51 protein-coding genes and 2 tRNA genes (1 of these 53 cut by a window edge) are annotated in these 56,542 nt (G+C 65.4%); 36 read left to right on the top strand and 17 right to left on the bottom strand.

Going from position 1 to position 56,542, the window contains the following annotated elements:
* The 6 genes from A8G00_RS11780 to A8G00_RS11755 all read left to right on the top strand — a co-directional run.
* Nucleotides 1-1,337: the 3' portion of a type II and III secretion system protein family protein gene (locus A8G00_RS11780; protein ID WP_044661774.1), read on the top strand. The gene continues 193 nt to the left of window position 1, outside the view; the window shows 1,337 of its 1,530 coding nt (coding positions 194-1,530); the start codon falls outside the window, past its left edge; it ends in the stop codon at nt 1,335-1,337.
* Nucleotides 1,338-1,354: 17 nt separating this feature from the next.
* Nucleotides 1,355-2,026 carry a CpaD family pilus assembly protein gene (locus A8G00_RS11775; protein WP_103000754.1) on the top strand — a complete coding sequence of 224 codons (672 nt, stop codon included), beginning with the start codon at nt 1,355-1,357 and terminating at the stop codon, nt 2,024-2,026.
* A 1-nt stretch (nt 2,027) separates the two neighbouring features.
* The gene (locus A8G00_RS11770; protein WP_103000753.1) at nt 2,028-3,314 is read left to right on the top strand and encodes a pilus assembly protein CpaE; all 1,287 of its coding nucleotides are present in this window, start codon (nt 2,028-2,030) and stop codon (nt 3,312-3,314) included.
* A gap of 71 nt (nt 3,315-3,385) precedes the next feature.
* Nucleotides 3,386-4,384, top strand: coding sequence for a type II secretion system F family protein (locus tag A8G00_RS11765; RefSeq protein WP_103000752.1), 999 nt, complete (start codon nt 3,386-3,388; stop codon nt 4,382-4,384).
* A 13-nt stretch (nt 4,385-4,397) separates the two neighbouring features.
* Nucleotides 4,398-5,390, top strand: coding sequence for a type II secretion system F family protein (locus A8G00_RS11760; RefSeq protein WP_025547806.1), 993 nt, complete (start codon nt 4,398-4,400; stop codon nt 5,388-5,390).
* Nucleotides 5,391-5,523: 133 nt separating this feature from the next.
* Complete coding sequence (locus A8G00_RS11755; RefSeq protein ID WP_025547804.1) at nt 5,524-5,955, top strand: DUF2147 domain-containing protein; 432 nt, start codon at nt 5,524-5,526, stop codon at nt 5,953-5,955.
* Nucleotides 5,956-6,200: 245 nt separating this feature from the next.
* On the opposite strand, the gene def is transcribed toward A8G00_RS11755, so the two are convergent.
* Nucleotides 6,201-6,731, bottom strand: coding sequence for a peptide deformylase (gene def / locus A8G00_RS11750; RefSeq protein WP_048576188.1), 531 nt, complete (start codon nt 6,729-6,731; stop codon nt 6,201-6,203).
* A 48-nt stretch (nt 6,732-6,779) separates the two neighbouring features.
* A complete protein-coding gene (recR, locus tag A8G00_RS11745; RefSeq protein WP_044661769.1) occupies nt 6,780-7,376 on the bottom strand; it encodes a recombination mediator RecR in 597 nt (198 codons plus the stop codon).
* A 125-nt stretch (nt 7,377-7,501) separates the two neighbouring features.
* Between recR and fmt the strand changes: the two genes are divergently transcribed.
* Entirely contained in the window at nt 7,502-8,410 is a 909-nt protein-coding gene (gene fmt / locus A8G00_RS11740; RefSeq protein WP_103000751.1) for a methionyl-tRNA formyltransferase, read from the top strand.
* 4 nt (nt 8,411-8,414) lie between these two features.
* Entirely contained in the window at nt 8,415-9,161 is a 747-nt protein-coding gene (gene truA, locus A8G00_RS11735; protein WP_103000750.1) for a tRNA pseudouridine(38-40) synthase TruA, read from the top strand.
* 32 nt (nt 9,162-9,193) lie between these two features.
* Here the strand turns inward: truA and A8G00_RS11730 are convergent, their stop codons facing one another.
* Entirely contained in the window at nt 9,194-9,913 is a 720-nt protein-coding gene (locus tag A8G00_RS11730) for a queuosine precursor transporter (protein ID WP_025550419.1), read from the bottom strand.
* 86 nt (nt 9,914-9,999) lie between these two features.
* Between A8G00_RS11730 and A8G00_RS11725 the strand changes: the two genes are divergently transcribed.
* Nucleotides 10,000-10,076 (top strand) — tRNA-Arg (locus A8G00_RS11725).
* 12 nt (nt 10,077-10,088) lie between these two features.
* Here the strand turns inward: A8G00_RS11725 and A8G00_RS11720 are convergent.
* From A8G00_RS11720 to fsa, 3 genes are all read right to left on the bottom strand, one after another.
* Nucleotides 10,089-12,110 carry an acyltransferase family protein gene (locus A8G00_RS11720; RefSeq protein ID WP_253257981.1) on the bottom strand — a complete coding sequence of 674 codons (2,022 nt, stop codon included), beginning with the start codon at nt 12,108-12,110 and terminating at the stop codon, nt 10,089-10,091.
* 193 nt (nt 12,111-12,303) lie between these two features.
* A complete protein-coding gene (locus tag A8G00_RS11715; protein ID WP_025550459.1) occupies nt 12,304-12,648 on the bottom strand; it encodes an antibiotic biosynthesis monooxygenase in 345 nt (114 codons plus the stop codon).
* A 105-nt stretch (nt 12,649-12,753) separates the two neighbouring features.
* A complete protein-coding gene (fsa, locus tag A8G00_RS11710) occupies nt 12,754-13,407 on the bottom strand; it encodes a fructose-6-phosphate aldolase (RefSeq protein WP_025550461.1) in 654 nt (217 codons plus the stop codon).
* A 143-nt stretch (nt 13,408-13,550) separates the two neighbouring features.
* On the opposite strand from fsa, the gene A8G00_RS11705 reads away from it, so the two are divergent.
* Genes A8G00_RS11705 through A8G00_RS25900 form a run of 3 tightly spaced genes read left to right on the top strand, consistent with a single transcriptional unit; the run spans nt 13,551 to nt 16,606 of the window.
* Nucleotides 13,551-14,216, top strand: coding sequence for a DUF2490 domain-containing protein (locus A8G00_RS11705; RefSeq protein WP_103000749.1), 666 nt, complete (start codon nt 13,551-13,553; stop codon nt 14,214-14,216).
* Nucleotides 14,217-14,264: 48 nt separating this feature from the next.
* Complete coding sequence (locus A8G00_RS11700; protein ID WP_103000748.1) at nt 14,265-16,436, top strand: primosomal protein N'; 2,172 nt, start codon at nt 14,265-14,267, stop codon at nt 16,434-16,436.
* Nucleotides 16,364-16,606 (top strand): DUF1289 domain-containing protein, encoded by a 243-nt coding sequence (locus A8G00_RS25900; RefSeq protein WP_367379454.1) that lies wholly within the window; start codon nt 16,364-16,366, stop codon nt 16,604-16,606. The genes A8G00_RS11700 and A8G00_RS25900 overlap by 73 nt, the downstream gene beginning before the upstream one ends.
* Here the strand turns inward: A8G00_RS25900 and A8G00_RS11690 are convergent.
* Together A8G00_RS11690 and ada are read right to left on the bottom strand one after the other, a co-directional pair.
* The gene (locus tag A8G00_RS11690; RefSeq protein WP_253257982.1) at nt 16,575-18,020 is read right to left on the bottom strand and encodes a M48 family metallopeptidase; all 1,446 of its coding nucleotides are present in this window, start codon (nt 18,018-18,020) and stop codon (nt 16,575-16,577) included. The two genes, A8G00_RS25900 and A8G00_RS11690, sit on opposite strands and share 32 nt — an antisense overlap.
* Nucleotides 18,021-18,153: 133 nt before the next feature.
* Nucleotides 18,154-19,215: a bifunctional DNA-binding transcriptional regulator/O6-methylguanine-DNA methyltransferase Ada gene (ada, locus tag A8G00_RS11685; protein WP_103000746.1), complete on the bottom strand. Its 1,062-nt coding sequence runs from the start codon at nt 19,213-19,215 to the stop codon at nt 18,154-18,156.
* 118 nt (nt 19,216-19,333) lie between these two features.
* Here ada and A8G00_RS11680 point away from each other — a divergent pair, with 118 nt between their 5' ends.
* From A8G00_RS11680 to A8G00_RS11635, 10 genes are all read left to right on the top strand, one after another.
* A complete protein-coding gene (locus A8G00_RS11680; RefSeq protein WP_103000745.1) occupies nt 19,334-20,884 on the top strand; it encodes a S1C family serine protease in 1,551 nt (516 codons plus the stop codon).
* Nucleotides 20,885-21,099: 215 nt separating this feature from the next.
* Nucleotides 21,100-21,654, top strand: coding sequence for a F0F1 ATP synthase subunit delta (locus tag A8G00_RS11675; protein ID WP_103000766.1), 555 nt, complete (start codon nt 21,100-21,102; stop codon nt 21,652-21,654).
* Nucleotides 21,655-21,664: 10 nt separating this feature from the next.
* A complete protein-coding gene (atpA, locus tag A8G00_RS11670; RefSeq protein ID WP_044661763.1) occupies nt 21,665-23,194 on the top strand; it encodes a F0F1 ATP synthase subunit alpha in 1,530 nt (509 codons plus the stop codon).
* Nucleotides 23,195-23,316: 122 nt separating this feature from the next.
* Nucleotides 23,317-23,943 (top strand): LysE family translocator, encoded by a 627-nt coding sequence (locus A8G00_RS11665; protein ID WP_025551227.1) that lies wholly within the window; start codon nt 23,317-23,319, stop codon nt 23,941-23,943.
* Nucleotides 23,944-23,946: 3 nt separating this feature from the next.
* On the top strand, nt 23,947-24,831 hold the full coding sequence (locus A8G00_RS11660; protein WP_048576182.1) for a F0F1 ATP synthase subunit gamma: 885 nt from the start codon (nt 23,947-23,949) through the stop codon (nt 24,829-24,831).
* Between the two features lie 21 nt (nt 24,832-24,852).
* Nucleotides 24,853-26,298, top strand: a complete 1,446-nt coding sequence (gene atpD, locus A8G00_RS11655; RefSeq protein WP_025551231.1) for a F0F1 ATP synthase subunit beta — start codon at nt 24,853-24,855, stop codon at nt 26,296-26,298.
* 56 nt (nt 26,299-26,354) lie between these two features.
* A complete protein-coding gene (locus A8G00_RS11650) occupies nt 26,355-26,609 on the top strand; it encodes an ATP synthase F1 subunit epsilon (RefSeq protein ID WP_044661760.1) in 255 nt (84 codons plus the stop codon).
* 341 nt (nt 26,610-26,950) lie between these two features.
* Entirely contained in the window at nt 26,951-28,477 is a 1,527-nt protein-coding gene (locus A8G00_RS11645) for a CpaF family protein (protein ID WP_025551234.1), read from the top strand.
* Nucleotides 28,478-28,600: 123 nt separating this feature from the next.
* Nucleotides 28,601-29,407: a class I SAM-dependent methyltransferase gene (locus tag A8G00_RS11640; protein WP_103000765.1), complete on the top strand. Its 807-nt coding sequence runs from the start codon at nt 28,601-28,603 to the stop codon at nt 29,405-29,407.
* Between the two features lie 399 nt (nt 29,408-29,806).
* Entirely contained in the window at nt 29,807-30,712 is a 906-nt protein-coding gene (locus A8G00_RS11635) for a DMT family transporter (protein ID WP_061940166.1), read from the top strand.
* Here A8G00_RS11635 and A8G00_RS11630 read toward each other — a convergent pair.
* The gene (locus tag A8G00_RS11630; RefSeq protein WP_044661757.1) at nt 30,704-31,135 is read right to left on the bottom strand and encodes an OsmC family protein; all 432 of its coding nucleotides are present in this window, start codon (nt 31,133-31,135) and stop codon (nt 30,704-30,706) included. The two genes, A8G00_RS11635 and A8G00_RS11630, sit on opposite strands and share 9 nt — an antisense overlap.
* A gap of 102 nt (nt 31,136-31,237) precedes the next feature.
* Here A8G00_RS11630 and A8G00_RS11625 point away from each other — a divergent pair, with 102 nt between their 5' ends.
* From A8G00_RS11625 to A8G00_RS11575, 11 genes are all read left to right on the top strand, one after another.
* Nucleotides 31,238-31,603, top strand: coding sequence for a PRC-barrel domain-containing protein (locus tag A8G00_RS11625; protein WP_099186347.1), 366 nt, complete (start codon nt 31,238-31,240; stop codon nt 31,601-31,603).
* Nucleotides 31,604-31,775: 172 nt separating this feature from the next.
* On the top strand, nt 31,776-32,444 hold the full coding sequence (locus A8G00_RS11620; RefSeq protein WP_025549911.1) for an alpha/beta hydrolase: 669 nt from the start codon (nt 31,776-31,778) through the stop codon (nt 32,442-32,444).
* A gap of 156 nt (nt 32,445-32,600) precedes the next feature.
* Nucleotides 32,601-32,792 carry a YezD family protein gene (locus tag A8G00_RS11615; RefSeq protein WP_025549910.1) on the top strand — a complete coding sequence of 64 codons (192 nt, stop codon included), beginning with the start codon at nt 32,601-32,603 and terminating at the stop codon, nt 32,790-32,792.
* Nucleotides 32,793-32,966: 174 nt separating this feature from the next.
* The gene (locus tag A8G00_RS11610; RefSeq protein WP_103000744.1) at nt 32,967-35,459 is read left to right on the top strand and encodes a TonB-dependent receptor; all 2,493 of its coding nucleotides are present in this window, start codon (nt 32,967-32,969) and stop codon (nt 35,457-35,459) included.
* A 162-nt stretch (nt 35,460-35,621) separates the two neighbouring features.
* Nucleotides 35,622-36,494 (top strand): 3-methyl-2-oxobutanoate hydroxymethyltransferase, encoded by an 873-nt coding sequence (gene panB / locus A8G00_RS11605; protein ID WP_048577961.1) that lies wholly within the window; start codon nt 35,622-35,624, stop codon nt 36,492-36,494.
* 74 nt (nt 36,495-36,568) lie between these two features.
* Nucleotides 36,569-37,267 carry a tetratricopeptide repeat protein gene (locus A8G00_RS11600; RefSeq protein WP_025549908.1) on the top strand — a complete coding sequence of 233 codons (699 nt, stop codon included), beginning with the start codon at nt 36,569-36,571 and terminating at the stop codon, nt 37,265-37,267.
* 8 nt (nt 37,268-37,275) lie between these two features.
* Nucleotides 37,276-38,625, top strand: a complete 1,350-nt coding sequence (locus A8G00_RS11595) for a PQQ-binding-like beta-propeller repeat protein (protein ID WP_172451847.1) — start codon at nt 37,276-37,278, stop codon at nt 38,623-38,625.
* A gap of 117 nt (nt 38,626-38,742) precedes the next feature.
* A complete protein-coding gene (gene der / locus A8G00_RS11590) occupies nt 38,743-40,110 on the top strand; it encodes a ribosome biogenesis GTPase Der (RefSeq protein WP_044661752.1) in 1,368 nt (455 codons plus the stop codon).
* Nucleotides 40,097-40,312: a sulfurtransferase TusA family protein gene (locus A8G00_RS11585; RefSeq protein WP_025549906.1), complete on the top strand. Its 216-nt coding sequence runs from the start codon at nt 40,097-40,099 to the stop codon at nt 40,310-40,312. Before der ends, A8G00_RS11585 begins: the two co-directional genes overlap by 14 nt.
* A 199-nt stretch (nt 40,313-40,511) precedes the next feature.
* On the top strand, nt 40,512-40,955 hold the full coding sequence (locus A8G00_RS11580) for an Hpt domain-containing protein (protein ID WP_025549905.1): 444 nt from the start codon (nt 40,512-40,514) through the stop codon (nt 40,953-40,955).
* A 139-nt stretch (nt 40,956-41,094) separates the two neighbouring features.
* Nucleotides 41,095-42,126, top strand: coding sequence for an LLM class flavin-dependent oxidoreductase (locus A8G00_RS11575; protein ID WP_048577969.1), 1,032 nt, complete (start codon nt 41,095-41,097; stop codon nt 42,124-42,126).
* Here A8G00_RS11575 and A8G00_RS11570 read toward each other — a convergent pair.
* Complete coding sequence (locus tag A8G00_RS11570; RefSeq protein ID WP_044661750.1) at nt 42,094-43,215, bottom strand: acyltransferase; 1,122 nt, start codon at nt 43,213-43,215, stop codon at nt 42,094-42,096. The genes A8G00_RS11575 and A8G00_RS11570 overlap by 33 nt on opposite strands.
* Nucleotides 43,216-43,361: 146 nt before the next feature.
* Here A8G00_RS11570 and A8G00_RS11565 point away from each other — a divergent pair, with 146 nt between their 5' ends.
* Nucleotides 43,362-45,020 (top strand): ATP-binding protein, encoded by a 1,659-nt coding sequence (locus tag A8G00_RS11565; protein WP_048577965.1) that lies wholly within the window; start codon nt 43,362-43,364, stop codon nt 45,018-45,020.
* A 4-nt stretch (nt 45,021-45,024) separates the two neighbouring features.
* On the opposite strand, the gene A8G00_RS11560 is transcribed toward A8G00_RS11565, so the two are convergent.
* The 6 genes from A8G00_RS11560 to A8G00_RS11535 form a co-directional block, all read right to left on the bottom strand.
* Nucleotides 45,025-46,476, bottom strand: a complete 1,452-nt coding sequence (locus tag A8G00_RS11560) for an MATE family efflux transporter (protein ID WP_103000742.1) — start codon at nt 46,474-46,476, stop codon at nt 45,025-45,027.
* A 106-nt stretch (nt 46,477-46,582) separates the two neighbouring features.
* Complete coding sequence (locus tag A8G00_RS11555) at nt 46,583-49,306, bottom strand: valine--tRNA ligase (protein WP_103000741.1); 2,724 nt, start codon at nt 49,304-49,306, stop codon at nt 46,583-46,585.
* 59 nt (nt 49,307-49,365) lie between these two features.
* Entirely contained in the window at nt 49,366-51,411 is a 2,046-nt protein-coding gene (locus A8G00_RS11550; protein WP_103000740.1) for a S9 family peptidase, read from the bottom strand.
* 217 nt (nt 51,412-51,628) lie between these two features.
* Nucleotides 51,629-52,120: a DUF2497 domain-containing protein gene (locus tag A8G00_RS11545; RefSeq protein WP_103000739.1), complete on the bottom strand. Its 492-nt coding sequence runs from the start codon at nt 52,118-52,120 to the stop codon at nt 51,629-51,631.
* A gap of 69 nt (nt 52,121-52,189) precedes the next feature.
* On the bottom strand, nt 52,190-53,662 hold the full coding sequence (locus A8G00_RS11540; RefSeq protein ID WP_044661745.1) for a TolC family outer membrane protein: 1,473 nt from the start codon (nt 53,660-53,662) through the stop codon (nt 52,190-52,192).
* A 19-nt stretch (nt 53,663-53,681) separates the two neighbouring features.
* Entirely contained in the window at nt 53,682-54,314 is a 633-nt protein-coding gene (locus A8G00_RS11535) for a protein-L-isoaspartate O-methyltransferase (RefSeq protein ID WP_044661744.1), read from the bottom strand.
* A gap of 200 nt (nt 54,315-54,514) precedes the next feature.
* On the opposite strand from A8G00_RS11535, the gene A8G00_RS11530 reads away from it, so the two are divergent.
* A tRNA-Cys gene (locus A8G00_RS11530) sits at nt 54,515-54,588 on the top strand.
* Between the two features lie 12 nt (nt 54,589-54,600).
* Here A8G00_RS11530 and A8G00_RS11525 read toward each other — a convergent pair.
* Nucleotides 54,601-55,392, bottom strand: a complete 792-nt coding sequence (locus tag A8G00_RS11525) for a sulfite exporter TauE/SafE family protein (RefSeq protein ID WP_044661728.1) — start codon at nt 55,390-55,392, stop codon at nt 54,601-54,603.
* A gap of 332 nt (nt 55,393-55,724) precedes the next feature.
* Here A8G00_RS11525 and A8G00_RS11520 point away from each other — a divergent pair, with 332 nt between their 5' ends.
* The gene (locus A8G00_RS11520; RefSeq protein ID WP_025549127.1) at nt 55,725-56,399 is read left to right on the top strand and encodes a glutathione S-transferase family protein; all 675 of its coding nucleotides are present in this window, start codon (nt 55,725-55,727) and stop codon (nt 56,397-56,399) included.
* Nucleotides 56,400-56,542 lie beyond the last annotated feature (143 nt).

The raw sequence follows: 56,542 nt of genomic DNA, 5'->3' as shown, positions 1-56,542 counted from the left end.
AGGTCATCAACCTGCCGGCCAAGATGTCGGACGTGGTGATCGGCGATCCGGATGTGGTCGACGTTCACGTCCGTTCGCAGAACCAGCTTTACCTGATCGCGAAGAAGGCAGGCGAAACCACCGTCTTCGCGACGGCGACGAACGGCAAGGTGCTGTTTTCCGGGACGGTGCGGGTCGGCAACAACCTGACCAGCATCGACGACATGCTGAAGCTGGCGATGCCGAACGCGGACATCGCCGTCAACAAGATGAACGGCATGGTCCTGCTGACCGGCACCATCGCCGCGCCGGAAGATGCGGCGGAGGCCGAAAGGCTGACCCAGGCCTTCGTCGGCAAGGAAGTGACCGTGGTCAGCCGCCTGCGCACCGCGACGCCGCTTCAGGTCAACCTGCAGGTCAAGATTGCCGAAGTCAGCAAGGATGTTGGCCATAAGATCGGCATCAGCCTTGCCTCCCGCGATCCTGGACTGGGCAAGGTCGTCGGCAATATTGGCGGCGGCATCCGTAATCCGCTGACCTTCAATGCCGATGGCGGCGGGACGTTCAACAACCTCTACGATGGCAGCTACACGCTCGGCGGCGTCGCCCGTATCCTGGGCATGGACATCGGTGCCGCTCTGGACCTTGCGGAATCGAGTGGTCTTGCCACCACCTTGGCCCAACCCAACCTGACCTCGCTCTCGGGTGAAACCGCCAGCTTCCTGGCAGGCGGCGAATATCCCTACACAATCAGCAATGGCACGCAGGGTAACAGCATCGAGTTCAAGCAATATGGCGTGCAGTTGGCCTTTACACCAACCGTACTTGCTGATGGCCGCATTTCGCTGCGAGTCCGCCCAACCGTGTCGAGCTTGGACTTCTCCGTTGATTCCAGCGTTCCGGCCCTCAAGAGCCGCACCGCCGAAACGACGGTGGAACTGGGTTCAGGTCAGGCCTTCATGATCGCGGGGCTTTTGAGCAGCGAAACGGCGAACAATATCAACAAGGTTCCCGGCCTGGGCAATCTGCCGATCTTGGGGAGCCTCTTCAAGTCGCGCAGCTTCCAGCGCAACGAGACGGAACTCGTTATTCTCGTCACCCCCTATCTGGTGAAGCCGATGAATGCTTCGGACGTGCGCCTGCCGACGGACGGTTTCCGCAACGCCAATGAAGGTCAGGGACTGTTCCTCCAGCAGATGCACGACGGTGTCAGCGGGGCCCGTTCCCCCATGCCGAGCCGCGCGCCGGGCGCTCCGGCACCCGCGCCGGGTCCGCAAAGCTCGGCCGCTCTGCCGCCGGTCGCCTCTCGTGACACCGGCAAGCGTTCGAAGGACGCCGCGCCCGGCTTCAGCTTCTGATCCGAAGGACGAAAGACATGACTTTCCAGTCTCGCAAGACCCCCGTCCTCCCCGGCCTTGTCCGCCTTGGCGCGCTCGCGCTGATGGCCCTGCCGCTCGCCGGCTGCCAGACCGACCAGGCCGCCAATCGCGGCGTGCAGTCGGTCCATCAGCCGGTCGTCAGCCACACCGCCTTCACCTATGATGTGCAGGCGGGCCCCGATGGCGGCCTCACCGCATCGGAGGCGCGCCGGCTGGACGACTGGTTCGTTTCCATCGGCCTTGGCTATGGCGATCAGGTCGCCGTGGCGACGGATGCGGGCTATTACAGCCCTGCCCTGCGCGAAGGCATAGCCGATGTGGTGGCGCGCCACGGCATGCTGGTGGGCGAAGACGGCACCGCCGTCGCCGGCACCGCGCCACAGGGCGCCGTGCGCCTGATCGTGCGCCGCGCCACCGCCAGCGTGCCCGGCTGCCCCGACTGGTCGGACAAGCCGGAAACCGACCAGCAACTGGGCGCATCGACCAATTTCGGCTGCGGCGTGAACGGCAATCTGGCCGCGATGATCGCCAATCCGGAGGATCTGGTGCGCGGCCAGACCACCGACAGCGATCTGCGCACCGCCACGTCCAACCGCGCGATTTCGACCTATCGCGAAAAGGCGCCGACCGGTTCCGGCGACCTCAAGACCCTGTCGGGAGGCAATTGACATGAACGCACCCTGGAAACCCGGCGCATCCGGCCAGCGTGACCCCTTCCATGCCTTCGTCTGCGACGATCACAGTTTCGACCTGCTGCGCGTCGTCGCGGCGGAAATGGGCTGGGCGCCGGAAAAGGTGAACAAGGGCGGCATGCGCAACGCCGTGCAGTCCCTGTCGATCACCGCTTCGCCGCAGATCCTGTTCATCGACATGTCGGAAAGCGGCGATCCGCTGAATGACATCAACAGCCTGGCCGAAGTGTGCGAGCCCGGCACGGTCGTCATCGCGGCAGGCCAGGTCAATGACGTGCGCCTCTATCGCGACCTGCTGGCCAGCGGCATCCAGGACTATCTGCTGAAGCCCTTCGGCGCGGACCAGTTGCGCGACGCGCTGGCGCAGGCGCAGGCCGTATTCTTCGCGCCACGCGATGCGGGGCCGGAACGGCCGCACATGACCACGGCGGTCATCGGCACGCGCGGCGGCGTGGGCGCGTCCAGCTTGGCAACCTCGCTCGCCTGGCTGCTCAGCGACAAGAAGCAGCGCCCGACCGCCCTTCTCGACCTGGACGTCCATTTCGGCACCAACGCGCTGGCGATGGACCTGGAGCCAGGGCGCGGCCTGACCGACGCCATCGAAAATCCCAGCCGCATCGACGGTCTGTTCATCGAACGCGCCATGGTGCGCGCGAGCGACATGCTGGCGATCCTGTCGGCCGAAGCGCCGATCAGCCAGCCCCTGCTGACCGATGGCGGCGCCTTCTACCAGTTGCTGGAGGAGTTCCGCGCGGCTTTCGAATGCAGCGTCATCGACCTGCCGCGCGCCATGCTGATCCAGCATCCGCATCTGATGAGCGACGTGAACGTCACCGTCGTGGTCACGGAACTGACGCTGGCGGCGGCGCGGGATTCGATCCGCATCCTGTCCTGGCTCAAGACCAACGCCCCGCAGTCGCGCGTGCTGGTGGTCGCCAACCGCGTCCACCCCGGCGCGCCGGAAATCAGCCGCAAGGATTTCGAACAGTCGATCGAGCGCAAGGTGGACGTGCTGATCCCCTTCGACCTCAAGGTCGCCTCGCAGGCCGCCAAGCTGGGCAAGACGCTGGCGGAGACGGCCAAGGGCAGCAAGGTCGGGGCCGCCTGCAACACCCTGCTGGATGCGGTATTGGGCGCGGCGGAGGAGGCGGAAGCCGATGAAGGCCGCGCGACCTCGTCGAAGAAGGGCGATTCCCTGCTGGGCAAGATCAGCGATCTCAAGAGCATGATCCCTTCGCGCCGCAAGGGCAAGGCTTCGGCCTGAACAGGATGGGCCGTGCCGCCTGGGGGCGGCATGGCCGCTTTGATGGAACCGGATAAGAAACGGGCAGGCACATGAACGGCAATATCATCCTGATGGCGGTGCTGCTCGCAACCATGCTGGGCCTGATCGTCATGGCTTTTGGCGGCCCGTCGCCCGAAAAGGCGCAGAAGCGCCGCATGGAACTGATCCGCGGCCGGCACAGCGATTCCACCGACGCCATATTGGAAGCGCGCATGCGCAAGGCGATCTCGAACCGCCCGGCCGGCAATGAATCGTCGATGCTGGTGTCCCTGGTGCCCAATCCGGAAAACCTCGCCAAGCGTATCCGCATGACCGGCAAGAAATGGACCGTCAGCCAGTATATGACCGCCTGCGCCGTCATCTTCCTGCTGCTGTCCGCCGTGCTGATGCTGCGCGGATTCCCGCCGCTGTTCGCCGTGATGCTGGGCCTCGCGGCGGGGCTTGGCCTGCCGCATATGTGGATCAGCCGGCTCATCAAGGGCCGCGTGCTGAAATTCAACGCCAAGTTTCCAGACGCATTGGAACTGCTGACCCGGGGCCTGCGCTCGGGCCTTCCCATTGCCGAGACGCTGAACGTCGTGTCGAGCGAAGTGCCGGGACCGGTGGGCGAGGAATTCAAGCTGATCACCGAACGCATCAAGATCGGCAAGACCATGGATCAGGCGTTGCAGGAGACCGCCGACCGGCTGGGCACGCCCGAGTTCCAATTCTTCGTCATCAGCCTGGCGATCCAGCGCGAAACCGGCGGCAATCTGGCGGAAACCCTGTCCAACCTCGCCAACGTGCTGCGCCAGCGCGCGCAGATGAAGCTCAAGATCCGGGCGATGTCCTCAGAATCCAAGGCGTCGGCCTATATTATCGGCGTGCTGCCGTTCCTGGTCTTCGGCCTGATCTGCTACATCAACTACAACTATATGTCGCCCTTCTTCACGCCCGATCCGGCCGGGATTTTCGGGCTTTCGACCATGCAGGTCATCGGCATCGGCGGCATGTGCTGGATGGCGATCGGCGCTTTCATCATGGCGCAGATGATCAACTTCGAAATCTGAGGAAGCCGACAAGATGGAAAGCACACCCGTCCCCGCCGGCACCCTCTTCGGCCTGACCGCCACCGATTTCGGCACGCTGCTCGCCGCCCTGGCGACACTGGCGACGCTGTTCGCGCTTTATGCGGTCATGACCGTGCGCGATCCGATGGCAAAGCGCGTCAAGGCGCTCAACGAACGGCGGGAACAGCTGAAGGCCGGCATCACCGCCTCCACCGCGCGCCGCCGCGCCAAGCTGGTGAAGAAGAACCAGACGACCGACCAGATGCGGTCGCTCCTCTCCAGCCTGAAGGTGCTGCAGGACGATCAGCTCAAGGAAGCGCAGATCAAGCTGGCCCAGGCCGGCATCCGGTCGAAGGACTGGGCGGTCGCGGTGATCTTCGGCCGCATGATCCTGCCGATCGTCATCGGCGGCATGGCGGCGCTGCTGCTCTATGCGGTGGGCATCTTCCCCGAATGGGGCGGCGCGAAGCGCTTCATGGCGTTCGCCGGCGCGTTGCTGCTGTCCTACAAGGCGCCCGACATCTTCATCGACAACAAGATCCAGAAGCGTTCCGCCGCGATCCGCAAGGGGCTGCCCGACGCGCTGGACCTGCTGGTGATCTGCGCCGAGGCTGGATTGACCGTCGACGCCGCCTTCAGCCGCGTCGCCCGTGAACTGGGCAAGGCCTATCCGGAACTGGGCGATGAATTCCATCTGACCGCCATCGAGCTCAGCTTCCTTACGGAGCGGCGCATGGCCTTCGAGAACCTGGCCACCCGCGTCAAGCTGGACGCGATCAAGGGCGTGGTCACGACCATGATCCAGACGGAAAAATACGGCACGCCGCTGGCTTCGGCTCTGCGCGTGCTGTCCGCCGAATTCCGCCACGAACGCATGATGCGTGCCGAGGAAAAGGCCGCGCGCCTGCCCGCGATCATGACCGTGCCGCTGATTCTCTTCATCCTGCCGACCCTGTTCGTCGTCATCCTGGGTCCGGCCGCCTGCTCGATCAGCCAGGCCTTCTAAAATTTTGAAGGGGCGCAGGCGCGTTGCCGTAGCGTCCCTTCGAACGCGCGCGAAAGCCGCTGATTTTCCGCCTTGGCGAAGCGGCCGATCCTGCCCTATCCCCTTTTGCAAAGACGCAAATCCGGAGAGGTCCATGGTCGCCATCACCCGCATCGCCGCCCGCGCCGCGCTGCCCATCCTGCCCCTGTTCGCCGCCCTGCCCGCGCAGGCCGCCCAGCCCATCACCGGCCGCTGGGCCACGGTCGACGGCAAGGCCATCGTCCAGATCGCCCCCTGCGGCAAGACGCTCTGCGGGCGGATAGAAAAGATCGTGAAACCCACCCCCGGCCGCCCCCAGACCGACATCAAGAACCCCGATCCGGCCCAGCGCGGCAAGCCGCTGACCGGCCTGGCGCTGCTCACCGGCTTTGCCGACGCGGGCGATCTGTGGAAAGGGTCGATCTACGATCCGGAAAGCGGCAAGACCTATAACAGCAAGGTCAGCCGAAACGGCGACGGCACGTTGAAGGTGCAGGGTTGCATCATGATGTTCTGCAAGACCCAGACATGGACGCCCGTGCGCTGATCGGCTGACCTCTTTTTGGATGAATCCAGCCCTTCCACCCCGCAGGCGGGAGGGGTGAGCCAGCGCGACATCTGCGGAGATTCCCAACGGCCAGGCAGGAAATTCGCTACGCTCGCGCTGACCCTCCGCCTCCCGCCCAAAAACGAAATGCCCCGGCCAAGGCCGGGGCATTTCGTTTTAGAGCAGATTCCGAGTCAGCAGATGATCCCATCTGCTTGGAAGACGCTCTAGCTCTGCCGCTGGGATCAGGCCGCCTTGCGCGCCTTGGTCAGCTTCTTCATCAGCATGTCCCGCTTCAACCGCGACAGATGGTCGATGAACAGCACGCCCTGCAGATGATCCATCTCATGCTGGAGGCAGGTGGCCAGCAACCCTTCCAGCCGCTCCTCATGGATGCGTCCGTCCCTGTCCATCCAGCTCGCGCGGATGCTCGCCGGCCGCTCCACTTCCGCAAACTGATCGGGGACGGACAGGCAGCCCTCATTATAGACCGACAGGTCCTCCGATCCTTCCAGGATTTCCGGATTGATGAACACCATCGGCTTCCTGACCGGCGGCGCGCCCTCCTCATCGGATTCGGGTTCCTGCAGGTCGATCACCAGCACCCGCTTGGGCACGCCCACCTGGATCGCGGCCAGGCCGATGCCCGGCGCGTCGTACATGGTTTCGAACATGTCGTCGATCAGACGCTGCAAATCGTCATCGATCGCCTCCACCGGAGACGAGATGGTACGCAGGCGCGGATCGGGCGCCTCCAGGATGGGAAGAATGGCCATGGAACCAAAATAATCGGACGGCCGGAAAATTTCAAGCGACCGCCACATTCACCCGACGGGGCGCCGCGCCCTCAGCGCCTGGGCCAACGTCCCCTCGTCCAGATAGTCCAGTTCCCCGCCCACTGGCACGCCATGCGCCAGTTGCGTCAGGCGCACGGGAAAACGCTCCAGCCGTTCGGCCAGATAATGGGCGGTGGTCTGTCCCTCCAGCGTCGCGTTCATCGCCAACACCACCTCGTCTATGCCGCCGGCCTCCACCCGCGCGACCAGCGCATCGATGGACAGGTCCTCCGGACGCACGCCTTCCAGCGCAGACAGCCGACCGCCCAGCACATGGAATCGACCCGGGAACAGTCGCGACTTGTCGAGCGCCCACAGGTCCGCAACATCCTCCACGACGCAAAGCGCCCGTGCATCCCGGCGCGGATCGGCGCAGATGCCGCAGGGATCGACGGTATCGACATTGCCGCACAGGCTGCATGTCACCAGCCGTTCGTTCACCGCATCCAGGGCGCGCAGCAGCGGCTCCAGCGCGGATTCCCGCTTCTTGAGCAGGTGCAGCACGGCACGCCGCGCCGAACGCGGGCCAAGGCCGGGCAGGCGGGACAGCGCCTGCGTCAGCGCTTCGATCTCGGGAGAAGCCATTGAACCGGAATAAGGGCTTGCAAGTCGCGGACACAAGGGGTTTGAGAGGCGTCTTCGGAAATACGCCTCCCAGCGCATTTCAGAGGCGGCGCCGGCCGGCGCCGAAACCCAACAAAAGGCCCGCCATGCGCATCGTTTATATGGGAACCCCGGATTTCGCTGTGCCGGCCCTGGCGGCATTGGCAAAGGCCGGGCATGACATCGTCGCCGCCTACAGCCAGCCGCCCCGCCCGGCCGGACGCGGCAAGGCGCTCCGTCCGTCCCCCGTCCATGCGAGGGCGCTGGAAATGGGCATAGAGGCGCGCACGCCGGTTTCGCTGAAGGATGCCGGGGTGCAGGCCGCCTTCGCCGCGCTGAACGCCGATGTGGCGGTGGTCGCCGCCTATGGGCTGATCCTGCCTCGCCCGATCCTGGAGGCGCCGCGCCTGGGCTGCATGAACATCCACGCTTCCCTCCTGCCTCGCTGGCGCGGCGCTGCGCCGATCCAGCGCGCCATCCTCGCTGGCGACAATGTCACGGGGGTCACCATCATGGACATGGAGGCAGGGCTGGACACCGGCCCGATGCGCGCCAAGCATGTGACGCCCATAGAGGACAAGACCGCCGGCGCGCTGACGCAGGAACTGGCCGAAGCCGGCGCGGAACTGATGGTGGAGGTGCTGGACGACCTCTCCCTCCACCCGCCTGTCGCCCAGCCGGAGGAAGGCGTCACCTACGCCTCCAAGATCGAAAAGGCGGAATCGCGGATCGATTTCAGCCGCGACGCGCATCAGGTCGAACGGCAGGTGCGCGCCTTCAACCCCATGCCGGGCGCCTTCTTCGAATATCGCGGCGAACGGTTCCGCATCCTCGCCGCCCATGTCGAGGAGAATGACGGCCCGGCGGGCGAGTTGCTCGACAACAGCCTGCTGATCGGCTGCGGCCATGGCAGCATCCGCCCGACGCTGATCCAGCGCGCGGGCAAGGGCGCGATGTCGGCGGGCGAATTGCTGCGCGGCTATGACATGCCCGTCGGCAGCCGGATCGACGCCTGACCCCATGACCCGTTTCGCCTTCACCGTCGAATTCGATGGCCGCCCCTTCATGGGCTGGCAGCGGCAGGCCCATGGGCCGAGCGTGCAGCAGGCGATGGAGGACGCCATCTTCGCCGTCACGGGCGAACAGGTCGCCGTCCATGCGGCGGGGCGGACCGATGCTGGCGTCCACGGCCTTGGCATGCGCGCCCATGCCGACATTGCGAAGGACATCGCGTCCTTCCGCCTGATGGAGGCGCTGAACGCGCTTCTCCGGCCGGCGCCGGTCGCGATCCTTGCCTGCGAGGCCGTGGCGGACGACTGGCATGCGCGCTTCTCCTGCACCGGCCGCTCCTATGTCTATCGCATCGCCAACCGCCGCGCGCCGCTGACCTGGGAAAATGGGCTGGTCTGGCGGGTGATCCAGCCGCTGGACGCGGACGCGATGCAGCAGGCCGCGCAACTGCTGGTCGGTCGGCACGACTTCACGACCTTCCGCTCGGTCCACTGCCAGGCGGAAAGTCCGGTGAAGACGCTGGACCGGCTGGATGTGGAGCGTGCGGGCGACCGCCTCGCCATCCATGCGGAGGCGCGGTCCTTCCTGCACCATCAGGTGCGGTCGATGGTGGGATGCCTTGCCATGGTGGGCATGGGGCGCTGGTCGATAAGCGATCTGGAGGCGGCGCGGGACGCGAAGGACCGGGCGACCCTGGGATTGAACGCGCCGCCCGATGGGCTGTATTTCGTGCGGGCGCGTTACCCGGGCGAGTAATCATGCTCCTGCGCAGGCGGGAACACCATGTCCTAGAGGCTTGCCCGGAACGGCGTGAAATTCGTGCCCTCGTCGAAGACGTCCAGCCCCTCCGCGCGCTTGAGGCGATTGACCACCACATAGGTCACGGGCGTCAGCACCGCTTCCCACGTCACCTTCATCAGCCAGTTGGTGACCATCACCGTCGCCACCTGCGCGTTGGTCCAGTCTCCATAAAAGGCGAGCGGATAGAAAAGCAGGCTGTCCACCCCCTGCCCCACCACGGTGGAACCGATGGTCCGCATCCACAAATGCCTGCCCTGCGTCAGCAGCTTCATCTTGGCGAGGACGAAGCTGTTGGCGAACTCCCCCGCCCAGAAGGCGGTGACGGAGGCGAAGACGATGCGCCACGTGCTGCCGAACACGGCCTCATAGGCCTTCTGGTCCGGCCATCCCTCCGCCGGAGGCAGCTTCACCACCACCCAGCTCATCAGCGCCATGAACAGCATCGCGCCAAAGCCCGCCCAGACGCATCGCCGCGCCCGCGCATAGCCATAGACTTCCGTCAGCACGTCGCCCAGCACATAGCCCAAAGGAAAGAAGAGGATGCCCGCGCCAAAGGTGAAGCCGCCCAGCGTCGACAGCTTCGCCGCGCCGATCAGGTTGGACAGCAGCAGGATCGCGACGAAACCAGCCATGCAGAAATCGAAATAGCGCAATGGGCGCGCACCCAGCGCATAGGCGTCGATTTTCCTTACCCCCGCATCGCTCATGCGCCCCTGCATATCGGGCCGGCGCGCAAATGCAATGCCGCCCATGATTGCAAGCCGGTCAAAGCCCCGCTATCGAACGCGCCGACGGCCCCGTAGCTCAGCTGGATAGAGCATTCGCCTTCTAAGCGAATGGTCACAGGTTCGAATCCTGTCGGGGTCGCCATTTTTCGCCAGTTCAGCGCTTTTCGGGGCGGCCGGCCCGTTCCCGGATCGGCCGCATCGCTTCATGGACCATGCCGCTCAGCAGCAGGCTGCCCTGCCGCGACAGATGGTCGTCGTCGGAATAAAGCGGCACGCCATGCATCATCGTCGCGCAATGGCCGGTGCCGCAGAGAAGGCGGTGCGGATAGACGACGCCGGCCGCGAAGCGCCGCCGCATCTCGTCGAAGGCGCCGAACACGTCGCGCTGCCGCCGCAGATAATCCGCCAGCGGCAGGTCCAGTTGCGCCGGTTCGCTGTAGAGTTCCGCCCGCGCAAGGCTTTCCGGCACGTTGCGGCGGAATTCCGGAATGGGCGCGACCAATATGACCCGCTTGCCCATGCCGGTCAGTGTCCGCACCGTTTCCTTCAGCCCGGCGCGAAACAGCAAGGCGTCGCGCTTGAGGCTCCGGTCGTCATTCCCGTCCCGGCCGAGATAGCAGGGCGTGCCGCCTTCGGGGCGGCGTCCATTGGCGCACAGACCCCAGCGGGACACCAGGAAGACCGTGTGGATCGTCGGGCTGTCGCGCAGCATCGCCAGCACCTGCGCGTTGAAGGCGCTGCAATCATGGCTGGCGGGCTGGTCCAGCCGATCCAGCCCCAGCAGGGTGGGGCAGGCGGGGTAGGATGCGATCCGTCCGGAAAGGCCCAGCGCATCGCCTGCCTGATCGAATGCGGGTTTCAGCGCATGGGCGTGGGAATCGCCCCAGAGCAGGAAACTGGGCGCCGTGCCGTTATGCGCGCCCACCGCGCACAGCGCCCGGTGCCGCACCGCCGCCATGCCCGAACAGCGCTCCGGCAGATAGGCCATGCTCCGGCTCGCCGCATCGAGCGCGGCGACGGAGGGCGCCACTCGCGCGGGCAGGCCGCCGGACAGGTAGAGCAGCGCGCCCGCTCCGCACCCCGCCGCCATCATCGCGCCGGCGAGCGCGAAGGCGCGGCCTGCCGTGAAGCGACGGGCCCTACGGAACGGCTCCTCGATGAAGCGCCAGGAGAAAGCGGCGAGGAGGAGCGAGAGCAGGATGATGAGCAACTGCTCCCGCAACCGCCAGTCGCCGTCCGTGCGATAGGTCCAGAAGACGACAAGCGGCCAGTGCCACAGATAGAGCGAATAGGAGATGCGGCCGACCGCCACGGGCATCGCGCCACCCAGCAGATGGCTGACCGCCGACCCGCTCTGCCCCGCATGCAGGATCAGTAGCGCCCCCAGCACCGGGTAAAGCGCGTTCAGCCCCGGAAAGGCCGTCGCGCTGGAAAAGCCGAACAGCGCCCAGCCGATCGACGCCACCCCCGCCAGCGCGCAGAGCTGCGCCGCCCAACGGTTCCGCAGCGGCGGCAACATATCCGTCGCCAGCAACGCGCCCGCCAGCAACTCCCAGGCGCGGGGAAAGGGAAGGTAGAAGGCCAGCACCGGCGCACGGTCGACCAGCAGCAGCGCCGTGGCGAGGGACAGAAGCGCCGCCACCCCCAGCAGGAGCCACGTCCGCCCGCCCGCCCGAAAGGCACATAGCATCAGCAGCGGGAAGAGGATGTAGAATTGCTCCTCCACCGCCAGCGACCATGTGTGCAGCAGCGGCGCTTCTTCCGCAGCGCTGCCGAAATAGCCGCTATGCCGCGCGAAATGGAGGTTGCTGGCGAACAGCACCGTCGCTGCGGCGCTCAGGCCAAGCGCGCGATAGTCCAGCGGCAGCAGGATCTGGCTGCCGGCGATGATGGTGACGGCGATGGTCGCGAACAGGGCGGGGAATATCCGGCGGATGCGCCGCACATAGAAATCGGTGAGGCTGAACCGGCCTTCCGCCAGCTCCCGCGCAATGATCGAGGCGATCAGATAGCCGGAGATGACGAAGAAGATGTCGACGCCAACGAAACCTCCGGAAAAGGGCCAGAGGCGGACATGATAGAACAGCACCGGCAGCACCGCCAATGCGCGCAGCCCATCGATGTCGCGCCGATAGGCAACGGACGGGCTGGCCTCCAGCGCGGACGGCGCGGGCAAGGCCGGACAGGATGCGCTGGCGGCGATGCTTTCCCTCCTCTTTTCCGGGATCTGGCAGGCGCTGATGGTGATAGAGCCTGTCTCGACCGGCGCATCGGCGCATCGGGACAGCCGCCAGGGTCAAAGGTGTTAGGGGGCTGGCTGGAAGGCGCAAGGAAGGGACGCGCAAGGGAGGCGCGCCTAGTCCGATCGGTCAGTCGCCGCCGCCACGCCCCTCCGCTGAACGCAACAGCAGGTCGTCGGTCACCGTCATGGTGAAGATGGGATCGGCGTCCGGCGGCACCTCCGCTATGGCGTCGACGAAGGCGGCGCGCGTCTCGGGATCGTCATAGACCATCTTCTGATCGAAAGCCGCGCGCCAGCTCGCCTCGTCCGGCCATTCGGCATAGCCGACGAAGCGCCCGTCGGCATCACGATGCAGGCGCGAACCATAGCTGCCATATTTCTCGCGGATCAGGTCGGTTCCCCGGCGCCAGGCCTTGCGGAACTGATCCTCCTTGCCGGGGTGAACGCGCCACCAATAGACCGCGACGAACATCGTGCCTCTCCTTTGCGCAGGAGAATGACGCTCCCCGGCGAAGGTTGCGACAAAAAAGGCGCGCAGGACCGGCCTGCGCGCACTTCCTCAAACCCCCAACTCGGATCAGAGGACCGACTGGCCGGTCTTTTCCCAGTCCGCCAGGAAGCCGGCAATGCCCTTCTCGGTCAGCACATGGTTGAACAGCGCCTTGATGACGGACGGCGGCGCGGTCATCACGTCGGCGCCGATCTTCGCGCTTTCCAGCACATGGATCGGGTGACGCACGCTTGCGACCAGGATTTCCGTGGCGAAGGAATAATTGTCGTAGATCAGGCGGATGTCCTCGATCAGCTTCATGCCGTCGAAGCCATTGTCGTCATGTCGCCCGACGAAGGGCGAGATGAAGGTCGCGCCCGCCTTGGCCGCCAGCAGCGCCTGATTGGCGGAGAAGCAGAGGGTGACGTTCACCATCACGCCATCCCCAGTCAGCGCCTTGCAGGTCTTGAGGCCATCGATCGTCAGCGGCACCTTGATGCAGACATTGCCGGCGATCTTCCGCAAGACCGCGGCTTCCTTCATCATCGTCTCATGGTCGAGCGCGACGACCTCCGCCGACACGGGGCCTTCCACGATGCCGCAGATTTCCTCCACCACCTCCAGGAACTTGCGGCCCGACTTGTGGATCAGCGAGGGGTTGGTGGTGACGCCGTCCAGCAGGCCGGTGGCGGCGAGTTCGCGGATTTCATTGGTGTCGGCGGTGTCGACGAAGAACTTCATGGATCTGCTCCGGCAGAGGAAGGGACGAATCGCGTTTCCTTTAGCGGCTCCATGACGGATTAGCCATTATTGCCGGAGGCTGCCCCTTTACCTTCCGCCCGGCGCAACATTATGACGGCGGCACCTTTCCAAAGGACCGATCCATGCCCCGTCGCCAGCGTCCCCGCCACATATCGGACGCGCTGATCCCCGTCGGCCTCCTGGCCGCCTCGCCCGCCTTCGCCGCCAGCCAGGAAAATCAACTGTGGACGACCGAATCGCTGGTCGTGCAGGCAAGCGATGCGGACCTTGTGTCGCTCGACCTCAGCCAGCGCTTCCGCCAGGCATCCTCCAATGGCGGGCAGCAGACGGTGCGCGTCCTGATCGACCATCGCGTCGCCAGGGCGGTGCAGATCGGCGGCGGCGTCGCCTTTTTCCGCTCCGAACCGGAACAGGAAATGCGGCTGTTCCAGCAGGTGACGCTGACGAAAGGCATCTGGATGAGCCGCACCCGCATCGAACAGCGCTTTTTCGATACCGCCGACAGGGCAAGCTGGCGGCTGCGGCAGCGGGCGCAGGCCTCGGTGCCGCTCGACGCGGCGAAGCGGTGGACGCTGATCGCGGCGGCCGAGCTGATGTTCCACCTGAACCGCGCCCGCCCCGGCGACAGGCCGGGCCTTGCCGTGATGCGCAACCAGATCGGGCTGCGCCATCCGATCGCCAGGGCGCTGGACGCGCAATTGCTCTATATGCGGCAGCAGACGTTCCGCGACGGCCGCCCGGACGCGGTGGCGCACATCCCCTGGCTGACCTTGAGCTGGAAAATCTGACGCGCTCCAGGGCTTGCCTCAACCGCCCCTGCCATTAGGGAGAGGGCAATGAGTTCGCGCGCCCGTGTCATCCTGCTGAACGCCGCCCTGGGGCCGCTGGACTATCGCGTGCCGCATGGGATGAACGTCAAGCCCGGCAGCATCGTCGTCGCGCCGCTGGGTCCGCGCCAGATCGTCGGCGTGGTGTGGGACGAGGACAGCTTTCCCGAAATCGAGACGGTGGGCGACAACCGCCTGCGCAACGTCGTCGGGCCGGTCGACGCGCCCCCGGTGCCGGAGACGCTGCGCCGCCTGATCGAGTGGACGGCGGACTATTATCTCGCCCCCATCGCCGCCGTGCTGCGCATGACGCTGGCGTCCATGGCGGCGCTGGAGGGCGCGCGCACCGTCATCGAATATCGCGCCACGGGCGACCTTCCTGACCGCATGACCGAACAGCGCACCCAGGCGATGGAGCGCATCGGCGAACGGCAGGGGCTGATCCGCGAGCTGGCGATGATCGGCGGAGTCAGCGACGCGGTGATCCGCGGCCTCATCAAGGCGGGCGCCTTCGAAGCGGTGGAGGTCAGCGTCGACACCCCCTTCCCCATGCCGAATCCCGATCATGCCCCGCCGCTGCTGTCCGATGGGCAAGGCGCGGCCGCCGACCAGTTCATCGAAGCGGTCAGGGAACGGGCCTTCGCCCCCTTCCTGCTCGACGGCGTGACCGGATCGGGCAAGACGGAAGTCTATTTCGAAGCTATCGCCGCCGCTATCCGCGAGGGACGGCAGGTGCTGGTGCTGCTCCCCGAAATCGCGCTGACCGAGCCCTTTCTGGAGCGTTTCGAAAAGCGCTTCGGCACGGTCCCCGTCAACTGGCACAGCGGCCTGCGCCAGAGCGAGCGGCGGCGCGCCTGGCGGGCGATCGCGGCGGGCGAGGCGTCGGTGGTGGTCGGCGCCCGCTCCGCCCTGTTCCTGCCCTATCCCAATCTGGGCCTGATCGTGGTGGACGAAGCGCATGAGGCGAGCTTCAAGCAGGAGGATGGCGTCCACTATCATGCCCGCGACGTGGCGGTGATGCGCGGCCTTATCGAGAAATTCCCGGTCATCCTCGCCTCCGCCACCCCCGCCATAGAGACGCGGCATCAGGTCGAGCTTGGCCGCTACAGGGAAATCAAGCTGCCTTCCCGCTTCGGCGGCGCGGCCATGCCGGACATAGAGGGCATCAACCTGCTCACCGACCCGCCGGAGCGCGGCCGCTGGATCGCACCGCCGCTGGTGCGCGCCATCGACGAGACGATGGAAAAGGGCGAGCAGAGCCTGCTCTTCCTCAACCGCCGGGGCTACGCACCGCTGACGCTGTGCCGCCATTGCGGCTATCGCTTCCAATGCCCCAATTGCACCGCCTGGATGGTCGAGCACCGGCTGACCCACCGCCTGGCCTGCCATCATTGCGGCCATGTCATCCCCGCCCCGCGCTTCTGCCCCGAATGCAAGGAGGAGGATAGCCTTGTCGCCTGCGGTCCCGGGGTGGAGCGCATCGCGGACGAGGTGAAGGCGCTCTGGCCCAATGCGCGCACCGCCATCGTCACCTCCGACACGCTCTGGTCGCCCGCCAAGGTCGCGGAATTCGTGAAGTCGGTGGAGGCGGGCGCGGTCGACATCATCATCGGCACGCAGCTCGTCACCAAGGGCTATCACTTCCCCAACCTGACGCTGGTGGGCGTGATCGATGCCGATCTGGGCCTCGAAGGCGGCGACCTGCGCGCGTCGGAACGCACCTTCCAGCAGATCGTGCAGGTCGCCGGACGCGCCGGGCGCGGGCAGAAACCGGGCCGCGTCTTCATCCAGACCCGCATGCCGGAGGCAGAGGTCATCAAGACCCTGATCGCAGGCGATGCGGAGCGCTTCTACGAGGTGGAGACGGAGAATCGCCGCCACGCCAACGCCCCGCCCTTCGGCCGCTTCGCCGCGATCATCGTGTCCAGCGAGGATGCGGACGAAGCCGCCGAGGTCGCGCGGCTGATCGGCAAGTCCGCGCCCTCGATCGACGGGATGCGCGTCTACGGCCCCGCCCCGGCCCCGCTTTCCGTGCTGCGCGGGCGGCACCGCCACCGCCTGCTGATCCACGCGACGCGGCAGGTCGACGTGCAGGACGCGATCCGGGAATGGCTGGGCAACCTCAGCTGGAAATCAGGCACAAGGGTGGCGGTCGACGTCGACCCGTACAGCTTCATGTGATGGCCCGAGCACCGATGGAAAGCCCCTGCGTCAACATCTGCAAGCTGGACAAGGCCGGGCGCATCTGCACCGGTTGCGGGCGCACGACGGACGAAATCCGACGCTGGGCAGGGATGAGCAAGGCCCAGCGCCGCGCGATCATGGAGCGGTTGAAGGGCTTTTCTTCCTAGCGGCCTCGGCATCGAAGCGCTTCTTGAGCGACAGCGCCGCGTCGCGCGTGCCGGAGGGATGCGGCGAATAGGCCAGCGGGTCGAGCAGTTGGGATGCCTTGGCATAGTCCCCCCGGAATGCCAGCGCCTGCACATAGGTCATCCGATATTCCGGGCTTTGCGGCAGCAGCAGAAAGGCCTTGGCCAGGCCGTCATAGCCGATGTCCGGCATCAGCCCGCCCTTCATCGCATGATAACGGTAGAACAGCGCCAGCGGCACCGGGTCTTCCGTATCCGCGCGATTCGCCTTGACGATGGCCTTCAGCGCAGCCTTCCAATCCTCCTCCTTGTCATCGTCCTGCGCCCGCTCCAGCAATGCCCGCGCCCGCGCGCTATAGGCCCGCGACAGTCCGGGATCGAGCGCGATCGCGCGATCGGCGTCGGCCAGCGCCGCCGCCTTCTCCTCCGCCTCCCACTCCGCCTCCGCCAGCAGCGCCAGCGCATAGGCGCTGGACGGGAATTTGGCGGCGGTGGCGCGGATCGCACGGACGATGTCGGGCAAATCTTCGGTGCGGGGATGGTTCATCAGCCGCAATTCATCCTCGATCAGCGCGCCCTGCGCCGGATCGACCGGGCCGATCGCGATGGCCCCCACCGTCACCGCGCTGGGATCGAGCCGCGATGCCGACAAGGGACGGCGCATATAGGCCTTCAGGTCCTTTTCCAGCCCCTCGACGCCCCCGGCAAAATAGCCATCGAGCTTCATATCCGGCACGCCGGCCGCCAGATCCTTCAGATAATGGCTGATTTCCGCCCGCCGGTCGGCCTTATACTGGAAATAATGGGTGAGCAGCCAGGCCGTGCCATAATAGCGATCCCCGTCTCGCAGCCCCAGCCCGTCCGTATCGCGGGCGAACAGGTCCTTCAGCGGATAGGGCGAATCCTGCACCAGCGTGGGCGCCCGCGCCATCGGGATGCGGCCGAACTGGATCGACCCGTCCTTGGGGAATTTCACGGCGGAGAAAAATTCCGCGAAACCCTCCACATACCACGCCGGATAAGCCGCCGGGAAATGATGCAGCATGAAATGATGGGTATATTCGTGGAACAATATGTCCTCGGCACCCACATCATAATCGCTCGTCTTCGCGCCCCGCGCCAGGACGGCATAAGCGAAGCGATCCCACGTCGTGTAGAAACCGCCGATATTGGGATTGCGCGCCAGCGCCTTCACCTTGGCGTCGTTGGACAGAAGATAGACATGGACCGGGCTGCCCGCCTCCGGATCGTCGACGCCGGTCACGCGGCGCAACAGGCCGTCGAATTTTTCCAGCTTCTCGGCAAATTCATGCAGCCTGGCTTCGCTGCCGTCGCTCATGATGGTGAAATGCCGGCTGTTCGCCTGCAACCACGCCGCCTGCGCCGTACCCGGCATGATCGCCAACGCGCCCGCCAGGAGCAGCAGCCCCTTCAACACCCGAATCGTCACGCCACCCCCTGCAACGGCGTTGAACCCCGGCGGCACTCATGGCCGACAGTCTGCTGAAAGAAAAGCGAAAAGCGTGGTTTCAGCCCCGGCTTTCGCGCTCCAGCAGGGCCTGCTTGCGCCGCGTGCCATAGGCGTATCCGCCCAGGCTCCCATCGCTCCGCAACACTCGATGGCAAGGGATCAGCACGGCCAGATTGTTGTCGCCGCAAGCCGTCCCGGCGGCCCGCACGGCGCCTGGCCTGCCGATGGCCGCCGCAATTTCGCCATAGGTGCGCGTCTCACCCGGCGGGATCGCGCGCAAGGCCGCCCATATCGCCTGCTGAAACGCCGTCCCGCACACATCCATCGGCAAATCCGGCGGCGCCGACGGATCGTCGATCAACCGCACGACCTGCGCCGCCAGGGCCGAAAGCCCCTCGTCGGCGGGCAGGATCTCCGCCTTGGGGAAGCGCCGGCGCAAATCCGCCTCATCCTCGTCGAAGCTGATCCGGCAAAGCCCCCGCTCGGTCCCCGCGACCAGCGCCGGCCCCAGGCCGGTCTGCACCACCGCATGGCGAATCGCCACGCCACGCCCTCCATCCTTCCAGGCGCTGGGCGTCATGCCCAGATGCCGTTCCGCATCGGCATAGGCGCGACTGGGCGCATTATAGCCCGCCTCATAGATCGCGCCGGTGACGCTGCTCCCCTCCTCCAGCGCGCTTTTCAGCCGTTCGGTGCGCAGCGATCGGGCATAGGCGGCCGGCGTCATCCCCGTTTCGCGCTTGAACAGCCGGTGGAAATGATGCGGCGCATAGCCCGCATGCGCCGCCACCTCCTCCAGCGAGGGCGGGGTCTCGGCGGCAGCGATGAAGGCGATGGCCGCCTCCACCGCCAGCCGGTCGCGCCCGACCTCGTCGGGGCGGCAGCGCAGGCAGGCGCGGAAACCCGCCGCCCGCGCTGCCTCCGGGTCGGCAAGGAAGATCATATTCTCCCGCCGGGGATGCCGCGCCGCGCAACTCGGCTTGCAATAGATGCCGGTGGTCAGCACGGCGCCCACGAACCGCCCGTCGAAGCTCCGGTCGCGCCCCAGAAAGGCGTCCCAGCAGGCATCTGCGTCCGGCATGGCGTGGATCGGGGCTTCGGGCTGTCTCATCTGGGTCATTAATAATGGATAGCCGCGCCCGACGCATCAGCCTTCCCGCCGCTTGCGCTCAAAAAGCGGCTCCACGCTTTTTTGCGCATTGCCTCAATCCCACCATCGCATATGAATGCCGCCAACCATGGTCGCACTATTCCGTCGCCTCGCCCCTGTTCTGGCCGCGCTCCTGGCTCTTGCCGGGCCCTCCGGCGCGCATGCCGAACAGCAGGACATCGCAGCCGCCGCCCGCGGCGTTGTCCGCGTCGTGCTGGTCGCGACCAACGGCTCCGACGCCTATTTCGTGGGCCATGGCAGCGGCTTCGCGGTCGCGCCGGACAAGATCATCACCAACGCCCATGTGGTCGAACTGACGCGGGAGGAGAAGGATCTCGTCATCGGCGTCATCCCTTCGGAGGGGACGAAGACCTATGGCGGCCGGATCATCGCCTTCTCGCCCGGCAACGACCTGGCGCTGATCCAGTTGGAGGAAGGCAGCCTGCCGGTCAGCACCTTCTACGCCGGGGCGGTGAGCGACGGGCAGCATGTCACCGCCATCGGCTATCCCGGCACGGTGGACCGCGCGCAGGGCCTTGGCCTCAAGCAGTTGGTGGAACCGCTCGGCACGGTGAAGACCAGCGGCACTGTGTCCTCAGGCAGGGCCAGCCAGAATTTCGATACGGTGCTGCACACCGCGCCGCTGGCCGCAGGCAATAGCGGCGGGCCGCTGGTCGACGATTGCGGCCGGGTGCTGGGGGTCAACAGTTTCGGATCGGTCTCCGACGGCAATGATGCGGAGTTCGGCTTCGCCGTGTCCTGGCGGGAAGTCGCCTCCTTCCTGCGGCAGGCCGGCATATCGTCGCTGCACACCATCGTTCCCTGCCGCTCGATGGCGGAAGCGGACGCCGCCGAAGCCGCCCTCGCCCAGCGGGAGGAAGCGCGGAGCGAGCAATCCGAACGCGCCCGCGCGGACGCTCGCGAAGCCGCGCTGGACAAGGCCCGCGACACGGCCGAACGCGACGTCATTTCCGCCCGGGAAAATGCGATGGCGGGCGCCGCCGTGCTGCTGGCGCTGGCGGTGCTCGGCCTCGGCGCAGGCGGCCTGTTCTACAGCCAGGGCCGGGAACGGCGCGCCACCTGGTGGCTGGCGGGCGGCGGCGTCCTGCTGTTCGCGGCGATCGGACTGTTCTTCCTGAAGCCCAGCTTCTCCAGTATCGAAGAACGCATCGAACTGCCGCAGGACGCGAACGTCATGGGCAACAACGCCTATGCCTGGGCCGGCGACAATGTCTGCCGGGTGGACGTGAATCGCAGCCGGCTCACCATATCCCAACCCAATGACATCGGATTCCACTGGGCGGAGGGGGGCTGCGTCGACGGCGACACCCAATATGTCTCCTCCGGCACCGGCTGGCAGCGCGCGGCCGTTCCCGACGACCATAATTTCGTGACCGTCAGCCGCTTCGATCCGGCAACGGGCACGCTTCGGGTCCAGCGCTGGCTGCCCGACATCGACACCATGGCAAAGGCCCGCGCGCTGGGCGGCGGCGCGATCAAGGGCTGTGGGCGCGATTCTGCCCTGCTGGGGAAAATCGCCACGCTGCAGAACGATCTCGCCGCCCTGCTTCCGGCCCAACCCAATGAACGGATCGTCTACCATTGCCAAAAGGGTCGGCTCACCCCCGAGGGGAAATAAAAGCGGGGCGGCGACCGGCGATTCGTCCCATATAAAAACTCAGTCAAATCGCGATGATTTCATACTGACGGTCGAATCGCGTTCCATGGCTTGCATAGTCACAATCCCACTGCTAACCGGCCCCCCAACAGGGGACCGGGACGGACAGAACCGCGCCCCCTTTTTGCATGACCGGCAATTCAAAATGCCAGAATCAAGTGGAGGACGGTAAGCGCGTGGAGACGACCGGCGGTATTCAGGCCAGCCTCAGCGGCCGCTATGCGGTGGCGCTGTTCGATCTGGCCCGCGACGGCAAGACGCTCGACACCGTCGCGGCGAGCTTGGCTGCGCTCAAGGCGACACTGGCCGAATCGGCCGATTTCAAGGGCCTGGTGAACAGCCCCGTCCTCAGCCGCGACGCAGCGGGTAAGACGATCGCCGCCGTCGCATCCTCTATGGGCCTCGACCCGCTGACGACGAATTTCCTGGGCGTGCTGGCCCAGAACCGCCGCCTTTCCCAGCTGCCCGCGATCATCCGCGCCTATGAAACGCTGCTGTCGAATCACAAGGGCGAGGTTCGCGCCGAAGTGACTAGCGCCCATCCGCTCGACGCCGGACAGGTCAGCGCCCTGCAACAGGGCCTGCGCGCCCGCGTCGGCCGCGACGTCGCGCTCGATGCCAAGGTCGATCCCGCGATCCTGGGCGGGCTGGTCGTCAAGATCGGCAGCCAGATGATCGATTCCTCCATCCGCACCCGTTTGAATAGTCTCGCCCACGCGATGAAAGGCTGAAAGGCTGAACATGGATATCAACGCCGCAGAAATTTCGAAGGTCATCAAGGACCAGATAGCCAATTTCGGCACCGAAGCGCAGGTGAGCGAAGTCGGTTCCGTGCTGACCGTGGGTGACGGCATCGCCCGCGTCCATGGCCTCGACAACGTCCAGGCGGGCGAAATGGTCGAGTTCGCCAATGGCGTGCAGGGCATGGCGCTCAACCTGGAAGCCGACAATGTCGGCGTCGTGATCTTCGGCTCGGATGCCGAGATCAAGGAAGGCGACACCGTCAAGCGCACCGGCACCATCGTGGACGTGCCCGTCGGCAAGGGCCTGCTTGGCCGCGTGGTCGACGGCCTCGGCAACCCGATCGACGGCAAGGGCCCGATCCAGTACACCGAGCGCAAGCGCGTGGAAGTCAAGGCGCCGGGCATCATCCCCCGCAAGTCGGTGCACGAACCCGTGCAGACCGGCCTCAAGGCGATCGACGCCCTCGTCCCCGTCGGCCGCGGCCAGCGCGAGCTGATCATCGGCGACCGCCAGACCGGCAAGACCGCCGTCGCCATCGACACCTTCATCAACCAGAAGGGCATCAACGCAGGCGACGACGAGTCGAAGAAGCTCTACTGCATCTACGTCGCCGTCGGCCAGAAGCGCTCGACTGTCGCGCAGATCGTCAAGCAGCTCGAAGAAAATGGCGCGATGGAATATTCGATCGTCGTCGCCGCGACCGCTTCGGAACCCGCTCCGCTCCAGTATCTGGCGCCCTACACCGGCGTCACCATGGGCGAATTCTTCCGCGACAACGGCATGCATGCCGTGATCGTCTATGACGATCTTTCCAAGCAGGCCGTCGCATATCGCCAGATGTCGCTGCTGCTGCGCCGTCCTCCCGGCCGCGAAGCCTATCCGGGCGACGTCTTCTACCTGCACAGCCGCCTGCTGGAGCGCGCGGCCAAGATGAACGACGCCAACGGCGCCGGCTCGCTGACGGCGCTGCCGATCATCGAAACGCAGGCAGGCGACGTGTCGGCCTATATTCCGACCAACGTGATCTCGATCACCGACGGCCAGATCTTCCTCGAAACCAACCTTTTCTATCAGGGCATCCGTCCGGCCATCAACGTCGGCCTGTCGGTGTCGCGCGTCGGTTCCGCCGCGCAGACCAAGGCGATGAAGAAGGTTTCCGGCTCGATCAAGCTGGAGCTGGCCCAGTATCGCGAAATGGCTGCCTTCGCCCAGTTCGGTTCGGACCTCGACGCTTCGACCCAGAAGCTGCTGAACCGCGGTGCGCGCCTGACCGAACTGCTCAAGCAGGCCCAGTTCTCGCCCCTGCCCTTCGAAGAGCAGACGGCGTCGATCTTCGCTGGCACCAACGGCTATCTGGACAGCATCCCGGTCAAGGACGTGACGCGCTATGAAGAGCTGATGCTCGCCTATCTGCGCCATGACCATCCCGAGGTGCTGGCCGCCATCCGCGACAGCAAGGATCTGGGCGACGAGCCCAAGGCGAAGCTGAAGGCCGCGCTGGACTCGTTCGGCAAGACCTTCGCGTAACCCACCACCCCGTCATTCCCGCGAAAGCGGGAACCCATCTCCCGACCGAGCGCCCAGACGCAACGCAAGGGAGATGGCCCCCCACGGGGATGACGGAAAAAAGGAAGAACGAAGCTGCGATAATGCTCACCGCCCATTCCCTCCTCGCCTGGACCGTGATGTCGATCGGTCTGGTGCTGCTGCCGGGACCGGACACCATGCTGGTGGCTGGTCACGCGGCGCGGCGCGGGCTGAGGGCGGGAATGGCGGCGATCGGCGGCATCCAGCTTGGCGGGCTGTTCTACATGGCGCTCTGCGGCTTCGGCTTCCTCAGCGTGTTGAACGCCGTGCCGGGCCTGTTCATGGCGGTGAAGATCGCGGGCGCAATCTATCTCGCATGGCTTGGCCTTTCGATGCTGCGCGGCGCGGTGAAGCCGTCGCCCGCATCGGAAGCGCCCAGGCTGCGGATCGGCGGATCGCCCTTCGCGCAGGGGTTCATCAGCACCGTGCTGAACCCGAAGGTCGCGATCTTCTTCCTGGCCGCGCTGCCGCAGTTCGTCGGCACCGGTCCGGACGCACCATGGCAGGGCATGCTGCTGATCGCGATCGTCTATGGACTGGGCTTCTTCTGGTGCGCCCTTCTCGCGATCCTCGCCACCAAGGCGGGGCGCAAGGTCGGGCAGAGCAGCGCGATGCGCTGGTTCGAAGGCGCCATGGGCGTCGGTTTCTTTGGTCTCGCGGGCCGTCTGGCCCTTGCTCGGAATGTTTGAACTATGGCTAGCCTCAAGGAACTGAAGCTGCGCATCGGGTCGGTCAAATCGACCCAGAAGATCACCAAGGCCAAGCAGATGGTCGCCGCCGCGAAGCTGCGCAAGGCGCAGGCCGCCGCCGAAGCCGCCCGCCCCTATTCCAGCCGCCTGGAAGCGGTCGTCGCCAGCCTCGCCTCGAAGATCGCAGGCGGTTCGGGCGAAGGCGCCTCCCCGCTGCTGGCCGGCACCGGTAAGGACGATGTCCATCTGCTGGTCGTCGCCAATTCGGACCGTGGCCTTGCCGGCGCGTTCAACGCCAACATCGTCAAGGCCGCCCGCGCCAAGGCGGACGAACTGATCCAGCAAGGCAAGACCGTCCGCTTCTACCTGATCGGCCGCAAGGGCCGTCCGGTCATCAACCGCACCTTCCCCGGCATGATCGTCACCCAGTTCGACACCACCGGCGTGAAGGAACCGGGCTATGCGCAGGCAGAGGAGATCGCCCGCGAACTGACCGACATGTATCTGAACGGCAAGTTCGACGTCGCGCATCTCTTTTTCTCGCGCTTCAAGTCGGCGCTCGCCCAGATCCCGACCGAACAGCAGATCATTCCGGTGAAGATCCCGGCCGACGCCGACCGCAACGCCATCGGCGCGACGGTGGAATATGAACCGAGCGAGGAAGCGATCCTCGACGACCTGCTGCCGCGCAACGTCACGGTGCAGATCTTCAAGGCGCTGCTGGAAAACAACGCGTCCGAACAGGGCGCGTCGATGACCGCCATGGACAATGCGACCCGCAACGCCGGCGACCTCATCAACAAGCTGACCATTCAGTATAACCGCAGCCGTCAGGCCGCGATCACCACCGAACTCGTCGAAATCATCTCGGGCGCCGAAGCCCTTTAAGTGCAGGCAAGGACAGTAGTCATGGCAACCACCAACAATGTAGGCCGCATCAGCCAGGTCATCGGCGCCGTCGTCGACGTTACCTTCCCCGATGCACTTCCGGCCATTCTCTCGGCGCTGGAAACCAGCAACAACGGCCAGCGCCTCGTGCTGGAAGTCGCCCAGCATCTGGGCGAGAACACCGTCCGCACCATCGCGATGGACTCGACCGACGGCCTGACCCGCGGTCAGGAAGTGACCGACACCGGCGCGCAGATCAGCGTTCCCGTCGGCCCGGCCACGCTCGGCCGCATCCTGAACGTCGTCGGTGAACCGATCGACGAGCGCGGCCCGGTCGGCACCACCCTCTCCGCCCCGATCCATGCCAAGGCGCCGGAATTCGTCGACCAGTCGACCGACGCCTCGATCCTCGTCACCGGCATCAAGGTCATCGACCTTCTCGCTCCCTATGCGAAGGGCGGCAAGATCGGCCTGTTCGGCGGCGCGGGCGTCGGCAAGACCGTGCTCATTCAGGAACTGATCAACAACATCGCGAAGGGCCATGGCGGCACTTCCGTCTTCGCGGGCGTCGGTGAGCGTACCCGCGAGGGCAACGACCTTTATCACGAATTCCTCGACGCAGGCGTCATCGCCAAGGACGCCGACGGCAACGCAATCAGCGAAGGTTCGAAGGTGGCGCTGGTCTACGGCCAGATGAACGAACCGCCGGGCGCCCGCGCACGCGTCGCCCTGTCGGGCCTCACCATCGCGGAATATTTCCGCGACCAGGAAGGTCAGGACGTGCTGTTCTTCGTCGACAACATCTTCCGCTTCACCCAGGCGGGCGCGGAAGTGTCGGCTCTGCTCGGCCGCATTCCTTCGGCCGTGGGCTATCAGCCGACCCTCGCCACCGACATGGGCGCCCTTCAGGAGCGCATCACCTCGACCAACAAGGGTTCGATCACCTCGGTGCAGGCCGTGTACGTCCCCGCGGACGACTTGACCGACCCGGCGCCGGCCACCAGCTTCGCGCACCTCGACGCCACCACCGTTCTCAACCGCGCCATTTCGGAACTGGGCATCTATCCGGCGGTCGACCCGCTGGACTCGACCAGCCGCGTTCTGGAACCCCGCGTCGTCGGTCAGGAACATTATGAAACCGCCCGCGCGGTTCAGGCGATCCTCCAGAAGTACAAGTCGCTTCAGGACATCATCGCGATCCTGGGCATGGACGAGCTGTCGGAAGAGGACAAGCTGACCGTCGCCCGCGCCCGCAAGATCCAGAAGTTCCTGTCGCAACCCTTCCACGTCGCGGAGGTCTTCACCGGCATTTCGGGCAAGTTCGTCCAGATCGAGGATACGGTGAAGTCGTTCAAGGCCGTGGTCGAAGGCGAATATGACCATCTGCCCGAAAACGCCTTCTACATGGTCGGCGGCATCGACGAAGCCATCGAAAAGGCGAAGAAGCTGGCTGCGGAAGCCGCCTGATCAACGCTCATATCCCCCTCTCCTTTCAAGGGGAGGGGATTTAGGACTTTCGAAGAATGGCACTGCATTTCGAACTCGTGACCCCGGAAAAGCTCGTCCGCTCGGAAGAGGTCTATCAGGTGGTCGTCCCCGGCACCGATGGCGACTTCGGCGTGCTGGAGGGCCATGCGCCCTTCATGTCGACCGTCCGTGACGGCACAATCCAGATCTTCGCCAACGCCGGCGCCGCCCCGGAAATCATCCCGGTCCGCGGCGGCTTTGCCGAGGTGAACGAAAAGGGCCTCACCGTCCTTGCGGAACATGCCGGCTGACAAGCCGAATCTGACCGCTGCTAAAAGCCAAAGGGCCCCGTTCCAAGTCGGAACGGGGCCCTTTGGCATTCCAGACTGGCCGAACATGGCTCTCATCAGGATCATCAACGACCGAAATGCCCTATCGTTGAAGACTGGATGTCAGCCACCACGCCAACAGTTCGCATCTTGTGGGCAAGCATCGTCCTCCCGCCAGCCGAACGCAGACGCCATTCGAATGCCCAAGCAGGCCCCGCCCCGCTGCGGCGCCCGGCCACCCGACGCATTAGCCATTTATCAAAGTTTCCACGCTATTCACCTTTAACAACCATGGCTGATGCACATCATTTCGGCGGAGAATTATGAGCGCGTTTGGACGGAAAAATGGACCTGCGGGCATCAAGCCGGGTTTCGGCCTTGCCCGACCGATGCAGGGAGGCGCGCCCAAGGAAGAGATCAAGGGCGGCGAGCAGTTCCCGCCCCTGGACATGACGGCCCTGCCCCCGGAAGCCCCGCTCGATCCGCTCTCCGCGCCCACAAGCCAGATGCAGCGCAATGCCGACGCGATGCAGCGCCTGTCGGATCGCGCCAATGCCGAACATGCCGCCGATGCCGGACCGCAGGGGTTCGAAGCCTCGGTCCACAAGATCAAGGAGCAGGTGCTCCCCCGCCTGCTGGAGCGCGTCGATCCCGAAGCCGCCGCCACGCTGACCAAGGATGAGCTGGCCGAGGAATTCCGCCCGATCATCATGGAGGTGCTGGCGGAACTGAAGCTGACCCTCAACCGCCGCGAGCAGTTCGCGCTGGAAAAGGTGCTGGTGGACGAACTGCTCGGCCTGGGCCCGCTGGAGGAATTGCTGGCCGATCCGGACGTCAGCGACATCATGGTCAACGGCCCGGAGCAGACCTATATCGAAAAGAAGGGCAAGCTCCAGATCGCGCCCATCAAGTTCCGCGACGAAGAGCATCTGTTCCAGATCGCCCAGCGCATCGTCAACAAGGTCGGCCGCCGCGTCGACCAGACCACGCCGCTGGCCGACGCCCGCCTGCCCGACGGCAGCCGCGTCAACGTGATCGTGCCGCCGCTATCCCTGCGCGGCACCGCCATCTCCATCCGTAAATTCTCCGCCAAGCCGATCACGCTCGATATGCTCGCCCAATGGGGCGCGATGAGCCAGAAGATGTGCACGGCGCTGAAGATCGCCGGCGCCTGCCGCTTCAACATCGTGATTTCGGGGGGTACGGGTTCGGGCAAGACGACCATGCTCAATGCCCTCTCCAAGATGATCGACCCGGGCGAGCGCGTGCTGACCATCGAGGACGCGGCCGAACTTCGCCTGCAACAGCCGCACTGGCTGCCGCTGGAAACCCGCCCGCCGAACCTGGAGGGCCAGGGCGCGATCACCATCGGCGACCTCGTCAAGAACGCCCTGCGCATGCGCCCCGACCGCATCATCCTGGGCGAAATCCGCGGCGCGGAGTGCTTCGACCTGCTCGCCGCGATGAACACCGGCCATGACGGGTCCATGTGCACGCTCCACTCCAACTCCCCGCGCGAATGCCTCGGCCGTATGGAGAACATGATCCTGATGGGCGACATCAAGATCCCCAAGGAAGCGATTTCCAAGCAGATTGCCGACTCCGTCGACCTGATCGTGCAGGTGAAGCGACTGCGCGACGGCTCCCGCCGCGTCACCAACGTGACCGAGGTGATCGGCATGGAAGGCGACGTCATCGTCACCCAGGAACTGTTCAAGTTCGAATATCATGACGAGGACGACAGCGGGAAGATCATCGGGGAATATCGTTCCATGGGCCTGCGTCCCTACACGCTGGACAAGGCGCGGCAGTTCGGCTTCGACCAGCCTTTCCTGGAAGCCTGCCTGTAACGACCTGCCCATAAGCGCATATTGCAACAATCTGCTGCCGGCGGACACATTTCCCGCCGGCCCGCTTGCGCACAGCCTGCATCACCGGCACATCGGACATTCCCCAGAAAGAGAGGAATGCCGATGAACCGTCTAGCCCGCGCCGCCCTGCTGCTGACCGGCCTGTCCCTGCCGCTGCTTCCCCTCGCCGCGCAGCATGCGCACCATCATCAGGCGGCCGATCCTATCGCGACCGCGGTCGCCGCCCCCAGCCGCACCCCGGCCAATGCCGCTCGCGACACCTACCGCCATCCGGCCCAAACCCTTGCCTTCTTCGGGGTGAAGCCGGACCAGACAGTGGTCGAATATGCGCCCAGCGGCGGCTGGTACACGGAAATCCTGGCGCCGCTGCTGCGCGAAAAGGGCACCTTCTACGCGCTCCAGCCAACCGGCCGCTCTCTGGACGGCTACAAGGCGTTCCTCGCGGCAAAGCCGGATGTCTATGACAAGGTGAAGGTCGTCCCCTTCCCCGACCAGACCGGTCTCATTCCGGCGGGCAGCGTCGACACGCTGCTGACCTTCCGCAACGTGCACAATATGGTGATGGGCGGGACCGAAACGGCCACGTTCAAGACCTTTTACGACCTGCTGAAGCCGGGCGGGACGCTGGGCATCGTCGACCATCGCCTGCCCGAAGGGCGCGATACGGCGCTGGAGAAGACCAGCGGCTACCTCAAGGTATCGACCATCCGCCGCCTCGCTGAAGCGGCCGGCTTCGAATATGCCGGATCGTCGGAGGTCAACGCCAATCCCAAGGACACGGCCGACTGGGAAAAGGGCGTCTGGACGCTCCCGCCGACCCTGCGCAATGGAGAGGTCGACAAGGCGAAATATCTCGCCATCGGGGAAAGCGACCGGATGACGCTGCGTTTTCGCAAACCGGTGAAGTGAAACGGCGCGGACAAATGGGGGGCATCGTGCAGAAAAACCTGTCCTGAGCCCGTCGAAGGACGGCAACCGGTTCTGCTTGAAAGGATGCGACACGGAAAGCTGAAGCGCGGCCTGCGTCCGATTTAACGCCGCACGCTCCTTAACACGCCGAACGGCTGATTGGGGTGGAATCAGAACATTCCCCCTCCCGCAGGCGGGAGGGGGCTAGGGGGTGGGTTGGCGCGGCATCAGCGTGAATTTTCAACGGCTAAGCTGGAAGCTCGCTGCGCTCGCGCCCACCCCTAACCCCTCCCGCTTGCGGGAGGGGAAGGTCCTGAATTGGCCAATTTCCCGCATTCCGGACCCGTCCATCCCTCCTTGGGCGGTTGCGTCCTCCCGCAGCGGGGCTAAGGCGTTCGCATGCCGCCCCCACCCCCATCCAATCGCCCGCATCGTCCGTTCACCGCCATCGGCCTGCGCCTGGTCGCGGTGATCTGCCTTTCGATCATGTTCGTGACTGTCAGGCTGGCCGACGCGCGCGGCGTCCATGTGGTGGAATCGCTGTTCTACCGCCAGGCCCTGGCGCTGCCGGTGGTATTCGCCTGGATCGCCATGACAAGCGGCATGGGATCGATCCGCACGCGACGCATCGGCGTCCATGCCACCCGCATGATCATCGGCCTGACCGGCATGGTGCTCAACTTCCTGTCCTATATCCTGCTGCTGCCGGCGGAAGCGGTGACCATCGGCTTCACCATGCCGATCTTCGGCACGATCCTGTCCGCCCTCATCCTGCGCGAGGCTACCGGCATCCACCGGTGGAGCGCGGTGCTCATCGGCTTTCTCGGCGTGATCGTGATGGTCCGGCCGGATGCCGGGCACTTCCCCGCCATCGGCGTTGCGGTCGCGCTCGCCGCGGCTTTCGTCACCGCCTGCGTCAGCCTGGTCCTGCGCGAACTGGGCCGCACGGAAAGCGCCGGGGTGATCGTCTTCTGGTTCACCCTCCTCTCCCTGCCGCCGCTGGGCGTGGCGATGCTGTTCCACGGGCAGGCCCATGACGCCATGACATGGGGCCTGCTGCTGCTGATCGGCGTGACCGGCGGCATCGCGCAGATCTGCATGACCGCGGCGCTGCGCTGGGCCCCCGTTTCCGTGGTGCTGCCGATGGACTACAGTTCCATCGTCTGGACGACGCTGCTCGGCTGGGCGATCTGGGGCAACTGGCCGATCGCGACGACGTGGATCGGTGCGGCGCTGATCGTGGGGAGCGGCCTGTACATCGCCTGGCGCGAACATGTCCACGCCAGGCGCACGCCTTCAGCCTAGCAGTTCCGCGTCCAGGCTGATCTCCGCATTCAAGAGCTTGGACACGGGGCAATTGGCCTTCGCCTTGGCGGCCAGTTCCTGAAACCGCGCATCGTCCGCGCCGGGGATGGTCGCCTTCAGGCTCAGCTTGCTCGCCGTGATGGCAAAGCCGCCTTCCTGCTGTTCCAGCGTCACGACGGCATTGGTCTCCATCTTCTCGGCCGTCAGCCCCGCTTCGCCCAAGATCAGCGACAGCGCCATGGTGAAGCAGGAGGCGTGGGCCGCCGCGACCAACTCCTCGGGATTGGTGCCCGGCACCCCTTCGAAGCGCATCGCAAAGCCATAGGGATGCGCATCCAGCGCGCCGCTCTGGGTCGAGATCGCGCCCTTGCCGTCCTTCAGGCCGCCGCTCCATACCGCCGATCCGCTGCGATTGATCTTCATGACCGTCCTCCTGTTCGCATATCATCTCGTCTGCCCCGGGGAACCCGCCCGGCCCCCCTTGGTTCGGTCAGCATAACGCGATTTCTTCGCAGGAGAGTGACGATGTCTGACATGGCGAGGGAAAATCATGGCGACCTGATCGCATCCGACCGGATCGAAGGCACCACCGTCTACAACCGCCAGGGGGAGCGGCTGGGCCACATCTCCAACTTCATGGTCGACAAGCGCAGCGGGCAGGTCCGCTATGCCGTGCTGTCCTTCGGCGGCTTCCTGGGCATCGGCAACGATCATTATCCGCTGCCCTGGTCGATGCTGAGCTACGACACGGACAAGGGCGGCTATGTGGTGGACCTGGCCAGGGACATATTGGACCAGGCGCCCCGCCATCTGCCGGACGAACGACCCGATTATGACGACGCTTACGGCCGCAGCGTCTTTCACTATTATGGGCTGATCTACCCCTGGTAAGGGGCGTTCCGGCGGTTTCGGGCGGCGCAAAGGTGGTAGTCCCCGACCCTTTCCACTATATGAACCTCAGATGAATCGGGTTGCCCAAATTCCGACACATTTTGCCGCTTGACCATTGTCTACCGGATAAATAGAATTATCTCTCCCTCGACAATAGGACGAGGATTTGACCATGGAGCGATTCGGACATTCGGGAGACGCGCGCCAGCCGGTCGTGCTGACCATACCGGGTCTCAACAATAGCGGGCCGGGTCATTGGCAGACGCTGTGGGAAAAGACGCGCGGTGATTGCGAGCGGGTCGACCTGGGAAGCTGGGCCAGCCCCAGCCGCAATAGCTGGGTCACGCGGCTGGACGCCGCGATCCGGGCGGCGGAGGGGCCGATCATCCTGGCCGCGCACAGCCTGGGTTGCCTTGCGGTCGCCTGGTGGGGCGCCTTGCAGAGCCAGGCCTATGGCTGGCCCGTGACCGGCGCGCTGCTGGTGGCGCCGCCCGACTGCGACCGGATGGAAACGCCCGAGACGATCGGCGGCTTCGGCCCCACGCCCCGCGCGCAACTGCCCTTTCCCTCGATCGTCGTGGCGAGCCGCAACGATCCCTATATCTTCTTCGAACGCGCCCACAGCATCGGCAAGAATTGGGGCAGCAGCTTTGTCGATGCGGGCTTTTGCGGCCATATCAATGCGGATTCGGGCCTGGGCGAATGGCGCTTCGGCCAGGCTCTGCTCGAAAAACTGATCGACAATGCGCATGAGCAGGCTTCTGCAATGCGCCAGTTACGGCCCGCCATCCCGCTGGCGCATCAGGAGCGGCGATTGGCGGCGCTGCGGGTCAACGGCTAAATCTATAGTTTTTGTTATCGCATCGTTTTTACGGAAAAACCGGACCCATTTTCCGAACGATGCTTTTGGGGCGCGACAAGAGAAACTTGAGCGCCCCTTATATTTGCTTTTTTGTCTATCAATACAGTTGAGATAAAGAGCGGCTAAGAGGTGTTTATGAGTGAAAACCGATCGATTGAATTCGCCCGCAACGGCCGCAGTGACGGGCAGCGCCACGACATTGCGGTCAGCATCGAAAAGGTGCGCAGCGTGCTGGAGGCGCTTCGTTTCGGATCTGTCACGCTGACCGTGCATGACGCACGCGTCGTGCAGATCGACGTGACGGAAAAGACGCGCCTCACCGCCTGAAACAAGAGCGGGGGGAGCAAGAAGATTCAGGGTTGCTGAACAAGGCCCGCAAAGGGCCGGATAACAGGTGGCAAGGGGTGGGCCACATTTTCCATTCCCAGACCAACGGCTTTGAGCGGATCACCGCAGGGGCCGCGATCAACATTCACCGGACATCCGGAAGGGGAATATACAATGATTGCGCGTTTTCTGTTGCTCGCCGGCGTGGCGAGCGCATCCTTTATTGCGTCCACCGCATCTGCGCAGGACGCGGCTCAACCCGTTGCGGACAGCGCCGAACAAGCCACTGCCCGCGGGGAAGTGATCATCGTCACCGCCCGCCGCCGCGCGGAAACCGCGCAGGAGGTGCCGCTGGCGATCTCCGTGATCCGCGGCGACAGCATAGAGGCGACCGGCAATTTCAACGTCGTGAAGCTCCAGCAACTGGCGCCGACGCTTCAGGTCTACACCACCAACCCGCGCAACACCTCGGTCAACATCCGCGGCCTCGGCGTGCCGTTCGGCCTGACCAGCGACGGCTTCGAGCAGGGCGTCGGCATCTATGTCGATGACGTCTATAACAGCCGCGTCGCCGCCGCGACCTTCGACTTTCTGGACGTCGCCCAGGTCGAAGTGCTGCGCGGTCCGCAGGGCACGCTCTACGGCAAGAACACCACGGCCGGCGCGATCAACATCACGACCAACCAGCCGACCTTCGATTTCGAGGGCCGCGCCGAACTGACCGTCGGCAACCTCAACTACAAGCAGGCGAAGGCCGCTATTTCCGGGCCGCTGTCCGACACGATCGCCGCCCGCATCGCCGTCGCCGCGACCAGCCGCCGGGGGACGATCTACAACGTCACCAGCGACCGCTGGATCAACGAGCAGGACAATCTGGGCATTCGCGGACAACTGCTGTTCAAGCCGACCGACAATTTCAGCCTGACCCTGTCGGGCGACTACAGCAAACAGGACCCGGAATGCTGCGGCACCGTGTTCGTGCGGGTGGGCACGACGCAGCGCCCGATCACGCGCCAATATGATGAGCTGGTCAAGGCGATCAACGCCAATCCGAACCCCGCCTATCCGGGCCGCAACTATGCCGTGCCCAGCCGCAATCCTTATGACCGGCTGACCGATCTCGACAGCAACCTGAACGCTGGCAACAAGATCGGCGGCGTCTCCGCCAGGATAAAGTGGGATGTCGGCCCCGGCACGCTGACCTCCGTCACCGCGTGGCGCTTCTGGGACTGGAAGCCGGAGAATGACCGCGACTTCACCGGCCTGTCGGTCGTTTCGAAATCGCAGAACCCCTCGCAGCAGGACCAGTACAGCCAGGAATTCCGCTATAATTACGAAAGCCAGAAGATCGACTTCGTGGTCGGCCTGTTCGGCTTCAAGCAGCGGATCGACACGCAGGGCACGGAGCAGCAGGGCGCAGACGCCAGCCGCTGGAGCCTGACCGGCGCGAATGCAGGGAATCCAAGCATCCTTCAGGGGCTGACCGCGACCAACACGCAATGGCTCAAGAGCACCAGCGCGGCGCTGTTCGGCCAGCTGAGCTGGAAGGTGACCGACGCCCTGACCATCCAGCCGGGCGCGCGCCTGAACTACGACAAGAAGTCGGGCTTCTACCAGCGCGTGGTCACCACTGGCTCCGGAGCGGTCATCAACAGTTGCGCACCCACCGCGACGCAGGGCAATGCCGTGCTGACGGCGCAGTGCGGCGTCTACCAGCCGCAACTCAGCGCGCCGTCCGACAGCGCCTGGAACTTCACCTACGATTTCAACGTCAACTACAAGATCGCGCAGGACATCCTTGCCTATGCGACCTATGCCAAGAGCTTCAAGACGCTGGGCATCAACCAGAATGGCTTGCCGCTCAATTCGGACAATACGGTGAACTATGCCGTGGGCACGGTGAAGCCGGAACGGGTCAACCATTTCGAAGTCGGCCTGAAGACCCAGTTCTGGGACCGTCGGGCGACCTTCAACCTCACCGCCTTCCGCACGGAGATCGAGAATTTCCAGGCGACGGTGAACGGCGGCCAGTTCGGCACGACGCGCGGCTATCTCGCCAACGCCGACAAGGTACGGTCCCAGGGTATCGAGGCAGATTTCAAGGTCGTCGCCAGCGACCGCTTCACCGCCTATGCCAACGGCGCCTACACCGATGCCAAATATGTGAAGTTCTGCAACGCGCCGCCGCCGCCGGAACTGAGCGGCGGGTCGAGCACCGGGATTGCGGTGACCGGCAGGTGCACCTACACCGGCACACCCGGATCGGCAGCAACGGCCAATCAGGTCAGCCCCCCATTTGTCGACATTTCCGGCGAGCGTCTCCCCGGCGTGTCGAAATGGGCCTTCTCCTACGGCGCGGAATATAACATTCCGGTCACGCTGCTGGACAAGGACGGCCAGCTCTATCTGGGCGTCGACGGCAATTACCGGTCGCACTGGAACTCCAACGCCTCGCCGTCCATCTACACGGAGGTGAAGGGCTATGCCCTGACCAACTTCCGCGCCGGCTTCCGGGGTGAAGGGTTCGACATCTTCGGCTGGGTCCGCAACGCCTTCGACGTGAACTATATCGAAAATCTCCAGGTCGCGCCGGGCAATACCGGCCTGATCGCCGGTCAGCCCGGCGACCCGCAGACCTGGGGCGGTACGATCAAATTCTCGTTCTGACGATGCCCAAGGCCTCTCGATAGGGGCTGGCATCCAACGATGTTCACCCCCTGCGGGGAGCGACACGGCCCTGTCGCTCCCCGCATTTTTCAATGCCGCCCTGAACGGATTGGATACGGCCCCGATTTGCGCCCCGCGCCCCGCTGCGGTAGAGCGCATCCCATGTCCACGACCTTCACGCTCGACACGTCGACCAGCCGCGCCAACCCCACCCCCGCGCCGATGAAGCGCCTGACGGTGCCCGCCATCCAGCGCCGCAAGTTCGAGGGGAAGACGGAACAGCCGCTGGTGATGCTGACCGCCTATACCGCGCGGCAGGCGCAACTGCTCGATCCGCATTGCGACATGCTGCTGGTCGGCGATTCGCTGGGCCAGGTGATCTACGGCCTCCCCTCCACCCTGCCGGTCACGCTCGACATGATGATCGCCCATGGCGCCGCCGTGGTGCGCGGCAGCTATCACAGCGTCGTCCTCGTCGACATGCCCTTCGGCAGTTACGAAGCCTCTCCCCAACAGGCCTTCGCCAGCGCCAGCCGCGTCATGGCCGAAACCGGCTGCGCGGGCGTGAAGCTGGAGGGCGGCGTCGCCATGGCCGAAACCATCGGCTTCTTGAGCCAGCGCGGCATTCCGGTGATGGCCCATATCGGCCTCACCCCGCAGGCGGTGAACGCGCTGGGCGGCTATGGCGCGCGCGGCAAGAGCCAGGAGGAACATGCGAAGATCATCTCCGACGCCCGCGCCGTCGCGCAGGCGGGCGCCTTCGCCATGGTGCTGGAGGGGGTGATGGAGGACATCGCCGTCACCGTCACCGACAGCGTCGACGTGCCGGTGATCGGCATCGGCGCGTCGGCCCATTGCGACGGGCAGGTGCTGGTGGCGGAGGACATGCTGGGCATGTTCGAACGGGTGCCCCGTTTCGTGAAGCGTTATGAAAATATCGCGGAAACCATCGGCAATGCCGCCGCCCGCTATGCGCAAGATGTCCGGAACCGGCACTTTCCGACCGAAGATCAGGTCTATCGGCCCAAAAAGTGATTTGCGTGAGCCAAGAGCCCCGCTAATGATCGCGCCTTCCGCGTGCCGTAACTGACGAATTTCTGGAGACCCAAGTGGCCCTGACGCCGCAAAACAGCGAAGCCTTCATGCGTGAGGTCGACGAAGCCGTCCGGCAGGACCAGTTGCTGACCTTCTGGCAGCGCTTCGGCCGCTGGATCGTGGCGGCGGTGGTCATCGGCCTCGCGGCCTTCGCCGGCTGGCTCTATTGGCAGCATTATACGAAGACGCAGTCGCAGGCCGTGTCGGAAGAAATGGACAAGGTGATCGCCACGGCGGTCGGCGGCGGCACGCCCGATGCGAAGGAACTGGACAAGCTCACCCAGGCGAGCCAGCCCGGCTTCCGCGCCTCCGCCCTGCTGGTGAAGGCCGGCACCGCCGCGCGCAAGGGCGACAGCAAGGCCGCCATCGCCGCCTATAAGGCGATGGCGGATGACGGTTCGCTCGACCGCCCCTATCGCGACCTGGCGCTGATCCGCCAGACCACGCTGGAATATGAAAGCCTCGCTCCGCAGCAGGTGGTCGACCGGCTGAAACCCCTGGCCGTCGAGGGCGCGCCCTGGTTCGGCAGCGCCGGGGAACTGGTCGCCATCGCCTATATGAAGATGCGCAAGCCCGATCTTGCCGGGCCGCTGTTCGCCGCCATGGCGAAGGACAGGAACGTGCCCCAGTCGATCCGTTCACGCGCGCGACAGATGGCAGGCTTATTGGGTGTGGATGCAGTCGAAACGCCGGTCGCGGCGGGACAGGAATGATTGGGCGCATGGGAATGCACAGCATGACGAAATTTTCGGGCGCCGGCCGCGCGCTGACCGTGGCCATGATGATCGCCCTGCTGGCGGGTTGCGGCATCGTGGGCGGCAAAAAGGGCGGCCCCAAGACCCCGGTGGTCGGCAAGCGCACCTCGATCCTCAGCAATGAACAGGGGGTGGAGGTCGACCCGACGCTGGCCGACGTGCCCGTGACCCTGCCCGAACCCTATGTGAACGACCAATGGTCGCAGCCGGGCGGCAGCCCCGCCAAGACCATGGGCAATCTGGCGCTGGGCGCTTCGCCGTCGCAGGCCTGGACCGCCTCCATTTCGGGCAGCACGCCGCAGGCCCGCCTCGCCTCCGCTCCGGTGGTGGTCGGCGGCAAGCTCTATGTCATCGACGCAGAGGCGCGGGTGATTGCGTTCGACGCGGCGAGCGGTGCGAAGCTGTGGCAGACGCCCCTGCCCGCCGAAGGCAGCGGCCGGGCCCTGTTCGGCGGCGGCGTGAGCGTGATCGACGGCAAGCTCTATGCCAGCACCGGCGTGGGCGATGTCGCCGCGATGGATGCGAACAGCGGCGCGATCCTGTGGAAGAAGCGCCCCGGCGGCCCGCTGCGCGGCGCGCCGACGCTCGCCAATGGCCATGTCTATGTGATGGGGCAGGACAATCAGATCTTCGCCCTCAACCAGAGCGACGGCGAGGTGCAGTGGACCGACAGCGGCACGCTGCAAGTCACCGGCATTTTCGGCGTGGCCGCCCCCGCCGCCGCGCAGGGCACGGTGATCGCGGGCTACAGTTCGGGCGAGCTGACCGCCTATCGCTATGAAAATGGCCGGACGCTGTGGGGCGACGCGCTCTCGCGCACCAGCATCTCGACCGCCGTGGCGTCGCTGACCGACATCGACGCCGATCCGGTGATCGACCGCGGCCGCGTCTTCGCCATCGGCCAGGGCGGTCGCATGGCGAGCTATGAACTGGTGAGCGGCCAGCGTCTGTGGGAAATCAACATCGCCGGCATTTCGACCCCTTCGGTCGTGGGCGAATGGGTGTTCGCCGTCACCAGCGACGCCAAGCTGCTCTGCGTCGCCCGCGCCACGGGCAAGATCCGCTGGATCAGCCAGCTCCGCCGCTGGCAGAAGGAAAAGAAGAAGGACAAGGCGATCCGCTGGACCGGCCCGGTGCTGGCGGGCGGGCGGCTGGTGCTGGTGTCGACCCATGGCGACCTCAACTATGTCGATCCGACGACCGGCAAGATCCAGGCGGAAATCGATCTCGACCGGTCGATGTCGCTGTCGCCGATCGTCGCGAACAACACGCTTTATATCCTGGCCGATGACGGAAAGCTGACGGCATTCCGCTGACGCCACCGGCGATTTCAGGTAAACGTGCTCCTGCGAAGGCAGGAGCCCAGTCCAAATGGTGGAACTGGGCTCCTGCCTTCGCAGGAGCACCCATTTTTTAAAGGATACGGGCCTCTCATGCTGCCCACCGTTGCCATTGTCGGACGCCCCAATGTGGGCAAGTCCACCCTTTTCAACCGGCTCGTCGGCAAGAAGCTGGCGCTGGTCGACGACCAGCCCGGCGTGACCCGCGACCGGCGGGAGGGGCAGGCGAATCTGCTCGGCGTCGATTTCACCATCATCGACACCGCCGGTTATGAGGATGAGGACCCGCAGACCCTGCCCGGCCGCATGCGCATGCAGACGCAGGCGGCGGTCGAAAATGCCGATGTCGCGCTGTTCGTCGTGGACGCTCGCGCGGGCATCACCCCGCTGGACGAGGAAATCGCCCGCTGGCTGCGCGAGGGCGACGCCCCGGTCGTGCTGATGGCCAACAAGGCCGAGGGCAGGGCCGGCGACGATGGCGTGATGGAGGCGTTCAGCCTGGGCCTGGGCGACCCCGTCCCCTTCTCCGCCGAACATGGCCAGGGCCTGGCCGACCTGTTCCAGGCGCTGCTCCCCTATATCGACCGTGAGGAGGAGGAAGAGGAGGCCGAACCCGAAGAGGCCGACCTCGAATCCGCGCCGCTGAAGCTCGCCATCGTCGGCCGCCCCAATGCAGGCAAGTCGACCCTCATCAACCGGCTGCTGGGCGAAAACCGCCTGCTGACCGGCCCCGAAGCGGGCATCACCCGCGACTCCATCGCCGTCGACTGGAGCTGGACCAGCCCCGACGGCGAAGAACGCCCCGTCCGCCTGATCGACACGGCAGGCATGCGCAAGCGCGCGAAGGTGCAGGACAAGCTGGAAAAGCTGGCGGTTTCGGACGGCCTGAACGCTGTGAACTTTGCCGAAGTCGTCGTGCTGCTGCTCGATTCCACCCGCGGGCTGGAGGCGCAGGACCTGCGCATCGCGGACAAGGTGATCGAGGAAGGCCGCGCCCTCGTCGTCGCGCTCAACAAATGGGACACGGTGGAGCATGGCTCGGCGCTCTATCAGGGCATCAAGCAGGCGCTGTCCGACGGCCTCGCGCAGATACGCGGCGTGCCGATCATGACCGTCTCCGCCGCCACCGGGAAGGGGCTGGACGACCTCATCCGCGTCGCCTTCGAAACCCGCACCGCCTGGTCGCAGCGCGTGTCGACCGGCATCCTCAACCGCTGGTTCGAACGCGCGCTGGAGGCCAATCCGCCCCCCGCCCCCGGCGGCAAGCGGATCAAGCTGCGCTACATCACCCAGAACAAGACCCGCCCGCCGACCTTCGTGCTGTTCGGCACGCGGCTGGACGAGCTGCCGGAAAGCTATCGCCGCTATCTGGTGAACGGCATCCGCAAGGAATTGGGCTTCGGCGCGGTGCCGGTGCGGTTGACGCTGCGCAGCGCCAAAAACCCCTATGCCAGCAAGTGAAGCGGTTCATATCGACGCCAGGGGGATGAAATGCCCCTGGCCCGCGCTGCGCGTGGCGCGGGCGATGCGGTCCGCCGATGCGGTGACGATCGAGGCGGATGATCCGATTGCGCCAGTGGAACTGGAGGCCTTGGCCCGGCAGCAGGGTTGGACCTTCATTGCCGAGAGGCCGCATCTCTTTGCTCTCGCTCGATCGCTCTAACGATCCTCCTCCCACCGTCATGCTGAACTTGTTTCAGCATCCATCGTGCCTCTTGAACTGGACCTGGAGGAGAAATGGATGCTGAACCAAGTTCAGCATGACGATGGGGTGATATGGCGCCTTCTCCCCTCGCGCCGCAACTTAACCCCCTATTTACGCTCCTCTTCTATATTCCCCCGGCAGAACAGGGAGTGTCAGGGTGTCATATCAAGAGGCCGAACTGGTCAACTGGACCGATTTTGCCAAGTCCCGTTCGGAGCTGGGCACTGCCTTCCTCCGGATTCTGGGCTATTTCCGCGAGGACGGCGCAAAGGCGATCAGCGCGATCGAGGAAGCCTTCCGCGCCCGCAACGCCGCTGCGCTGGTCACCCCGGCCCACACGCTGAAGGGCGAGTCGGCCCAGTTCGGCGCCTATCGGCTGAGCGGCATGGCCGAGAAGATCGAGATGGTCGCCCGCCGCTGCGTCGAAAGCCGGGAAGGGCCGGACGAACTGATCGAGGACGTGGTCGCGCTTCGCCCCTGCTTCACCGAGACGATGGCCCTGCTCGACCGCGACGCCAATCCGCTGGTCGCCCGCAGGCCGCAGGGCTTCGGCCGCCGCGTCGACAATCCGGTTCAGGGATTCGGCCGCGCCGCCAGTTAAATGCGCGCCAGGGATTTGTGGGCATAAAGCGCGCCGCTCCCGCGCAGGCAGGAGCACGCAAATCTCTCCGAAGACGTCCGCTTCCTATACCTCCGAATTAGTATTGAAATAAAACCGGTCATCCCCCCATATGCGGGTCATGACCCGTTTCTCCGTTCTGGACCTTGTCCCCGTCAACGAAGGCAGTAGCGCCAGTGAGGCGCTTGGCCGCGCCGCCGCCTTTGCCGCCCATGCCGAAAGCCTTGGCTTCCACCGCTATTGGGTGGCGGAACATCATGGCATGCCCGGGATCGCCTCGGCGGCGACCGCCGTGGTCCTGGCGCATATCGGACAGGCCACCAGCCGCATCCGCATCGGCGCGGGCGGCATCATGTTGCCCAATCATGCGCCGCTGCTGATCGCGGAGCAGTTCGGCACGCTCGCGGCGCTCTTTCCCGGCCGCGTCGACCTGGGTCTTGGCCGCGCTCCCGGCTCCGACCAGCGCGTGGCGCAGGCGATGCGGCGGACGCTGACGGGCGGCCCGGACGAATTCCCTCGCGACGTGATGGAGTTGCAGGCCTATTTCGCGGGCGACAGCCGCCTCGGCTTCCAGGCGACCCCCGGCGCGGGCGAGGATGTGCCGCTCTGGATCCTCGGCTCCAGCCTCTATGGCGCGCAACTGGCCGCCGCACTGGGCCTTCCCTATGCCTTCGCCTCCCATTTCGCGCCGGGCGCGCTGGATGAGGCCATCGCCATCTACCGCCGTGATTTCCGTCCGTCGGCGCAGCTCGCATATCCCTATGTGATGGCGGGCTACAATGTCTTCGCCGCCGACACGGTGGAGGAGGCGCGGCTCATCGCCACCTCCATGCAGCAGGCCTTCGTGCGGCTGCGCACCGGGCAGCCGGGCAAGCTGCAACCGCCCGTGCCCGGCTATTATGAAAGCCTGCCGCCGCAGGCGCAGGCGATGCTGGCCGATGTGCTGAGCGCGTCGAGCATCGGCACCCAGGCCGATGTTGAGCGCGACCTGGCCGCCTTCATCCGCCGCACGCAGGTGGACGAGATCATCATCGGCGGCCAGATCCACGATTTCGAGGCGCGCAAGCGCAGTCTGGAAATCGCCATGGCGGCAGGCCAGGCGGTGGCCGGCCGAATGGCGTCAGACAGCCATCAGGCGGCCCCCGCTCAATAGCTTCGCAAGCCCCGGCGCGGCGCGGCTGAGCAGCGATCCCAGCAACACCACGGCGACCAGCACCAGCAGCGGCTGCACCAGCAGATAGGCGGGATAGAAGGGTGAGCCCAGCTTGCCGAACACGACCCCCAGCACCGGGCCGCCCAGCCAGATCAGGATGAGGTGGGAGCAGAAGAGGAAGAAGGCGAAAGGCTCGATCCGCAACAACATGCCCCGCGCCGCGCTGGCCGCCAACGACCAGGCCAGCCGCCAGAAGAACAACGCCGCCGCGACCCGCACCGCCATGTCCAGCACCGCCGTGCCGACGCCCGGCGGCAAGGCGCCCGGATGCAGGGAAATATAGAGCTGCGCGGTCATCAGCAGCGCAAAGGGCGGCGCCGCGACCATCCAGGGCAGCGCCGCCACGCGATCGGCCAGCCCCTCGCGCCGGGCGACGATGCCCATGATGAAGAAGAACAGGATCGATGCGCGCATCAGCACCGGCGGCCCCCAGCCCATGATCTGGCACAGCGCCGCCATCGCGGCGACCGCTCCCAGCGCCCAGCCCGGCAGGCGGACGAACAGGGGCGCGGCGAGCATGCACAGGAACAGGTCGCGCAGGAACGGCATCTGCACGTTGATGTCCGGATTGCGGCTGACGATGAATAGCTCCTCGAACATCCAGCCGGTGGACGAGGGCACGGGCGCGGACAGGCCCAGCATCCAGGCCGCACCCGAAACGAACAGGATCGCCAGCGCATTCCACAGGATCATCGGCAACAGGATCGTCCGCGCCTTCCGCCCGACATGGCGCAACCAGTCGTGGGTCCGCGACGACCCCTCGACCAGCCAGCCGGAAATCAGGCCCAGCAACGGCACGGCGCTGCGCCCGAAAACCTCCATCAGGCCCCAGCGCAAACTGTCCTGCGACGTGCCCCTCAGGCTTTCCAGATCATGGCCGTTCAGGCCCGTCCACGCATGGACATAGACCACGCCCAGAATGCAGATCACCCGCGCGATGGAGATCGCGTCGGAGCGCCGCGCCGCATCCGTCGTCAGCACCCGCGACACAGGATTTTCCCGATTTTCGGCCAATGTTTCAACAGCCAAGCCTGACACGCATTTCCTCTGACCATCGCGGCGCCGGGCGTGGCCGCACCATTAACATGGGTGAGCGATAAGCAGATTCTTTACCAGTCGCCGGTTAAATCGATCCGACGTGCCGGAATCCCGTCCGGTCGAAGGAAAACAGGTTCATGACCCAGATGCACGGTGCAGACCATTTCGCCGGCGCGCAGCCGCATGTCTTTCAGGCTCCGGTCGATGCCATGGGAATGGTTTTCCAGATTTCCGGGTCCAGTTCGCAATTGATCATCGACGCCTCGCGCATTGCCGCGCTGTCGCATGATCCCGATCCTTCGCTTGCCATGGCGGGGCAGGTCGGCAGCCAGGTGAAGATGCGCGTCGGCCAAGTCTGGCTGATCGCCAGCGTCCGCGCCATGACCATGGACCGGCAGGACAGCAACAGCATCATCGTCGACATCGACTTTCTGGGCGAAGGCGATGAGGAAAAGCTGACGGGGCGCATCTACCGCTTCCGCCGGGGCGTGACCCGTTACCCGACACCGGGGACGGAGGTCTATCCGGTATCGAGCGCGGACATGCAGCAGATCTATTCGGCCGACGACCGCCCCCATGTGCAGATCGGCACCGTCTATCCCACGTCCGACACCCGCGCCGCGCTTTATGTCGATTCGATGCTGGGCAAGCATTTCGCGCTGCTGGGTTCGACCGGCACCGGCAAGTCGACCAGCGCCGCTCTCATCCTGCACCGCATCTGCGACCTGTCGCCGCAGGGGCATATCGTGATGATCGATCCCCATGGCGAATATGGCGCCGCCTTCCAGCAGAATGGCGCCGTCTATGACGTCAACAACCTCGCCCTCCCCTATTGGCTGATGAATTTCGAGGAGCATTGCGAGGTGTTCGTCACCTCCGAAGGGTCGGAGCGGACGGTGGACTGCGACATCCTCGCCAAATGCCTGCTGGCCGCGCGGTCCAAGAACCGGCTGGCGGAGAGCATCGGCCGGCTGACCGTCGATTCGCCCGTCCCCTATCTGCTGTCCGACCTCACCAACATCCTTCAGAACGAGATGGGGAAGCTGGACAAGGGCACCGGATCGCTGCCCTATATGCGGCTCAAGACCAAGATCGACGAGATCAAGAGCGATCCGCGCTACAGCTTCATGTTCTCCGGCATGCTGGTCGCGGATTCGATGCAGGAATTCCTCGCCAAGATCTTCCGCCTGCCCTCCGGCGGCAAGCCGATCTCGATCATCGACGTGTCGTCCATGCCGTCCGACATCACGTCCGTCGTGGTGTCGGTGCTGTCGCGGCTGGTGTTCGACTATGCCCTCTGGGCGCGGGACGAGCCGCAGCGCCCGATCCTGCTCGTCTGCGAGGAAGCGCATCGCTACATCCCCAGCAGCACGACCGGCGGCGGTCAGGCCGTTCGCCGCATCCTGGAACGGATCGCCAAGGAAGGCCGCAAATATGGCGTGTCGCTGGGCCTCATCACCCAACGCCCGTCCGATCTGGCCGAAGGCGTGCTGTCGCAATGCGGCACGATCATCTCGATGCGCCTCAACAACGACCGCGACCAGGCCTTCGTGAAGGCCGCCATGCCCGAAGGCGCGCGCGGGTTCCTCGATTCCATCCCCGCCCTGCGCAACCGGGAGGCGATCATCTGCGGCGAAGGCGTCGCCGTGCCGATCCGCGTCGCGCTCGACAATCTGGAGGAGGAGCGGCGTCCCGCCTCGGGCGATCCGAGCTTCACGGAACTCTGGCGCCAGTCCGGCGGCGAAGCGGACATCCTCGACCGCACCATCACGCGCTGGCGCAGCCAGGGCCGGTAAGCGATTATCCCGCCGGGACGATCCGTCCGGCGGGCTCGCTCTCCGCATTGATGCTTTCGCGGCACTCCTCCTCGTCCACTGGGACGAGCAGCTTCGCCTTGCGCCAGCCGCCCTGCAGGTAAACCAGCCCCGCCAGCAGGAAGGACGACGCCGAACCGACGGGAAAGCTCAGCCACAGCGCGTCCGCCCCCAGATGCGGATAGCCCAGATGGTAGAAGCCCAGCCGCACCGCGAAGAGGGTGAAGATCAGGATCAGCAGCGGCCGCACCACCACGCCATTGGCCCGCATCACGCCGAACAGGATCATCGTGCCGCCGAACAGCACGAAGCTCCAGCTCGCCAGAAGCTGCATGTGCCAGGCGGCGGCGATGGCGGCATCGTTCCGTCCCAGGAACAAGGCCAGCAGCGGCGCGTGGAACAGCAGGATCACCGCCACCATCGTGCCGGTGATCAGCAGCAGATAACCCATGCCATAGCCGGTGATCCGGCTGATCCGGTCCCATCGCCCGGCGCCGATATTCTGCGCCGCCATGGCGCTGACCGCCGCGCCCATCGCCATGGCCGGCATCTGGAGATAGGTCCAGATCTGCTGCGCCGCGCCATAGGCCGCGGTGACCAGAAAACCCTCCCGGTTGACGAGGCCGATCATCACCAGCCCGGATGCGGACATGACGATCATCTGCAATCCCATCGGCAGCCCCTTGCCGAACAGGACGCGCATCTGGTCCGGCGCGGGGCGGAGATAAGCCAGTTCCCGCCCGCGTAGGCGCAACGGCAGATCCTTCGCATAGGTGTAGAGGACAAGGCCGATCAGGCTGACCACGCCCGCCGCCGCCGTTGCCGCGGCCGACCCGCCTATGCCCATGGCCGGGATCGGCCCCAATCCCAGGATCAGCACCGGGTTGAGCACAAGGTCGACGCCCACGCTCACGAACATGAAGATCAGCGGCGTTCGCGCATCCCCCGTACCGCGCAGGCCCATCATCATCATGACGCTCAGCAGGGAGGCGGGCATGGCAACGAAGATCACCCGCAAATAGACGAGCGCCAGGTCGAACGCCTCCGCCGGGGTCGCCAGCAGCCGCAGCAAAGCGGGCGCGCCGATCCATCCGGCGGTCGCAACGACCAGGCCCAGCAGGGTGCAGAAGCCGACGGCAGAACCGAAGGCGCGGCGCGCCGCGTCCAGATCGCCCCGTCCCACCGCCTGCGCGATCATCACCGTCGACGCCATGCCGAAGCCGAAGACGATGGAGAACATCAGGAACATGGTGATGTTGGCGTTGGCGGTCGCCGCCAGCGCCTGCGCGCCCAGGAAACGGCCGACCCAGATGGCGTTGATCGATCCATTCAGCGACTGGAGGATGTTGGACGCCAGTGTCGGGACGGCGAACAGCAGCAGGGCCGATGCGATCGGTCCCTGCGTCAGGTCCCTGGCCCGATGTTCCCCTGCAACCATGATCCCTCCTGCCCCCTTGCGGATGGGGACCGTAGGGACGCCGCATCCTTCCGGCGCGCCCCTTCCGGTCCTTTTGCCGGCGCACCCTGCCCGATGCGCCGGCCGTTCAGGCGAGCCGTTCCAGCGCCGCCTTCAATCTTTCCGCCTCGGCCGCCTTTTCGCCATGGTCCTCCCGCGCCTTGGCGACGGCCTCCGGCTTGGCCTTCTCAACGAAGCTGGGATTGGAAAGACGCGCGGACAGCGAATCCCGTTCCTTCTCCGCCGCCGCCAGCGCCTTGGCGAGCCGCGCCTTTTCGGCGGCGATGTCGATCACGCCCTCCAGCGGCAGGATGAAGGTCGCCTCGTCCACCACGATCTGCGCCGCGCCGCCCGTGACGCTGTCGCCGAAGGACAGGCTTTCCACCCGGCCCAGGCGCGCCAATGCGGCCCCCTGGCGGTCGATGCGGCGGCGGGTTTCCTCCGACGCATCATGCACGACGACGCCCAGCTTCGCGCCCGGCGGCACGTTGAGTTCGGTGCGCGCCGTCCGCATCGCGCCGATCAGGCGGATCAGCCAGTCGATCTCCGCCTGCGCCTCGCCGTCGACGGCATAGAGCGCCTGCGGCCAGCGCGCGACGATCAGTTCGCCTTCCCGCGTTCCGGTCAGATTCCATAACTCTTCGGTAATGAAGGGCATGAAGGGATGCAGCATCACCAATATCTGGTCGAACGCCCAGCCGGCCACCGCCCTTGTTTCTTCATCCATGGAGCCTTTGGTCAGCTCGATATACCAGTCGCAAAACTGGTCCCATATGAAGTGGTAGATGGCGTTGGCCGCAGCATCGAAGCGCAGTTCGGCCATGGCGGTGTCGATCGCCTGCACGGTCGCCACCGTTTCCGCGACGATCCAGCGATTGACCGGCGCCTCCGCATGGGGCGCCTCATGGCTGGTCGAGGCCGTGACGCCGTTCGATTGCAGGAAACGGGCCGCGTTCCACAGCTTGGTCGCGAAGTTGCGATAGCCCTCGACGCGCTTCTCATCCATCTTCACGTCGCGGCCCTGGCTTTCCATCGCCGCCATGAAGAAGCGCAGCGCATCCGCGCCGAACCGGTCGATCAGACCCAGCGGATCGACCACATTGCCCTTGGACTTGGACATTTTCTGTCCGTCCGCGGCGCGCACCAGTCCGTGGAGGTAGAGCTTGCGCCACGGCACCTTCTCTCGCGGATCGCTCCGCTCCGGACCCATGAACTCCATCCCCATCATCGCCATGCGCGCATCCCAGAAGAACAGGATGTCGAAGCCGGAGATCAGCAGGTCGTTGGGATAGTGGCGCTTGAGCGTCTCCGTCTCTTCCGGCCATCCCAGCGTGCCGAAGGGCCAAAGCGCGGAGGAGAACCAGGTGTCCAGCACATCGGGGTCGCGGGTCAGCCTTTTATTGCCGGCAAGAGCCTGCGCTTCCTCTTCGCTTTCCGCGACATAGGGATTGCCGTCCTCGTCATACCAGGCGGGAATCCGATGCCCCCACCAGAGCTGGCGCGACACGCACCAGGGCTGGATGTTCTCCATCCAGTTGAAGAAGGTCTTTTCCCAAGTCTTCGGCACGATCTCGATCCGCCCGTCGCGCACCGCCTGCATCGGCGCGACGGCGAGCTTCTGCGCATCGACATACCATTGGTCGGTCAGCCAGGGCTCGATCACGACGCCGGACCGGTCGCCAAAGGGCGTCTGGATGGTGCGTGGCTCGGCGTCGGTGACGACCTCCTCACCCTCCTTGTTCCTGGTGACATGCGGAACCAGCAGGCCAAGCGCCTTCATCTCCGCCACCACCAGTTCCCGCGCCCCGTCCACGCCGTCGTTGCGGAAGCGGTGCAGGCCCAGGAACCGTTCCGGGATCAGCCCGTCGGCGGTCTGGACGACATTGGCGTCGGCATCGAACATGTTGAGCATTTCGGCCGGCCTGAAACCCGCCCGCTTGCCCACTTCGAAATCGTTGAAATCATGTCCGGGCGTGATCTTGACCGCACCCGATCCCAGTTCCGGATCGGCATGCTCGTCAGCGACGATCTTGAAGCGGCGGCCAGTGATCGGCTGGAGGATGTCCTTGCCGATCACATCCCTGTAGCGCGGGTCTTCGGGATGAACGGCGACCGCCATGTCGGCCAGCATCGTTTCCGGCCGCGTGGTCGCCACGACGATATGGTCCGCGCCATTGGCAAGGCGAACGCCATCGGCCAGCGGATAGCGGAAATGCCAGAAGCCGCCCTTCACCTCCTGCGTCTCGACCTCCAGATCGGAAATGGCCGAGCGGAAGCGCGGGTCCCAGTTCACCAGCCTCTTGTCGCGATAGAGCAGCCCACGGCGGTGCAGTTCCACGAACACCTTGATGACGGCCTTGGAAAAACCCTCATCCATGGTGAAGCGCTCATTCGCCCAGTCCATGGAGCATCCCAGGCGGCGAAGCTGGCGCGTGATCGCGCCGCCGCTCTCCGCCTTCCACTCCCACACCTTCTCGATGAACTGCTCGCGCGTGTAGTTGGTGCGCTTGTCCTGCCGCGCCTCCATCTGCCGCTCGACCACCATCTGCGTCGCGATGCCGGCATGGTCGGTGCCCACCACCCACAGCGCATCCTTGCCGCGCAACCGTTCGTAGCGGATCGCGATGTCCTGCAACGTGTTGTCGAGCGCATGGCCGATATGCAGGCTGCCCGTCACGTTCGGCGGCGGGTTGACGATGGTGAAGGGCTCTGCGTCGGGCCGTTCCGGGCGGAACAGCCCCTTCTCCTCCCAATGGGCGTACCAGCGGGATTCGATTTCGGCGGGGTCGAAGGTCTTGGGCAGTTCGGTCATAGGCTGGCCTTTACGCAAGGCGGCGGCGGCGTCAACTTTCCGCCGCCTCGGGGGCGACCTTATTTCTTCGTCCACCGGTCCAGCCAGCCCAGCGCCTCGTCATACCATTGCAGCGAGTTGCGCGGCTTCAGCACCCAGTGATTCTCGTCCGGAAACACCAGCAGCTTCGAAGGCACGCCGCGCCGCTGCAACGCGGTGAAGGCCGCCAGCCCCTGCGTATAGGGAATGCGGAAGTCCTTCTCCCCCGTCACCACCAGCATCGGCGTCTTCCACCGGGTCACATGGTTGACGGGGTTCCATTTCTCGAACTCCTGCGGATTTTCATAATAGGGTCCGCCATGTTCCCATTCGTCGAACCATAGCTCCTCCGTCTCATAGGCCATGGCGCGGGCGTCGAATACGCCGTCATGCTGAACCAGGCATTTGAACCCGTCGGGCCAGTTGCCTGCGATCCAGTTCATCATATAGCCGCCATAGCTGGCGCCGAGCGCGCAGCCATTGCCCGCATCGACCTGCGCATCCTTGGTCGCGGCGGCGGCCAGACCCAGCTTCAGGTCCTCCAGCGGCTTCCCGCCCCAATCCCTGTTGATGCTGTCGGTAAAGGCCTGCCCATAGCCGGTCGAGCCGTGGAAATCGACGATCACCGCCGCATAGCCATGGGCGGCGAACGCCTTGGGATTCCAGCGATAGGACCAGCTATCGTTGAAACTGCCCTGCGGCCCGCCATGGACCAGCAGAGCCACCGGCAGCTTGCCCGCCCCCTCTTTCGGCTTCACGATCTGGCCCCAGACGGTGTCGCCATCGGCGCCCCTGAAGCTGAAGCGCTGCACCGACACGTCGTCGATCCCGGCCAGCTTGTCCGCATTCACGCTGGTCAGCCGCACGGCCCTGCCCTTGCCGCCGGGCATCTTCCAGAAATCGGCGGGCGCCTGGATGCTGTCGAGCGAATAGACGAAGCCGCCTTTGGGCAAGGGCAGGACGCTGCCCACATGCCCGGTCCGGGTCAGCCGCGCGACCCTGCCCGACGCAGCGTCCACCCTGAACACCGGATGATCCAGCACATCGTCCGCCGTGACCAGAAGGCCCTTCCCGTCCGCCGCCCAGGCGATGGACGCGACCGACCGGTCCCACGCCTCGGTCAGCGCCCTCGTCTCCCCGGTCGCGATGCTGCGCAGCATCAGCACCTGCCGGTCGCTCTCATAACCGGGCCGCTTCATCGCTGCATAGGCCAGCCATTTCCCGTCCGGAGAGACAGCGGGCATGCTGTCCATCGCATCATTGCCGTCGGTCAGGTTGACGGGCGCCGCGCTGCCGTCGGCGGGAACCGCGAAAATGTCGAGATTGGTCGAAAGGGATTCGATCCGCCCGGCCTCTCGCAGCGCGAAGAACAGGGTCTTGCCGTCCGCGCTCCACGCAATCTCCTCGGCGCCGCCAAAGGGCTTGGACGGGCTGTCCCCGACCAGCGCCCCCATGACCGACACCGCCTTGCCGCCGCCAAGCGGCATCACGAATATCCGGGAACGCTGGCCGTCCGCCCACATGTCCCAATGGCGTACGAACAGTTGGTCATAGACCCGGCCCGTGCCCGCGCCGGGCGGCGGGGCCGCCTTCACATCGTCCAATGTCTTCGCGCCTACGGGCCGGTCCGCCCACAGCGCGACCCGATCGCCCGCCGGACTCAGCAGGAAACCGGAAATCCCGCCGGGCGCCTGCGTCACCTGCTCGCTTTTGCCGCCGGTCAGGGCAACCCGCCAAAGCTGGTCGTCGCCGCTCTGGTTGGAGAGATAATAGAGCGATTTCCCGTCCGCCGAAAAGGCAGGCGCGCTTTCATTCTTATCCGCGACGGAGGCGATCATGCGGGGCGCCGCGCCCGCCTGACTCAGGTCCAGCAGGTACAGGTCCGTCCGCCCCCTGTTTCCCGCAAGATCGGTCACGCGCAACTGATAGGCCAGCCATTGCCCGTCCGGCGAAACCGCCGGCGCCGACACGCGGCGGAGGCCGACCATGTCGCTGGGCGTGAATGGCCGGGCAGAGGCCGGCGCGACGGCCAACGCCGATTGGGCCAGGGCCAGAGCGCCAAGTCCCGCCTGCAGAAGATATTTCATGGATGAACACCCTTGGATCGGATCGCGCCGCTCTCGTGCGGGCGGCGTCGACAGCTATGGACAAGGGTGTAGGCAGCGTCCCGCCATGGCGCAAGGATCAACCACCGGAGCGTAACAAAAGAACAAAGATCGTCGGATCATGATGCGTAAGGCACGCACCGCGCCCAGGACGGGCAACCGTTCGCCGCAAATAGGCGAATCAGCGCACGCTGCCGGCTCAACGGCCGGTGATGCGGGCGATTTCCTTGGCCACCATATCCTCGACCATCTGCGGCAACCGCGCGTCCAGCCATTCCTTCAGCATCGGCTTCAGCATCGAACGCACCAGCCCGTCCAGCGTATTGTCCTCGCCTTCCTTGGGCGTTACCAGCATGGAGGACAAGGCGGACAGCGAATGCCGGGCCGCCACTTCGCTCTCGACGGACAGGATGGACGCATCCTCCTGCTCGGCAACGGGCCGGGGGGTGCGGGACGTTCGGTGGGCGGGCATGGGTTCCTCCACAGCAACCTCGTCGGTCAGTTCCAGCACTTCGTCGCTGGCAGGGTCGGACATCGCCTCCGCGACCGGCACGGGCCTGACCTTCTGCGCGGCCTCGCCGCGCACGCGGCGCGGCAGGGTCTGCACCGCTTCCTCGCCCTCTTCAGCGATGATCCGCTTGATGGACGACAGGATGTCCTCCATCGAGGGTTCCTTGCTCATGTCGCCCATGGTCAACCCCTGTTCCAGTCCCCGTTAACGCCATAGCACCAAAGGAACGCCTTCGGGGTTAAAATTGCGTTAAGGCTGCGCCAAACCGGGGTCCACATTGGCGTTTTGCGCCGGGGAGTCAACGGTCCGCGTCGATTGGACCTTCGGTGCCGGGTCGAAATCCCAATCGAACCACTTGCCCTTCACCCGCTCATAATTGACCATCGGATCATAGAGGGTGCCGGTTTCAAGGTTCAGGTCGTCGGCCTCCGCATGGCCCATGGCCGCCAGCAGGCTGAAGCCGGCGACATAGGCATTGCGCCGCGCCGTCACCAGTTGAACCTTGGCGTTCACCGCCTCCTGCTCGGCATTCAAGATGTCCAGGATGGTGCGGCTGCCCACGGAATTCTCCGCCCTCACCCCTTCCAGCGACAGGTTCGCCGCGTCCACCGCCTTCTGGTTCGACTGGATGCTCTCCAGCGAGGCCTGCCAGCTCGCATAGGCGGATCGCGTCTGCGCGATGACGCCGCGCTCGACCTCGATCTCCTGCTCCATGGCCTGCGATTCGAGCGCCTGCCGCTGCCGCACCTGCGCGGCCGGACGCCCGCCCTGGTAGAGCGGAACACTGATCTGCACGCCCGCGGACGCCTGCTTGTTGATCTGCGATCCGTTGGCGCTGTTCACGGCGTTGAGCGAGTCGAGATAATTGGTGTAGCCCGCCTGGGTGAAGGCGGAGAGCGTGGGCGACACCGCCGCCTTCGCCGCCCTCACATCATAGGCCGTCGCTTCCCGGCTCTTGGCCGCGGCCAGGATGTCCGGATTGTCCTTCAGCGCGACCTGCACTGCGGCGTCGGGCGTCGCGGGCAGTCCGGGCAGTTCGGGCGGCGGCTGAAGATCGCCCGGCGCCTCACCCACCAGCGCGATGTAATTTTCCCGGCTGGCGATCAGATTCGCTTCCGCCGTCTGGAGATTGGAGCGGGCGAGCGCCAGCCGCGACTCGGACTGCGCGACATCCGTCCGGGTCACGTCACCCACTTCGAAGCGGTCGCTGGTCGCCTGGAGATTGACCTCCAGCGCCTTCACATTGGCCTGGTTGAGCGCGACCACCGCACTGTCGCGGATCACGTCCATATAGGCGGCCACCACCTGCGAAAAGACGCTCGCCTCGGTCCCGCGCAGATCGGCCTGGCCCGCGGCAACGCGGGTCTTCGCCGCCTTCACGCCGTTACGCACGGCGCCGCCGGAATAGACCGGCACGGTCAATTGCGCGTTCGCATCCACCGTCCGCTGCGGCGAGGTGAAGCTGATCGTCGGCTTGAGAATGCTCTCCGTATAGGTTCCGGTCGCTCCCAGAGAGGGCCGACCCGCCGCCTTCTGCAGCGGCACATTCTCGTCGGTCGCCCGCTGCCCGGCACGCGCGCCCGTCAACGTCGGGTTGGACCGGTAGGCCTTGGCCAACGCCCCCTGCAACGTCTCCGCATGGGCCGCGCCCGCCAGCGTGGAGGACATCGACAGCAACAGGATGAGGGCGGCGCGCCCCGGAAGCTGAACTTTTGCCGTCATGTCCCCCCAACAGGCCCTTTCAGAACACAAATCTTTCCGGCGCCGCGAAGCCCGGAAGCACAACCATTTCGATGTCGGCGAGGCGGGAAAGACCCAGCACGCCCGACACCACCCGGCCGCTGCACAGACGGGTGACGCCGCGCTCGACGATACCCGTCACCACCCGCGCGCCATCGGCAAGCTGCTGAACGAGCGCGGCGGGCACTTCCTCCACCGCGCCGTCGACAAACAGCACGTCATAAGGCGCGCCGGCCGCGGAACCGGCATTCAGGGGGCCACGGACAAGGGTGATGCCGTCGACCGCGATCTGCGGCCCGCCCTCTTCCTCGACGGCGGTGACCTGCGCGCCCAGCGCCGCGAGCAGTGCCGCGCTGTAACCGGTCGCCGCGCCGATCAGCAGCACCTTGTCGCCCTTGAGGATCTGCGCTTCCTTGAGCAGGCGGCCCGTCACCAGCGGCGGATTGAGCGCACGCCCGTTCGCCAGCGGGACCGGCCGGTCGACATAGGCCATCGCCCGCCGCTCGGCCGGCACGAATTCCTCGCGCGCCACATGCGCCATCGCCGCGATCACGCGCTGATCGTCCACATCGCTGGTGCGAAGCTGGCTTTCGACCATGGCGGTCCGCATCGATGAAAAATTCTGCTCGGTCACGACAATTCCTCGACTGGGATAGCTTTTAGAAAAGCTGTATTAGGAAAGCAATACAGCAAAGATATAATCGGACCTCTAAATCAGCGGACAAGCCACGCCAAGCGGCTTTGCGCGCCGTGGCGCCAGAATCTTGCGCCCCAATATAACAGCGCTGCTTGACTTTGCATCAAAAGCCGCACATTTGCGGCCACCCATGCCGAGGCCCGATGGCGGAGTGGTGACGCAGCGGACTGCAAATCCGTATACGCCGGTTCGATTCCGGCTCGGGCCTCCAGACAATTTCCCGTCAGGCGATCAACCGCCATCCCACCACCACCAGCACCGCCGCCAGCAAGGGCTGAAGCACGCGGTCCGACGTGCGCGTCGCCAGCAGAGACCCGATCACGATGCCCGGCAGCGATCCGGCCAGCAGGTTGACCAGCAGCACCGGGTTGACGTTGCCGATCCACAAATGGCCAAGCCCGGCCACCAGGGTCAGCGGCACGGCATGGACGATGTCGGTCGCCACCAGCCGCTGCATCCGCATGCGCAGCGGGTAGAGCGCCAGCAGCAGCGTCGCGCCGATCGCCCCTGCCCCGACCGAAGTCAGCGTCACCATCGCGCCCAGCAACGCCCCCGCCAGCACGGTCAATGCCGGCTGCCAGCGGGTAAAGCGGTCGGCCGTGCCGACCCGGCGGGCCAGCGCCCATTGATGGAACCGCCCGCGCAGCAGGGTCGCGACCGCCGTGCCGATCAGCACCACGCCCAGCGCGCCCGTGATCACGCCGGTCTTGATCTGCCCGAGATGCATCTGCGACAGGATCGCCAGGACGATCAGCGATGCGGGAATGCTGCCGATCATCAGGCGCTTTACCACATCATAGTCCGGCCCGCCCTCCGCGCCGCCCTGATGGTGGTGCACCGCGCCCCCGACTGCCTTGGTGATCGATGCGAACCACAGGTCGGTGCCGACCGCCGTGGTGGGCGCGACGCCGAACAGCAGGATCAGGATCGGCGCCATCAGCGATCCGCCCCCCACGCCGGTCATGCCAACCATCAGGCCGACAAAAAGGCCCGCGATCGCGTGCAACCAATCCATATTCCGCCCCAAACTCATTACGTCGTGAAATCGACCGACGTGTAAGGCCGAAAAACCATGCCAGCCAGCCCCCTTTTGGATTGGAAATTTATCGTCGCCAAAACAAATGCTGTTGAATGCATGAATGGCGCGATCCCCTCGACTTTCCGCGCCCGCCTCGTCTAAAGACCATTGGACAATGCGCCTTCATGGTGCATGGCGTCGCCGGCCCTTTTTCGCCTCCCGGCCACCCAGCGGCATCCTGATATGAGCGGGTGGGAGGGGCAGAGAACCGGCGCCGCATCGAAATTGGCTCTTTCGCGCATTTCCAAACAGGCTCTAAAGACAGGGGCATGATGAAGCTGTTCATTGGCAACAAGGCCTATTCGAGCTGGTCGCTGCGCGGCTGGCTGGCGTGCAAGCTGTCCGGCCTTCCCTTCGAGGAAGTGGTCGTGCCGCTTTATGACGAGGCATGGGAGAAGCGGCGCGAAGGCGACGAATTCGCGCCCTCTTCCGGCAAGGTGCCCATATTGTGGGACGGCGATGACATCGTCGTGTGGGACAGCCTGGCGATCGTCGAATATCTGAACGAAAAGTCGGGCGGCGACAGATTCTGGCCGGCCGATACCGCCGCCCGGGCCATGGCCCGTTCGATGGCGGCGGAAATGCATTCAAGCTTCGCCGCGTTGCGCCGCGAGCACAGCATGAACATCCGCCAGATCTATGCCCCCGTCCCGCCGTCCGAAGCGGTGACTCAGGACATAGCGCGCATCATGCAGCTCTGGGCGCAGGCCCGCGCCCGCCATGGCGGCGAGGGGGAATTCCTGTTCGGAGACTTCAGTGCGGTCGATGTGATGTTCGCGCCGGTCGTGACGCGCTTCATCACCTATCAACTGCCCGTGCCGCGCTTTGCGGAGGCTTATATGCGCGCGGTCATCAACCATCCCTGGATGCAGGAATGGATCGGCGGCGCCCAGGCGGAAGAATGGGTGATCGACAAGTTCGAAACACCGCCGCAATTGGGGTGAGGCCGGTTTTGGCCAATCCAAGACATTCCCCTCCCGCAGGCGGGAGGGGTTAGGGGTGGGTGCGAGCGCAGCGAGCTTCCAGCTTAGCCGTTGAAAATTCACGCTGATGTCGCGCCAGCCCACCCCCTAGCCCCCTCCCGCCT

The organism is Sphingobium sp. SA916 (genome assembly GCF_002894065.1).
GTDB classification, from domain to species: domain Bacteria; phylum Pseudomonadota; class Alphaproteobacteria; order Sphingomonadales; family Sphingomonadaceae; genus Sphingobium; species Sphingobium fuliginis.
The sequence above is the reverse complement of the archived record's forward strand: the minus strand, read 5'-3'. Positions and strand labels throughout refer to the sequence as shown.

What these genes read in the sequence shown, in the direction of transcription:
- A8G00_RS11760 (WP_025547806.1), top strand. Translation starts at nt 4,398, where the DNA reads ATGGAAAGCACACCCGTCCCCGCCGGCACCCTCTTCGGCCTGACCGCC.
- A8G00_RS11545 (WP_103000739.1), bottom strand. Translation starts at nt 52,120, where the DNA reads ATGGGCGACATGAGCAAGGAACCCTCGATGGAGGACATCCTGTCGTCC.
- A8G00_RS11765 (WP_103000752.1), top strand. Translation starts at nt 3,386, where the DNA reads ATGAACGGCAATATCATCCTGATGGCGGTGCTGCTCGCAACCATGCTG.
- ada (WP_103000746.1), bottom strand. Translation starts at nt 19,215, where the DNA reads ATGACCCAGATGAGACAGCCCGAAGCCCCGATCCACGCCATGCCGGAC.
- recR (WP_044661769.1), bottom strand. Translation starts at nt 7,376, where the DNA reads ATGGCTTCTCCCGAGATCGAAGCGCTGACGCAGGCGCTGTCCCGCCTG.
- A8G00_RS11660 (WP_048576182.1), top strand. Translation starts at nt 23,947, where the DNA reads ATGGCTAGCCTCAAGGAACTGAAGCTGCGCATCGGGTCGGTCAAATCG.
- A8G00_RS11555 (WP_103000741.1), bottom strand. Translation starts at nt 49,306, where the DNA reads ATGACCGAACTGCCCAAGACCTTCGACCCCGCCGAAATCGAATCCCGC.
- def (WP_048576188.1), bottom strand. Translation starts at nt 6,731, where the DNA reads ATGGCCATTCTTCCCATCCTGGAGGCGCCCGATCCGCGCCTGCGTACC.
- A8G00_RS11665 (WP_025551227.1), top strand. Translation starts at nt 23,317, where the DNA reads ATGCTCACCGCCCATTCCCTCCTCGCCTGGACCGTGATGTCGATCGGT.
- fsa (WP_025550461.1), bottom strand. Translation starts at nt 13,407, where the DNA reads ATGAAGTTCTTCGTCGACACCGCCGACACCAATGAAATCCGCGAACTC.
- A8G00_RS11775 (WP_103000754.1), top strand. Translation starts at nt 1,355, where the DNA reads ATGACTTTCCAGTCTCGCAAGACCCCCGTCCTCCCCGGCCTTGTCCGC.
- A8G00_RS11575 (WP_048577969.1), top strand. Translation starts at nt 41,095, where the DNA reads ATGACCCGTTTCTCCGTTCTGGACCTTGTCCCCGTCAACGAAGGCAGT.
- A8G00_RS11550 (WP_103000740.1), bottom strand. Translation starts at nt 51,411, where the DNA reads ATGAAATATCTTCTGCAGGCGGGACTTGGCGCTCTGGCCCTGGCCCAA.
- A8G00_RS11565 (WP_048577965.1), top strand. Translation starts at nt 43,362, where the DNA reads ATGACCCAGATGCACGGTGCAGACCATTTCGCCGGCGCGCAGCCGCAT.
- A8G00_RS11715 (WP_025550459.1), bottom strand. Translation starts at nt 12,648, where the DNA reads ATGTTCGTCGCGGTCTATTGGTGGCGCGTTCACCCCGGCAAGGAGGAT.
- A8G00_RS11635 (WP_061940166.1), top strand. Translation starts at nt 29,807, where the DNA reads ATGCCGCCCCCACCCCCATCCAATCGCCCGCATCGTCCGTTCACCGCC.
- atpD (WP_025551231.1), top strand. Translation starts at nt 24,853, where the DNA reads ATGGCAACCACCAACAATGTAGGCCGCATCAGCCAGGTCATCGGCGCC.
- A8G00_RS11730 (WP_025550419.1), bottom strand. Translation starts at nt 9,913, where the DNA reads ATGAGCGATGCGGGGGTAAGGAAAATCGACGCCTATGCGCTGGGTGCG.
- A8G00_RS11640 (WP_103000765.1), top strand. Translation starts at nt 28,601, where the DNA reads ATGAACCGTCTAGCCCGCGCCGCCCTGCTGCTGACCGGCCTGTCCCTG.
- A8G00_RS11650 (WP_044661760.1), top strand. Translation starts at nt 26,355, where the DNA reads ATGGCACTGCATTTCGAACTCGTGACCCCGGAAAAGCTCGTCCGCTCG.
- atpA (WP_044661763.1), top strand. Translation starts at nt 21,665, where the DNA reads ATGGATATCAACGCCGCAGAAATTTCGAAGGTCATCAAGGACCAGATA.
- A8G00_RS11610 (WP_103000744.1), top strand. Translation starts at nt 32,967, where the DNA reads ATGATTGCGCGTTTTCTGTTGCTCGCCGGCGTGGCGAGCGCATCCTTT.
- A8G00_RS11680 (WP_103000745.1), top strand. Translation starts at nt 19,334, where the DNA reads ATGGTCGCACTATTCCGTCGCCTCGCCCCTGTTCTGGCCGCGCTCCTG.
- A8G00_RS11585 (WP_025549906.1), top strand. Translation starts at nt 40,097, where the DNA reads ATGCCAGCAAGTGAAGCGGTTCATATCGACGCCAGGGGGATGAAATGC.
- A8G00_RS11630 (WP_044661757.1), bottom strand. Translation starts at nt 31,135, where the DNA reads ATGAAGATCAATCGCAGCGGATCGGCGGTATGGAGCGGCGGCCTGAAG.
- fmt (WP_103000751.1), top strand. Translation starts at nt 7,502, where the DNA reads ATGCGCATCGTTTATATGGGAACCCCGGATTTCGCTGTGCCGGCCCTG.
- A8G00_RS11755 (WP_025547804.1), top strand. Translation starts at nt 5,524, where the DNA reads ATGGTCGCCATCACCCGCATCGCCGCCCGCGCCGCGCTGCCCATCCTG.
- A8G00_RS11705 (WP_103000749.1), top strand. Translation starts at nt 13,551, where the DNA reads ATGCCCCGTCGCCAGCGTCCCCGCCACATATCGGACGCGCTGATCCCC.
- A8G00_RS11625 (WP_099186347.1), top strand. Translation starts at nt 31,238, where the DNA reads ATGTCTGACATGGCGAGGGAAAATCATGGCGACCTGATCGCATCCGAC.
- A8G00_RS11520 (WP_025549127.1), top strand. Translation starts at nt 55,725, where the DNA reads ATGATGAAGCTGTTCATTGGCAACAAGGCCTATTCGAGCTGGTCGCTG.
- A8G00_RS11645 (WP_025551234.1), top strand. Translation starts at nt 26,951, where the DNA reads ATGAGCGCGTTTGGACGGAAAAATGGACCTGCGGGCATCAAGCCGGGT.
- panB (WP_048577961.1), top strand. Translation starts at nt 35,622, where the DNA reads ATGTCCACGACCTTCACGCTCGACACGTCGACCAGCCGCGCCAACCCC.
- A8G00_RS11525 (WP_044661728.1), bottom strand. Translation starts at nt 55,392, where the DNA reads ATGGATTGGTTGCACGCGATCGCGGGCCTTTTTGTCGGCCTGATGGTT.
- A8G00_RS11560 (WP_103000742.1), bottom strand. Translation starts at nt 46,476, where the DNA reads ATGGTTGCAGGGGAACATCGGGCCAGGGACCTGACGCAGGGACCGATC.
- A8G00_RS11620 (WP_025549911.1), top strand. Translation starts at nt 31,776, where the DNA reads ATGGAGCGATTCGGACATTCGGGAGACGCGCGCCAGCCGGTCGTGCTG.
- truA (WP_103000750.1), top strand. Translation starts at nt 8,415, where the DNA reads ATGACCCGTTTCGCCTTCACCGTCGAATTCGATGGCCGCCCCTTCATG.
- A8G00_RS25900 (WP_367379454.1), top strand. Translation starts at nt 16,364, where the DNA reads ATGGCTGGGCAACCTCAGCTGGAAATCAGGCACAAGGGTGGCGGTCGA.
- A8G00_RS11770 (WP_103000753.1), top strand. Translation starts at nt 2,028, where the DNA reads ATGAACGCACCCTGGAAACCCGGCGCATCCGGCCAGCGTGACCCCTTC.
- A8G00_RS11700 (WP_103000748.1), top strand. Translation starts at nt 14,265, where the DNA reads ATGAGTTCGCGCGCCCGTGTCATCCTGCTGAACGCCGCCCTGGGGCCG.
- A8G00_RS11595 (WP_172451847.1), top strand. Translation starts at nt 37,276, where the DNA reads ATGGGAATGCACAGCATGACGAAATTTTCGGGCGCCGGCCGCGCGCTG.
- A8G00_RS11690 (WP_253257982.1), bottom strand. Translation starts at nt 18,020, where the DNA reads ATGCCGGGTACGGCGCAGGCGGCGTGGTTGCAGGCGAACAGCCGGCAT.
- A8G00_RS11540 (WP_044661745.1), bottom strand. Translation starts at nt 53,662, where the DNA reads ATGACGGCAAAAGTTCAGCTTCCGGGGCGCGCCGCCCTCATCCTGTTG.
- der (WP_044661752.1), top strand. Translation starts at nt 38,743, where the DNA reads ATGCTGCCCACCGTTGCCATTGTCGGACGCCCCAATGTGGGCAAGTCC.
- A8G00_RS11615 (WP_025549910.1), top strand. Translation starts at nt 32,601, where the DNA reads ATGAGTGAAAACCGATCGATTGAATTCGCCCGCAACGGCCGCAGTGAC.